General features: G+C 51.5%; 49 protein-coding genes, 15 tRNA genes and 1 rRNA gene (1 of these 65 running past the window's edge). 11 read left to right on the top strand and 54 right to left on the bottom strand.

The genetic code is table 11. The features are described from left to right. On the bottom strand, window positions 1-3,673 hold the 5' portion of the coding sequence (locus DL94_RS0109810) for an AAA domain-containing protein (protein ID WP_028130001.1). Its footprint begins 887 nt before the window's first position; 3,673 of the gene's 4,560 nt are visible here — the first part of the coding sequence; its start codon is at window positions 3,671-3,673; the stop codon falls past the left edge of the window. Window positions 3,674-3,885: 212 nt separating this feature from the next. On the opposite strand from DL94_RS0109810, the gene DL94_RS0109805 reads away from it, so the two are divergent. After that, window positions 3,886-4,950 carry a tartrate dehydrogenase gene (locus tag DL94_RS0109805; RefSeq protein ID WP_028130000.1) on the top strand — a complete coding sequence of 355 codons (1,065 nt, stop codon included), beginning with the start codon at window positions 3,886-3,888 and terminating at the stop codon, window positions 4,948-4,950. A gap of 342 nt (window positions 4,951-5,292) precedes the next feature. Here the strand turns inward: DL94_RS0109805 and rbr are convergent, their stop codons facing one another. The 6 genes from rbr to DL94_RS15860 all read right to left on the bottom strand — a co-directional run bounded on the left by rbr (window position 5,293) and on the right by DL94_RS15860 (window position 15,020). After that, window positions 5,293-5,835, bottom strand: coding sequence for a rubrerythrin (rbr, locus tag DL94_RS0109800; RefSeq protein ID WP_028129999.1), 543 nt, complete (start codon window positions 5,833-5,835; stop codon window positions 5,293-5,295). An 80-nt stretch (window positions 5,836-5,915) separates the two neighbouring features. After that, complete coding sequence (locus tag DL94_RS0109795) at window positions 5,916-7,709, bottom strand: methyl-accepting chemotaxis protein (RefSeq protein ID WP_051586402.1); 1,794 nt, start codon at window positions 7,707-7,709, stop codon at window positions 5,916-5,918. Between the two features lie 146 nt (window positions 7,710-7,855). Continuing rightward, window positions 7,856-9,232, bottom strand: a complete 1,377-nt coding sequence (gene nagE, locus DL94_RS0109790) for an N-acetylglucosamine-specific PTS transporter subunit IIBC (protein ID WP_028129997.1) — start codon at window positions 9,230-9,232, stop codon at window positions 7,856-7,858. A gap of 98 nt (window positions 9,233-9,330) precedes the next feature. Continuing rightward, a complete protein-coding gene (locus tag DL94_RS0109785) occupies window positions 9,331-11,451 on the bottom strand; it encodes a filamentous hemagglutinin N-terminal domain-containing protein (protein ID WP_028129996.1) in 2,121 nt (706 codons plus the stop codon). Between the two features lie 114 nt (window positions 11,452-11,565). Continuing rightward, entirely contained in the window at window positions 11,566-13,194 is a 1,629-nt protein-coding gene (locus DL94_RS0109780; protein ID WP_028129995.1) for a ShlB/FhaC/HecB family hemolysin secretion/activation protein, read from the bottom strand. Window positions 13,195-13,620: 426 nt separating this feature from the next. Next, window positions 13,621-15,020 (bottom strand): IS3 family transposase gene (locus DL94_RS15860; RefSeq protein WP_156031784.1). Its coding sequence is split into 2 segments (ribosomal slippage): window positions 13,621-14,474 and window positions 14,474-15,020, totalling 1,401 coding nucleotides; the frame shifts between segments, so codons are not numbered across the junction. A gap of 88 nt (window positions 15,021-15,108) precedes the next feature. Between DL94_RS15860 and DL94_RS16315 the strand changes: the two genes are divergently transcribed. After that, window positions 15,109-16,455, top strand: a complete 1,347-nt coding sequence (locus DL94_RS16315; RefSeq protein WP_197020737.1) for a helix-turn-helix transcriptional regulator — start codon at window positions 15,109-15,111, stop codon at window positions 16,453-16,455. 303 nt (window positions 16,456-16,758) lie between these two features. On the opposite strand, the gene DL94_RS15335 is transcribed toward DL94_RS16315, so the two are convergent. The 5 genes from DL94_RS15335 to DL94_RS0109740 all read right to left on the bottom strand — a co-directional run bounded on the left by DL94_RS15335 (window position 16,759) and on the right by DL94_RS0109740 (window position 22,058). Beyond that, window positions 16,759-19,920: a response regulator gene (locus DL94_RS15335; protein WP_051586401.1), complete on the bottom strand. Its 3,162-nt coding sequence runs from the start codon at window positions 19,918-19,920 to the stop codon at window positions 16,759-16,761. A 32-nt stretch (window positions 19,921-19,952) separates the two neighbouring features. Continuing rightward, window positions 19,953-20,738: a response regulator gene (locus DL94_RS0109755; RefSeq protein ID WP_028129991.1), complete on the bottom strand. Its 786-nt coding sequence runs from the start codon at window positions 20,736-20,738 to the stop codon at window positions 19,953-19,955. 170 nt (window positions 20,739-20,908) lie between these two features. Next, window positions 20,909-21,103: a hypothetical protein gene (locus tag DL94_RS0109750; RefSeq protein ID WP_028129990.1), complete on the bottom strand. Its 195-nt coding sequence runs from the start codon at window positions 21,101-21,103 to the stop codon at window positions 20,909-20,911. A 27-nt stretch (window positions 21,104-21,130) separates the two neighbouring features. Further along, entirely contained in the window at window positions 21,131-21,652 is a 522-nt protein-coding gene (locus tag DL94_RS0109745; RefSeq protein WP_028129989.1) for an ImmA/IrrE family metallo-endopeptidase, read from the bottom strand. Window positions 21,653-21,662: 10 nt separating this feature from the next. Further along, window positions 21,663-22,058 (bottom strand): helix-turn-helix transcriptional regulator, encoded by a 396-nt coding sequence (locus DL94_RS0109740; RefSeq protein WP_028129988.1) that lies wholly within the window; start codon window positions 22,056-22,058, stop codon window positions 21,663-21,665. A gap of 192 nt (window positions 22,059-22,250) precedes the next feature. Here DL94_RS0109740 and DL94_RS0109735 point away from each other — a divergent pair, with 192 nt between their 5' ends. Continuing rightward, the gene (locus DL94_RS0109735) at window positions 22,251-22,577 is read left to right on the top strand and encodes a hypothetical protein (protein ID WP_028129987.1); all 327 of its coding nucleotides are present in this window, start codon (window positions 22,251-22,253) and stop codon (window positions 22,575-22,577) included. Between the two features lie 22 nt (window positions 22,578-22,599). Here the strand turns inward: DL94_RS0109735 and DL94_RS0109730 are convergent, their stop codons facing one another. Continuing rightward, window positions 22,600-22,788 carry a DUF951 domain-containing protein gene (locus DL94_RS0109730; protein ID WP_028129986.1) on the bottom strand — a complete coding sequence of 63 codons (189 nt, stop codon included), beginning with the start codon at window positions 22,786-22,788 and terminating at the stop codon, window positions 22,600-22,602. A gap of 30 nt (window positions 22,789-22,818) precedes the next feature. On the opposite strand from DL94_RS0109730, the gene DL94_RS0109725 reads away from it, so the two are divergent. After that, the gene (locus tag DL94_RS0109725) at window positions 22,819-23,610 is read left to right on the top strand and encodes a carbon-nitrogen family hydrolase (protein WP_028129985.1); all 792 of its coding nucleotides are present in this window, start codon (window positions 22,819-22,821) and stop codon (window positions 23,608-23,610) included. Window positions 23,611-24,286: 676 nt separating this feature from the next. Here the strand turns inward: DL94_RS0109725 and ychF are convergent. The 9 genes from ychF to glpA all read right to left on the bottom strand — a co-directional run bounded on the left by ychF (window position 24,287) and on the right by glpA (window position 34,528). Next, window positions 24,287-25,393 (bottom strand): redox-regulated ATPase YchF, encoded by a 1,107-nt coding sequence (gene ychF, locus DL94_RS0109720; RefSeq protein ID WP_028129984.1) that lies wholly within the window; start codon window positions 25,391-25,393, stop codon window positions 24,287-24,289. 20 nt (window positions 25,394-25,413) lie between these two features. Next, entirely contained in the window at window positions 25,414-26,052 is a 639-nt protein-coding gene (upp, locus tag DL94_RS0109715) for a uracil phosphoribosyltransferase (RefSeq protein ID WP_028129983.1), read from the bottom strand. 12 nt (window positions 26,053-26,064) lie between these two features. Continuing rightward, a complete protein-coding gene (gene glyA, locus DL94_RS0109710; RefSeq protein WP_028129982.1) occupies window positions 26,065-27,318 on the bottom strand; it encodes a serine hydroxymethyltransferase in 1,254 nt (417 codons plus the stop codon). Window positions 27,319-27,400: 82 nt separating this feature from the next. Continuing rightward, a complete protein-coding gene (gene rpiB / locus DL94_RS0109705; protein WP_028129981.1) occupies window positions 27,401-27,841 on the bottom strand; it encodes a ribose 5-phosphate isomerase B in 441 nt (146 codons plus the stop codon). A 282-nt stretch (window positions 27,842-28,123) separates the two neighbouring features. Next, window positions 28,124-28,861, bottom strand: a complete 738-nt coding sequence (locus DL94_RS0109700; protein WP_028129980.1) for an MIP/aquaporin family protein — start codon at window positions 28,859-28,861, stop codon at window positions 28,124-28,126. Between the two features lie 47 nt (window positions 28,862-28,908). Continuing rightward, window positions 28,909-30,411, bottom strand: a complete 1,503-nt coding sequence (gene glpK, locus DL94_RS0109695; RefSeq protein WP_028129979.1) for a glycerol kinase GlpK — start codon at window positions 30,409-30,411, stop codon at window positions 28,909-28,911. Window positions 30,412-30,427: 16 nt separating this feature from the next. Beyond that, entirely contained in the window at window positions 30,428-31,660 is a 1,233-nt protein-coding gene (locus DL94_RS0109690) for an anaerobic glycerol-3-phosphate dehydrogenase subunit C (protein WP_156031781.1), read from the bottom strand. Window positions 31,661-31,676: 16 nt separating this feature from the next. Continuing rightward, entirely contained in the window at window positions 31,677-32,921 is a 1,245-nt protein-coding gene (gene glpB, locus DL94_RS0109685; protein ID WP_028129977.1) for an anaerobic glycerol-3-phosphate dehydrogenase subunit GlpB, read from the bottom strand. Further along, complete coding sequence (gene glpA / locus DL94_RS0109680) at window positions 32,918-34,528, bottom strand: anaerobic glycerol-3-phosphate dehydrogenase subunit GlpA (protein WP_028129976.1); 1,611 nt, start codon at window positions 34,526-34,528, stop codon at window positions 32,918-32,920. The genes glpB and glpA overlap by 4 nt, the downstream gene beginning before the upstream one ends. 419 nt (window positions 34,529-34,947) lie before the next feature. Here glpA and DL94_RS0109675 point away from each other — a divergent pair, with 419 nt between their 5' ends. From DL94_RS0109675 to DL94_RS0109665, 3 genes are all read left to right on the top strand, one after another. Then, window positions 34,948-35,274: a helix-turn-helix domain-containing protein gene (locus DL94_RS0109675; protein ID WP_028129975.1), complete on the top strand. Its 327-nt coding sequence runs from the start codon at window positions 34,948-34,950 to the stop codon at window positions 35,272-35,274. A gap of 150 nt (window positions 35,275-35,424) precedes the next feature. Beyond that, window positions 35,425-35,604, top strand: a complete 180-nt coding sequence (gene rpmF, locus DL94_RS0109670; RefSeq protein ID WP_014423332.1) for a 50S ribosomal protein L32 — start codon at window positions 35,425-35,427, stop codon at window positions 35,602-35,604. 136 nt (window positions 35,605-35,740) lie between these two features. Next, window positions 35,741-36,055 carry a hypothetical protein gene (locus tag DL94_RS0109665; RefSeq protein ID WP_028129974.1) on the top strand — a complete coding sequence of 105 codons (315 nt, stop codon included), beginning with the start codon at window positions 35,741-35,743 and terminating at the stop codon, window positions 36,053-36,055. 59 nt (window positions 36,056-36,114) lie between these two features. On the opposite strand, the gene DL94_RS0109660 is transcribed toward DL94_RS0109665, so the two are convergent. From DL94_RS0109660 to DL94_RS0109620, 9 genes are all read right to left on the bottom strand, one after another. Then, window positions 36,115-36,930 carry a G5 and 3D domain-containing protein gene (locus DL94_RS0109660; protein WP_028129973.1) on the bottom strand — a complete coding sequence of 272 codons (816 nt, stop codon included), beginning with the start codon at window positions 36,928-36,930 and terminating at the stop codon, window positions 36,115-36,117. Between the two features lie 193 nt (window positions 36,931-37,123). Next, entirely contained in the window at window positions 37,124-37,903 is a 780-nt protein-coding gene (locus DL94_RS0109655) for a TatD family hydrolase (RefSeq protein WP_028129972.1), read from the bottom strand. Window position 37,904: 1 nt separating this feature from the next. Then, complete coding sequence (gene metG / locus DL94_RS0109650; RefSeq protein WP_028129971.1) at window positions 37,905-39,851, bottom strand: methionine--tRNA ligase; 1,947 nt, start codon at window positions 39,849-39,851, stop codon at window positions 37,905-37,907. A 27-nt stretch (window positions 39,852-39,878) separates the two neighbouring features. Continuing rightward, window positions 39,879-41,150: a hypothetical protein gene (locus DL94_RS0109645; protein WP_037371704.1), complete on the bottom strand. Its 1,272-nt coding sequence runs from the start codon at window positions 41,148-41,150 to the stop codon at window positions 39,879-39,881. Between the two features lie 44 nt (window positions 41,151-41,194). Then, a complete protein-coding gene (locus DL94_RS0109640) occupies window positions 41,195-41,992 on the bottom strand; it encodes a polysaccharide deacetylase family protein (protein ID WP_037371702.1) in 798 nt (265 codons plus the stop codon). A 19-nt stretch (window positions 41,993-42,011) separates the two neighbouring features. Next, entirely contained in the window at window positions 42,012-42,938 is a 927-nt protein-coding gene (whiA, locus tag DL94_RS0109635) for a DNA-binding protein WhiA (RefSeq protein ID WP_028129968.1), read from the bottom strand. 18 nt (window positions 42,939-42,956) lie between these two features. Then, window positions 42,957-44,273, bottom strand: coding sequence for a gluconeogenesis factor YvcK family protein (gene yvcK / locus DL94_RS0109630; RefSeq protein WP_028129967.1), 1,317 nt, complete (start codon window positions 44,271-44,273; stop codon window positions 42,957-42,959). A gap of 3 nt (window positions 44,274-44,276) precedes the next feature. Next, on the bottom strand, window positions 44,277-45,209 hold the full coding sequence (gene rapZ, locus DL94_RS0109625) for an RNase adapter RapZ (RefSeq protein WP_197020736.1): 933 nt from the start codon (window positions 45,207-45,209) through the stop codon (window positions 44,277-44,279). Between the two features lie 17 nt (window positions 45,210-45,226). Continuing rightward, the gene (locus tag DL94_RS0109620) at window positions 45,227-46,030 is read right to left on the bottom strand and encodes a Cof-type HAD-IIB family hydrolase (protein WP_028129965.1); all 804 of its coding nucleotides are present in this window, start codon (window positions 46,028-46,030) and stop codon (window positions 45,227-45,229) included. 140 nt (window positions 46,031-46,170) lie between these two features. Between DL94_RS0109620 and DL94_RS0109615 the strand changes: the two genes are divergently transcribed. After that, on the top strand, window positions 46,171-46,641 hold the full coding sequence (locus DL94_RS0109615) for a hypothetical protein (RefSeq protein WP_028129964.1): 471 nt from the start codon (window positions 46,171-46,173) through the stop codon (window positions 46,639-46,641). Window positions 46,642-47,138: 497 nt separating this feature from the next. Here DL94_RS0109615 and alr read toward each other — a convergent pair whose 3' ends face one another. Continuing rightward, window positions 47,139-48,245: an alanine racemase gene (gene alr / locus DL94_RS0109610; protein WP_028129963.1), complete on the bottom strand. Its 1,107-nt coding sequence runs from the start codon at window positions 48,243-48,245 to the stop codon at window positions 47,139-47,141. A gap of 243 nt (window positions 48,246-48,488) precedes the next feature. Here alr and DL94_RS0109605 point away from each other — a divergent pair, with 243 nt between their 5' ends. The 3 genes from DL94_RS0109605 to DL94_RS0109595 all read left to right on the top strand — a co-directional run bounded on the left by DL94_RS0109605 (window position 48,489) and on the right by DL94_RS0109595 (window position 49,715). Beyond that, window positions 48,489-48,845 carry a NusG domain II-containing protein gene (locus DL94_RS0109605; RefSeq protein ID WP_037371701.1) on the top strand — a complete coding sequence of 119 codons (357 nt, stop codon included), beginning with the start codon at window positions 48,489-48,491 and terminating at the stop codon, window positions 48,843-48,845. 19 nt (window positions 48,846-48,864) lie between these two features. After that, window positions 48,865-49,359, top strand: coding sequence for a Gx transporter family protein (locus DL94_RS0109600; RefSeq protein ID WP_028129961.1), 495 nt, complete (start codon window positions 48,865-48,867; stop codon window positions 49,357-49,359). A gap of 62 nt (window positions 49,360-49,421) precedes the next feature. After that, window positions 49,422-49,715: a hypothetical protein gene (locus tag DL94_RS0109595; protein WP_028129960.1), complete on the top strand. Its 294-nt coding sequence runs from the start codon at window positions 49,422-49,424 to the stop codon at window positions 49,713-49,715. A 102-nt stretch (window positions 49,716-49,817) separates the two neighbouring features. On the opposite strand, the gene DL94_RS0109590 is transcribed toward DL94_RS0109595, so the two are convergent. From DL94_RS0109590 to rrf, 22 genes are all read right to left on the bottom strand, one after another. Further along, window positions 49,818-50,540: a DUF6033 family protein gene (locus tag DL94_RS0109590; RefSeq protein ID WP_028129959.1), complete on the bottom strand. Its 723-nt coding sequence runs from the start codon at window positions 50,538-50,540 to the stop codon at window positions 49,818-49,820. A gap of 157 nt (window positions 50,541-50,697) precedes the next feature. Then, on the bottom strand, window positions 50,698-51,159 hold the full coding sequence (locus DL94_RS0109585; protein ID WP_028129958.1) for a MazG nucleotide pyrophosphohydrolase domain-containing protein: 462 nt from the start codon (window positions 51,157-51,159) through the stop codon (window positions 50,698-50,700). After that, entirely contained in the window at window positions 51,156-52,280 is a 1,125-nt protein-coding gene (locus DL94_RS0109580; protein ID WP_028129957.1) for a DUF362 domain-containing protein, read from the bottom strand. The genes DL94_RS0109585 and DL94_RS0109580 overlap by 4 nt, the downstream gene beginning before the upstream one ends. 248 nt (window positions 52,281-52,528) lie before the next feature. Then, a complete protein-coding gene (locus tag DL94_RS14640) occupies window positions 52,529-53,887 on the bottom strand; it encodes a lipase family protein (protein WP_197020735.1) in 1,359 nt (452 codons plus the stop codon). Between the two features lie 85 nt (window positions 53,888-53,972). Further along, window positions 53,973-54,058, bottom strand: a tRNA-Leu gene (locus tag DL94_RS0109570). A gap of 5 nt (window positions 54,059-54,063) precedes the next feature. Next, window positions 54,064-54,150: transfer RNA gene (locus DL94_RS0109565), tRNA-Leu, on the bottom strand. A 91-nt stretch (window positions 54,151-54,241) separates the two neighbouring features. Then, entirely contained in the window at window positions 54,242-54,817 is a 576-nt protein-coding gene (locus tag DL94_RS0109560; RefSeq protein ID WP_028129956.1) for a xanthine phosphoribosyltransferase, read from the bottom strand. Between the two features lie 63 nt (window positions 54,818-54,880). Next, complete coding sequence (locus DL94_RS0109555) at window positions 54,881-56,212, bottom strand: uracil-xanthine permease family protein (RefSeq protein ID WP_028129955.1); 1,332 nt, start codon at window positions 56,210-56,212, stop codon at window positions 54,881-54,883. Window positions 56,213-56,317: 105 nt separating this feature from the next. After that, window positions 56,318-56,403 (bottom strand) — tRNA-Leu (locus tag DL94_RS0109550). A gap of 34 nt (window positions 56,404-56,437) precedes the next feature. Beyond that, a tRNA-Leu gene (locus tag DL94_RS0109545) sits at window positions 56,438-56,524 on the bottom strand. A gap of 41 nt (window positions 56,525-56,565) precedes the next feature. Continuing rightward, window positions 56,566-56,654: transfer RNA gene (locus DL94_RS0109540), tRNA-Leu, on the bottom strand. Window positions 56,655-56,665: 11 nt separating this feature from the next. After that, a tRNA-Gly gene (locus tag DL94_RS0109535) sits at window positions 56,666-56,739 on the bottom strand. A gap of 13 nt (window positions 56,740-56,752) precedes the next feature. Beyond that, window positions 56,753-56,828 (bottom strand) — tRNA-Thr (locus tag DL94_RS0109530). 10 nt (window positions 56,829-56,838) lie between these two features. Then, window positions 56,839-56,914 (bottom strand) — tRNA-Phe (locus DL94_RS0109525). 37 nt (window positions 56,915-56,951) lie between these two features. Further along, window positions 56,952-57,028: transfer RNA gene (locus tag DL94_RS0109520), tRNA-Asp, on the bottom strand. A gap of 5 nt (window positions 57,029-57,033) precedes the next feature. Further along, a tRNA-Val gene (locus DL94_RS0109515) sits at window positions 57,034-57,109 on the bottom strand. A 6-nt stretch (window positions 57,110-57,115) separates the two neighbouring features. Next, window positions 57,116-57,191 (bottom strand) — tRNA-Lys (locus DL94_RS0109510). Window positions 57,192-57,198: 7 nt separating this feature from the next. Continuing rightward, window positions 57,199-57,273, bottom strand: a tRNA-Glu gene (locus DL94_RS0109505). Between the two features lie 32 nt (window positions 57,274-57,305). Further along, window positions 57,306-57,381, bottom strand: a tRNA-Lys gene (locus DL94_RS0109500). A gap of 6 nt (window positions 57,382-57,387) precedes the next feature. Continuing rightward, window positions 57,388-57,464, bottom strand: a tRNA-Gln gene (locus DL94_RS0109495). A 26-nt stretch (window positions 57,465-57,490) separates the two neighbouring features. Next, window positions 57,491-57,566: transfer RNA gene (locus DL94_RS0109490), tRNA-Asn, on the bottom strand. Window positions 57,567-57,571: 5 nt separating this feature from the next. Continuing rightward, window positions 57,572-57,671: ribosomal RNA gene (gene rrf / locus DL94_RS15330) — 5S ribosomal RNA — on the bottom strand; the annotation flags it as partial.

Genomic DNA, 57,671 nt, shown 5'->3' with positions numbered 1-57,671 from the left:
CCTCGGCCTCCACCAGATTGCGTTTCTTTCCGGGCTCGCGTACGCCCCCGGCCACCTCTACAGCCACCAGCGGTTCTAACGGGCCGCTGCCCGACTCACGCAGCGGCCGGATACGGCCATCATAAGCCAGCTTGTTGGAATAACCGATAATCTCCGGCACACAGCGGAAATGCTCGGTGAGCATACGCGCGGTAAAGTTCATCTGAGCGATATCATACAGGGACGTATCCATCGTATACAGGGAGGCATGTTTGATAACCCCCTCAATAGTAACACTTTGCAAATGCGTGATATCTGCCGCCGTCACGCCGACAGCCGCCGGACTCACCTGCTTATCATCACCGACGATAATGACTTTCCTGCCAAAATACAGCAGGGGCAGGGCGGTGATATCCGCCTGACTAGCCTCATCAATAATGATAACATCAAATTTAGGACTGGCCGGATTGAGATTCTGCCAGACACGCGCCAAGGGCATAATCCAGGCCGGCACTGCTCCCTGGGCCTCGAGCATGCACGCCCGGGCCTCTTTAATATGTCTGGACGCATACCGCCCCTTGCCGCGGCCGATTTTGACGACGGCCTTGCTCCAGCCGACCAGACTGGCCTGCAGGTCAGTACCGGATACCTTCTCCAACAGCTTTTGCCAGGCCATTTTTTCCGCCAGCCGGGCCGTAACCTGATGCAGGTCCTGCGTAAGATTGCCAATTTCCGCAGAAATCTTCTGTACGTCGAGCTGCGGCAGGCTGCCCAATTCGCGCTTAAACTGCGCGTACAGCCAGGCCTGTTCCACATTCGCCGGTGCCTTATCGCCGCCGGGCTCACCAATCTTATCCGCAATAGCCTGCGCCCATGCCGGGGCAGCAGCCGTCAGCCGTGCCAGAAGGTCCAGCCGTTCGTAATAGGCCGGCAGCAGTTCTTCATAACGCAGCAGCTTGTCGTAGGCGGCCGCATAGGCCTCAGCGTCGCTATTGTTCAACGCCGTCATAAATTCGTAGCTCAAAGCACCGTCACTGGCACTTAAGGAACGCTTAGTGGTATAAAGTTTATCCGCCTCATCCTGACGCCCCTCCTGCATGAACAAGAGCTTTTGCCAGGCAGGATAATCCTCACGGAGCCAGCGCAGCTGCTCTGTAAGTTCCTCGTGCGGTGTCGCAAAAGGATTGGGCTTGTAGATAAGCTCCACATCCACACCGGCCTGCCGGAGAATGAGCATAAGTTCTCCCCAAAAATCCTTTTGCCAGTGCAAAAAGCCCATGACCTGCCGGAAACGGGCCGCCAGCAAATCATCGATATCATCGCCGCTTTTTGCCAGTTCCGCGTAGCTCAGCATGCCAAACGGCACCAGCAGCTGCTCCCATTTACGGGCCGCCTCCTGCCGGGCCTGAGCCAGTGCTACATACTGCAGGGCCAGCTGACAATCCTGGCCGCTTTCCAGCCCGTGACCGTCAATATTAAATTCCTGCGCTATCCTGCTCCACTGCTGATGGCGCAATTTCGTCCACCAGGAAAGACGCCCCTGCGCCGCAAAAGCATCGGCCATATCCGCCAGGGCCTGAATAAATTCCTGATTAAGCGCTCTTTGACCATTGTAGGCAAACTCGTGGCCAAACAGCCGCGTCATAGTCTGTCCCTTTAACTGGCCCACACGGGCAATGGCCCGGTCGAGCATCTGCCAGACCTCCATGTGGGCGCCGCCGAGTTTGCCGGCCAGAATAGCCTCCTGCGCCCACTTTTCCTCCAGTGTAGCAAAATCCACAGTCGTATAGAGTTTTTGCGCCGCGGTCAGCCGTTCCCGGGAAAGTTCTCCCGGTGCCACCAGCTGGCCTTTTTTCACCAGCCGGCCATTATCATCAACCGCCGCCTCACGCAAACCGGCCAGCAGCCCCTGCATTTCCGCCTGGTCCTTGGCCGCCCGGGTGAGAATATCCGCCGCCTCACTGGGGGGCAGCAGTTCACTTCTCGCCGGCAGGTTTTCGCCCACTTCTTTAAGGCTGACAGCGTCAAAGACAGCATTGAAACTGTAGAGCCGTTCCAGCTCGCTCTCCGTAAGCGGCAGCGGCACAGCCTCTATTTCCCCGGGCACAACTCCGACGAGGTCCTGATGGTCATGCATAAAGGCCGCCATTCGGGACAGCGACCAAACCTTGCCGCCGAGTTCAAAATAATCGCGCCTTGCCTCCAGGCGCTGAACCTGTTCCAGACTGCCGCGCAGCCGTTCAAGTTCCGCTAATATGGCCTGCCGCTTTTCCCGGAGACGCTGTGCGTCTTTTGCCAGTTCCTCAGGATTATCCTGTGACAAGCGTTCACAAATCCCCTGTACCGAACGCTGCATATCAGCCGTTGCGTCCCCAATAAGCGACACGCTCAAATCCTGTATGCCGGCAGGCAGTTTTTCCTTAAGTACTGACAGTGCCTTGCTTGCAGCACTGGTCACCAGTACATGCTGGCCCTGGGCCAGGAAATGCCCCAGCAGGTTGGCAATCGTATGTGTTTTGCCTGTGCCCGGCGGCCCCTGTACCACTACAGCCGGCGACGTTTCTATCTTACGGGCAATGGCCAGTTGTTCGGCATTGGCCTCCTTGGTCAGCAAAATATCCGTGGCCTCGCCCCGGATATCCGCCAGGTTAAGCGAAAAGGGTTCTGCCTGTTCCGGCGCTGCCGTGGGGTCCACAATTCTGGTCAGAGCCTCCGGCACGTCACCGTTTTTGTCGATGTAATCCAGCAGCTGGGATATGCCCCGTTCCATGCCGGCACTGCGGCGCCGCAAAAACAGCACCTGCCGGGAATAGGTCAGGTACCAGTCTGTAGGCAGGATATCAAACCGGTTTTCCGCATAACGGCAGTTGGGTGTCAGCACACCGGCCGCCTCCGTCAGGAAAGCCTCCATCTTCTCCGTCCAGGGATGAACGTCCCGTTCTTCCACCAGCGCCGCAAATTCACGCAGCCCTTCCGGCTCAATCCCCGGCATATCCTGAAACATATCCATATAAATTTCTGTAGGATAGCCGGCCTCCATGACCTGCATTTTACCCTGTCTGTCATAATGCAGCTGCACTCTTTTCAGCAGCAGCGGATGATTTATCGCCGCATCAAGGCCGCTGAGAAACATGGCATTGCCAATAACCAGTTCCAGCCCCTCCGGGTCCTTACGGCACCGGTCGTAGATTTCATACAGTTCCATAAACAGCTTTTGCGTGCGGCTTTTTACCATTTCCCCGGAACGCCACAACGTGCGCTGGCGTTTCCATTTTTCCAGTGCCGCCAGCCGCACGCCCGAATCCACAAAGCGCTCCATAACGTCGCCCAGCCGGCTGTCATGGCGCAACCGTTCCTCCCGGACCTCGATGTCCACCACATCAAAATCCTTATAATCAGGGGTGCGAATCCAGCCCAGTAAATCAAAGGGCAGTTCGGGACACGGCGTAAATTCCGGTTTTTCTACTTCCAGCAAAACACCATCTTCCCGTTCCCCTGGCGCATACGTACAAATCCGCTTGGGGTCCACCGGCAGTTCATCCACGAACAGGGACCAGACCTCATTTTTTATTCCCCGGACGATGTTCTGTCGCAGGGCGCAAATCTGGCGAATATAATCGATTAACTTTAATACCTTTTTTTGGTTATCCATACTGACCTCAGAAACATGCACATTAGCCATGCATTTATCCACAAAATTCTCCACATATCCACAGATTTACGCAAAACTCTGTGGATAACTCATATTTTATCATATCCTTTACACTTTATTCTACTGATATCAGTTTTTTCCTGCCAGTAAATAGCTCCGCCCCTGCTCTGCCGATAAAATTCTTTCCCCAACAAGGTTTTTCCGGCAATTTAACGAATAAAGTAAATGTGTGTTTGACAGAAAGGAGCTTTGTTATGCAAAATTATAAAATCGCCGTTATCGCCGGTGACGGCATCGGCCCGGACGTTATCGCGGAAGGGAAAAAAGTGCTCGAGGGCATTGCCAGACTCGATGGCAGTTTCAGCGTGGAGTTTACAGATTTTCCCTGGGGTTGTGAGTATTATTTAAAGAACGGCTGCATGATGCCGGAAAACGGCCTGGATATCCTCAAGGATTTTGACGCCATCTACCTGGGCGCTGTCGGCTATCCCGGCGTCCCCGACGATGTTTCCCTGCAGGGCCTGCTGCTGAAAATCCGCCGGGGTTTTGACCAGTATATCAATCTGCGTCCGGTAAAACTTCTGCAGGGTGCGCCCTGTCCCTTGAAAGACGTATCGGAAAAGGATATCGATATGGTGGTGGTCCGCGAAAACAGTGAGGGCGAATACGCCAATGTCGGCGCCCGGCTCTACCCCGGCACAGAACAGGAAGTCGCCCTGCAGACGGGCGTTTTCTCCCGCAAGGGCTGTGAGCGCGTCATCCGCTATGCCTACGAGCTGGCCAAAAAGGAAGGCAAAACTCTAACCAATATCAGCAAGGCTAACGCCCTGGGCTACTCCATGGTATTCTGGAATGAAATCTTTGCCGAAGTGGGGAAAGATTACCCAGAAGTAAAAACCAGCAGTCTGATGGTAGACGCGGCCAGCATGTTCTTTGTTAAAGACCCTAAGCGTTTCCAAATCGTCGTGACGAGCAACCTCTTCGGTGATATCATCACCGACCTCGGCGCCGCCATTGCCGGCGGCATGGGACTGGCGGCCGGTGCCAACCTCAACCCGGAACGCAAATTCCCCAGCATGTTCGAACCCATTCATGGCAGTGCCCCGGATATCGCCGGCCAGGGCCTGGCCAATCCGCTGGCAGCCATCTGGAGCGTCAGCCAAATGCTCGACTTCTTCGGTCATGAAGACTGGGGACAGAAAGTTATCGCGGCCATTGAAACCCTGTTGTGCGAGAAACAGACGCTGACGCCTGACCTCGGCGGCACGGCCAAAACCAGCGACATCGGCGCAGCCATATTGGAAATTTTACAGCGCTGATACACCTTATAAGTACTGCCTGCCTTTACGTGGCAGCGATAATTTGCCATTTCTATTTAACATGGCCGGGCAGTGATACTTTGCCATGATAAATACAACCGGCTTGGCAGTGATACTTTGCCAGTCTCCGCTTAGACCGTAAACTAAAACAAATTTTGACCTTTAAATTTAATAGCTCTAAAAGCCATAAACTCGCTGTGCTCAGACAAATGGCTTTTAGAGCTATTTTTTAGTATGGTCAAAATTTGTTTCTTAACGTTTACAGTCAAACGCTACGCTTTGGCAAAGTATCACTGCCAAGCCAAGGTACAAACCAGCACCCAATCTCTATCTTCCTACTGCTTAGTAGTTTTCCGCGTGAATCTCGAAGTAGCTCTGCGGATGAGCGCAGACCGGGCAAAGCTCTGGTGCCTTCGTGCCTACAACGATGTGGCCGCAGTTACGGCACTCCCAAACCTTGACTTCGCTCTTCTGGAACACTTCTTTCGTCTCCACATTTTTCAGCAGAGCCCGATAGCGTTCCTCATGGTGTTTTTCAATTTCACCCACCATACGGAATTTGGCAGCCAAATCCTTAAAGCCTTCCTCTTCGGCTGTTTTGGCAAAGCCTGCGTACATATCCGTCCATTCGTAATTTTCCCCGTCAGCGGCATCGTTGAGGTTCGTTACCGTATCAGGTACACCGCCATCATGCAGCTCTTTGAACCACATTTTGGCATGTTCCTTTTCATTGTCCGCAGTTTTCAGGAACAGGGCCGCAATCTGCTCATAGCCCTCTTTCTTGGCCTTGGACGCATAGTACGTGTATTTGTTGCGCGCCTGGCTTTCCCCGGCAAAGGCAGCCTCCAAATTTTTCTCCGTCTGGGTTCCTGCATATTTGCTCATAAATTCAACCTCCTAAAATATTATTTAATACATCACCTGGTCAGCCGTGCTGTCAAAACGCGGCTGACCAGGCAACATGCTTACACCTTAAACTTCTGAACTTCTGCCTGCAGCGTCCCGGCCATCTTCGCCAGCTGCTCACTGTTGGTGTTCATTTCATGCACCGAGGCCGACTGCTGCTCCGTAGCTGCCGACACAGTTTCGGAGTTGGACACAACACTGCGGCTCATTTCCTCAATGTCCTTAATCGCGGTCTGACAGCTGTCAGCGCTGTCCGTTGCCTCCTTGGACGCACCGGCAATCTGCTGCGAACGGTCGGAAATCTTTTCCACCAACGTGACGATAGCGGAGAATTCCCGGCCGGTTTCCTCGACGCTGTCTTTGGCCGTGGCCAGATTTTCCGTGCCCTCGTTCATACTGCTGACCGCCTGCTGGGTTTCACTCTGAATCTGCCCAATCAGGCCGGCAATCTGACTGGCGGCCTCTTCGGACTGCGCGGCCAGCTTGCGGATTTCATCAGCCACTACGGCAAAGCCGCGGCCGGCGTCACCGGCACGGGCAGCCTCGATAGCGGCATTAAGGGCCAAAAGATTGGTCTGCTCCGCAATCCCGGAAATAGTATCGGTTATACGGCCGATTTCATCGGAACGCTCGCCCAGGCTGTTGACCACACGGGCGGATTCACCCACCACTTCACTGAGGCGGGCCATATCCTTGACCGTACGGGTAACCACCTGGTTGCCGTTCTGGGCCTTTTCCGCAGCCTGCTTTGTTTCCACAGCGGCCCGGCGTGCATTATGAGCCATGCCGCCGATACGCTCCAGCAGGACATCCATAGACTGGGAGGCCTCATCGATGGCCGACAGCTGCTTATTGGTAGCCCCGGCCACATCGGTGATGGATTCCGCCACCTGCTGGCTGGCCGCTGCCGACTGGGTAGTCATTTCATTGAGCTGGGCTGCGTCACTGGCCACCTGGTCAGCCGACTCCTTAATGGAGCCCATGAGCTTGCGCATATTGCCGCCCAAAACCTTCAGGATTTCCACCATCTGGCCGATTTCATCTTCACGTGCCGTATATTCCGGCTTTACCGGCTCGGCCCGGTAATCGCCGCTGGCAAACTTCTGCAATCGTCCCGTCACAAAGCTGATAGGGTCACCAAAGCTCTGGGCAATCTTTGCCCCCAGCAGGGCCATAATCAGCGACACAACTAAAATAATAAGCGACGAAATCAGGATTTTATGATAGAGTGCCTCTTTATTGGCCTCCGTATATTTTGCCGCCTCGGCATCAATGTAATCAATCCAGGAGCCGGTGCCCACAATCCAGCCGTAAGGCTTGAATTCCAGCACGTAATTGCGCTTGGGCAGGGACTGGCTTTCACCCGGTTTCGGATAGGAAAAATCTACAAAACCGCCGCCGTCCTTCTGGCCTTCCTTCCACATGTTTTCCATGTAGGGAACGCCATTGGGGTCTTTTTCCCCGCGGCGCATCTTGCCCTCGGCTGCCCTGTTGCCGGCATGTGCTACACAGATACCCGTATCTTTTTCATCAGCAAAGAAATACCCCTTGCCATCGTCATAGCGTACTGAGCGCAGGACATCCAGGGCCATGCTTTTGGCCTGAGCCTCCGTAAGTTCACCGGACTGCTGACGGGCATAAATACCATTCAGCGAGGATACTATCCCCTCTGTCTGCAGGCGCAATTCCCTGTCATAATGCTCTGCCAGCTGCTGGCGGTAGTCTGCCACCAGTTTATCATTATCAGAAATTGTGCTGTAAAGGAAGTAGCCGCCCACAGCCAGGGTAGCCACCACGCTGACAGCAGCAAACAGCGCTGTCAGCTTGCCACGAACCGACTTCATAAAAAACATAAACCCACCCCTTTTCACATCTTGTCGTACAAAAATATTTCTCCATTCCGCTGAAAAATCCTGCCCCCTGCGCAATAATCAGCTGCTTTTTCCTGCATAAAAAAAGACAGCCGACAAATGTCAGCTGCCCTAAAGCCTAAACGAAATTATACACTTAAGATTTCATTGGCCACGTGTTCGGCATTAGTGCCGATAACCACCTGAACCGCATTGCCCGTGGCAAATACACCGCGGACGCCGTTAGTCTTTTTGAGTTTTTCATTATCCATTTTGGACAGGTCTTTAACCGTGCAGCGCAATCTGGTGGCACAGGAAGAAATTTCCTCCAGATTATCACGGCCGCCCAAAGCTGCCAGTACCTGCTCGGATAACTCGCTCAGTTCCACCGGTTCTGACGTCAGGACGTTTTCCTCATCATAGCGGCCGATGGTCGGAATATCAAACTGGCGGATAGCCCAGCTGAAAATACCGTAATACAGGATAAATACACCCACACCGATGACCAGAATCATCTCCGGCTTGGTAGCCAATCCCCAGTCAATAACATAGTCGATAAAGCCGGCGGAGAAACCAAAGCCGTCCAGCACGCCCAGCGAATAAGTAACAGCCAGGGACAGACCGGTCAGCACCGCATGCACCACATAGAGGGCCGGGGCCAGGAACATGAACATAAACTCGATAGGTTCCGTAATCCCCGTCAGAAAAGCCGTAAAGGCCACCGAGGCCAGCATACCGCCGATTTTGGCTCTGTTTTCCGGCTTAGCCGCATGGTACATGGCCAAAGCCACGGCCGGCATACCAAACATCATCATGGGGAAGAAACCGGCCATAAACATACCGGCAGCCGGGTCGCCGGCAAAGAAACGATTCAGGTCACCCGTAGCTACCGCGCCCGTAACCGGGTTGGTATATTCACCGAACACGAACCAGATAAAGCTGTTCAAAATGTGGTGCAGCCCCACGGGAATCAGCAGGCGGTTCAGCACACCGTAGACAAACGTACCTACAGCGCCAGCGCCGATAATCCATTCACCCACACCGTGGATAAAGGCCTGACAGGGCCCCCATACCACACCGAACACAGCGGCCAGGACAATGGATACCGCTGCCGTCACAATGAGAACAAAGCGGCGGCCGCCGAAAAAGCCCAGATATTCCGGCAGTTTTACCGTATGATAGCGGTTGTACAGGATACCGGCCTCAATACCGCTGACGATACCGGCCAGCACACTCATATTGAGGGTTTCATCAATGGTCTTTAAGGCCGACGTCAGAATAAGATAACCGATAGCACCGGCCAGACCGGCCGCGCCATTGTTATCCTTGGCCAGTCCTACACCGATACCAATGGAAAAGATAAGTGCCAGATTATCAAAGACCGCTCCACCGGCCTTGGTGATAAAAGGTATATTCAGCACATCAGGCGCACCTAAGCGCAACAGCAATGCTGCCGCCGGAAGTACCGCGATAGGCAGCATCAGGGCTTTGCCAATATTTTGCAGCTTGGCAAACCAATTCTTCATAGATTTCACTCCTTAGGACATAAATAATACAAGGCAGTGAGCCAAAACTGCACTGCCTTGCGTATTTTACCACAATTATCTAAATATTACAATGGGTATCAATTTTCATCTTCGTCGTTATTGCTATTGACCTCACCACCCGTAGGAGCTGACTTATCGGTATTTTCCACGATGCTGCTATCGCCAGCCGGAGCAGCTGCTCCTGTATCAGCTGTCGGCATAGCGGCCATAGGTCTGTCACCTCTGCCGGGATTGCTGGTAGCCGCTACGATATTGTTTTCCGTATCTCGCTCCATGCTCCTGCGCTGCTCGCTCGACATATTGCTGCCCATCAGCTCAGTAAGGATATCGCGGATAACATCCATACGGGAAGAAGAACCGCTCTGACTATCTGCAGTCGGGGTAGTAGGCGTAGCCGGAGTAGTCGGTTCGGTGCTGGGGGTAGTAGGCGTAGCCGGAGTAGTCGGTTCGGTGCTGGGGGTAGTGGGTGTATCGGTTGTCGGTTCGCTGCCGGGCTTTTCGCTGTCAGTCGCTGCAGCTCCGCCCCAGATGGCATTGACCTTAGCCTGCAAATCAGCAGCAGATACGGATGTTCCATAGGTGTTGCCAGAGGGGTTGGTTACATTGGCGTAGTAGGAATTGGTGACAGTAGGATTATACGTAACAGTTGTTTCGGACCAGCTTTGAGTTTCATCATCCCAACTAGAAGCTATGCTTTCAAAACTGCCAACAATACCGCCAACAGTATCGCCAGTTACAGTACCACTATTATATGCGTTATTTATCGTCAGTCCATCACCTTCCATGGCGCCGACAATACCGCCGGCCGTACCTGGCATCGGATATTCACCAGTAGTTCCTACTGCCTTAATTGCACCGGTGTTATAGGCATATTTTATATTTTTAGCTTCACTGCCGGTCTGCCCCACGATGCCGCCAATACCATAAGCGCCATCTACAGCACCGCTGTTTTTTGCATTCGTGATTGTGCCGCCGTAAAGCATTCCAACCACACCACCGATATCGCCGCCGGTCGTTCCGCCAGTTACCGTTGCCGTATTTTCTACATTAGTCAGTTTGGCACTAAAACCGGCACTGAAATTCCCCATAGTTCCCACAATACCACCGGTAAATGATTCGGCTGCCGTAATGTTACCGCTGACATAGATATTAGAGACTACACCATCCACGAAACTACCGGCCAGTGCCCCTGTACCATTATAGCCCGAACCGGTTATATCCACATTTTCCAATCGCAGATTCTTAACCGTACCGCCGGAATATTCACTGGTATTAAAATCGAAATTGCCAATCTGTGCAAAAAGGCCGTTGCTGCCGCTTAACTTGTTTACGGTATAGCCCAAGCCATTAAAATACCCAGTAAAGGGCGTTGCCATACTGCCCAGTTCTTCACCTGCAGCCCCCAAGGTTGTGAAGGAGGCAGAACTCAAGTCAACATCACCTGCCAGCAGATACTTCCCGTTCATGTTCGTAATCTGGCTCAAATCTGTAACCAAGGTCGCCCCTTTTACTATTGGCGTCACTGTCACAACACCATCTATTATTTTTGCCGTGCCTTTTACTATCTTACTAGAAGTATAATTATCTGCCACACCGCCAATTATCACCGTGTCGGCACCAATAACATTTGCGACCTTATCAAGTACAGTCGTATCCTGCAACACGACCTCCTCTGCATTGAGAATTAGTGAATTAGCAGACGATACATTAACCAGCGCTACAGAAATATCGCTCCCCTCAGTAACACTGCTTCCCAAAATTGACGGATTTGTATTGCCATTGAGGAAGGCATCCTTATTTACGCTTTCAATCGGCGCTGTGGAGGCCGTCAGCGAGCCGACATTGATAACGGCTCCGCTGCCGAACACGATACCATTGGGATTGACAAGGAAGATATTGCCGCCGCCTGTAAGTGTGCCATAGATATTGGACACATCCGGCCCTTTGACCAGATTGAGATAATTACCGGCATCAAAATTGACAGTTTCGCCCTTGGCGATGCTGAAGGCCTGCCAGTTTATGACATTGTTGGCCGCGCCGCTGATGTCCATCGTGCTGCCGCTGACTTTGATGGTGGCACTGTCACTATGACCGCCTGCCGGCAATGCCTGCACCAGGGGCAGCAGGGAAAACATACCGACACCTAAGGCCAATGCAATCTTCCTGCCTAAATTTTTCTTAAATTCCGACTTTTTCATTGATATCGCTTCCTTTCATCTTGCCTATCCTAAACAACGGTATTAAAACTGCGCAGCGGCAGCGAAAAATTCCCTTCGCTGCCCTTCTGCACAGCAACCTGACGAAAAATCAGCTTACCAGATTTTCCCCAGCATGAACCACAGCCTGTTCTTGGCCTGCGCATATTCGCTGGTATTGTCGCCCAAACCAATGCGGCGCGCATAGTCAAATCTGGCATAGAAATCGTTGGGACGTACCCATGCAACACCGATGCCCCAGCCCTTGAGGGTCGTATTGCGCGTATTCGGATGATCCTCCGAATAGACGCGGCCGCCATCAAGGTATGTGGACAGGGTCAGCCCCTGAACGCGGGGAATATGATAGCGAACCTCGACCGTACCGAGAAAGCCTTTATCCCCCGAACCTTCGCCCTGAGGATAGGCTCTGACGCCATTCATGCCGCCCAGATACATTTCCTCGCTGGAATCAAGGTCACTGCCGGAAACCTGCGCCGATCCTCTTACCAGCACATCCCATTGAGGCGCAAATTTGTGTACCATCGTGGCATCCGCCGTCAGCTTGCTGAAGCTGCCGTCACGCCCCGTTACGGAATCGCCTTTCAACGTACCGCCATAGCCTGTAACGCCATAGCTGAAGGTGGTTTCCGCTTGTTTCTTGAAGCCATTTAGCCCTACATGCACAGCATGGCTATGTTTTTTCCATTTGACACCTGCCCTGTCTACCTTATCCTCAATATCACGATAATCATACCCGTAATTAAGGTAAAGCGCCTCTTTGCTGGTATGGAACAGCGGTGTCAGACCGTACAGGCTATAGGTAGTCGCCGTTCCTTTAAAACCAAAGGCCGCAAAGTCAGCCCCCAGTTCGTAGTTGCCATGGGAAATGCCCACGCCCAGCCGGGTGCCGCTGCGCCCGACAACGGTATCATAGCGTATGCCAAAGTTCTTCTGGCTGGCATTGGACACCATCCCATTCAAGCCCAGATGATCGCCCATACCGCTCAATTCATACCAGTCGGCGGTAAAACCGTAGCGATAGCGTCCGGCAGGATGACTGCCATAGTTGTTGACATAGAGCATATACGTTTCGGCTTTGCCATTTTCCACCTTGATAACCAAATCGCTCTCGCCCTTATTTGCCCCCGGCTGCAGCAGACCGCCGGCTTTCACGCCGCCCAGATCGATGATATTGTAGAGCGCGGATTCCAGCGATTTTCCTTCCACCATGTCGCCGCTTTTCAGCCCCTTGACCAGACGCTCTAGCACGGCAGTCTTGACCTTGCTTTGGTTATCAATGGAGATATTACCGTATCTTCCCGGCGCTACAGCGATGGTGATATTACCCTCTGCGCTTTTCTGCTCCGGCAGATATGCTGTTGCCGCCGGATAGCCATGAGAACGGAAATAGCCGGTAACTTCGGCGGCGGCCTTATTGAGGTCTGCCAGCGTCACCGTTGTGCCTTCATAACGGGCTGTTATCTTCGCCAAATCCTCAGCCTTATATTTCATGGCTTCATCAGTTGTAACCGTCAGCTTGGTTAAGGCAAAGCTGGCCGTGCTGTCAGCCTGTACGTCATTGGGAACGGCAGTTTCCACATCTGCCGCTGCCTGCTGCCGTTCCAGATTCTCACGCACCGTACCCGGATTGTCGGGAATAGCCGGAGCAGCCAACGCCGTTCCCATCCACATGAAGCCCATAGCGGCCGCAATGAGCCCATACTTCTTCTTGTCCAATTTCTTCATATTCAGAAAACCTCCCTTAACTAACGGCCTGTCTACACTATCGACCGCTTGCTTATAATTTTAAGCAAAAAACGGTACAAATCCTACTGTACTCAGGTACAGTTTTTCCTGTACCTGCTATATCCCCCTCTATTGTAAAATCTTTTTGGTGTTGTTATAACGAGGCAAGAAAATGTCCCCCACCTCAGCAGGTGGGGGCACGAATACCAAAACAGGCGGCGAGCATATCTCTCGCCTCGTTGCGAAGCGAAGCTAGTCCTTTAGGGAAACGCCAAGAGGAAGTTTTGCCTATGGCAAAACTGGAACAACTGCGTTATAATTGAGTATGCGAACAGGAGGTTGATTATGCTTTACGGTCTATACGTGTAGTGACCCCATAAAGTTAGACCTTAACGGTAGTAGCAATTATATGCTGCTACCGTTTTTTTATGCTGCGGCATGACGTAAACGGTAATCTACAGGACTGAGCCATCCCAGCTTGGCTTTGATTCTGTGGTTATTGTAGTATGTGATGTAATGGCGGATAGCTTGTTCCAGTTCGTCAAAACTGTGATAGGTATGTCCATAATAGATTTCCTGTTTTAACAGGCCAAAGAAATTTTCCATCACGCTATTATCTAGACAGGTGCCTTTGCGAGACATACTTTGAAAGATTCGCTCTTCCTTCAATCGGCCAACATAGCTGCCCATTTGGTAAGCCCATCCTTGATCGGAATGGAACGTCCGACGATAAGGGCAGTCGCTGGTAATGGCAATTGCTTTCTCCAAAGCAGACATAATGCCTTGTGACGATGGCCGTTTTGTGATACTAAAGCTAAGGATTTCACGATTATAAAGGTCAAGGAACGGGTCCAGATATGCCTTGCGAGTAATAATGTTCCCGTTGGTGTCAATTTCATAATACTTAAATTCAGTGGTATCTGTGGTGATTTTCTGATGTGGAATACAGGTATCGAAGCGACGGCGTAACCGATTGGGTGCAATGCGCCCAACAGTTCCTTTGTAGGAATTGTATTTGCGGTTCTTGTGGGAGAATGATTTTACCTGCAGCCCTAATTTCTGGACAAGGCGCTGAACCTTCTTGCGATTGACTAAAAGTCCCTCTTCGCGGAGCTTCCCCCAGATTCGACGATAACCGAAGTCCTTGTCACACTGCCGAATAGCTTTAATCTTTGCTTCTAAATCGGCATCCAGATTTTGTCGGTCAAATCGCTTCTGCCAATACATATAGGTGGCTTTAGGAAGTTTAATAACTGCAAGGATGTCTTTTAATTTGAAGGATCCTCGGAGACTGTGGGCGATCCTTGCTTTCGCTTCTGCGCCTCTTGCTCCAGGCGCAATCTCCTCAGTCCTTTTAAAAAGGCCACCTCAATACGGAGCTTGAGATTTTCTTCTTCTAGCTGCTTAAGCTTCTCATCTTGATTCATATTGCAGTCCGGTGTAATACTGGTTTTATCTGGCACCTTTGGCCGCCTGCCTTTCCGTTGCGTTTTGAGACCTTCTATACCAACAGCACGATAGCGTCGAACCCAGTTTACTAAAGGCCCTTCAGATTTCAATTTAAGTTGAAGTGCTAATTCTTGGTAAGAAATTTCTGTACTTAAATATAACTTTACAGCATTTAACTTGAATTGGAAAGAATATGTTTCATTTTTTCTTGACCGTTGAAGCCCCTCTTTCCCCATTGCCCGATATTTTCCGACCCACTCTTGAATGCGTTTTTTGGCAGGTATCTTGTATTTTTGGGCTAAGGCAACGTATCCAATATCCCCTTTCAAATATTCTTGAACTACTTTCAATTTGAATTCAGCACTATATTTTGCCATAAAATGACCCCCATAAGTTAGATTGACTGGTCTAACTTATGGGGGTCTCTACAACGCCAGCGCATTTTTTTACAATGTGCTGTTCTATATGATGCTGCTCAGACAAGTGCCTGCCGCAGACATTATCCTTTATAATACTGCCTTTATGCTGTTGTGTGGCGGCGGCATGGTGCTGTATGGCTTTGCCCATGAAAAATTCTCCCTTGCCGCAGGCAGGCGCGCCTTACAAGTTTCCCTGCTGGGCAGCGCCACAGGCATCAGTCTGCTTTCTTTGGCAAAGGGAGCTTGGTTTTCATGGTCTGCAATACTGTTGTTTGCCCTCTCTTTTGGCTATTTGTTTGCCTGTATTGCCCACAAAGCCGCATATCAGATACCTATCGTCAGGCAGGGACGCTTCATTGGCTACTCACTGGCTTTGTCCAATTTCAGCCTGTACTTTGCCCTGCTCCTGCCGGATGCCAGCCAGTCAGCCGTCATGCTGGGCGCTGTCCTGCTGACTTTTTTCCTGCTGAAAAAAATCCCTCATAACACTCTGCCTCAGATGACCTTCGTCAGCCAAGCCGCGGAGGTGAAAAAGAACCTGCCGCTGGCTGTGCTGATTGCAGCTGCCCTTGGGGTGCTGGTGGGTCTTGACGACAGCATTTTTATCCCACGCTTTGCCGAATACGAAACCTCTTACTTCGGTATATCACGGCTGTTTACTGCAGGCGGCTTTTTGCTGGCAGGCTATCTTGCCGATATGTTTCCTTTTTATCTGCCCATTATTGCCATTGTTGCCAAGAGCGCGCCAATGCTAGTCCGCGCCAGCAGTCCCCAGTTCCTCCTGTCCCTGCTGGCCTACACCGATGCTTTCTTCACCGGGGCGTTGATTGTACTGGTTATCCGTCTGTTCTTCTTTATCGCGCCTTACACCAAACGCCCTGCGCTTTGGGCCACGATGGGCAGAGGGATTGAAATGCCGCTGAGCGGCCTTGCGGCACTATGGGGGACACTGTACCTTGAATCCGCCGGTATCGCTGTGATTTTGGCAGTACATACGGCTTTGCTGCTGCTCTGCGCCGTTCTTTTCTATCAGGTACTCATAATCTATGCCCGGACACAAAAATCCCGGCCTCTTACAGCCGGGAATCTCATGAAAAACGATATAAATCCCATCAATAATCTGACGGACAGTGAACTGACGCTGGCGGCCAATGCTTCCATCCCCCTGACAGCGCCTAATACAGCCTCCCCTCAGGACATCATGCGGAGAACTTATGGCCTTACAGACAGGGAAGCCGATGTTTTAATGGAAGTCCTGCAGGAAAAGTCTATTTCCGAAATCGCCGCCGCCCTGTTTGTCACCGAGCGGACTGTAAAATACCATATCGGCAACCTCCTGAAAAAAACAGACTGCCAAAATCAAATAGAACTGCGTGAGAAAATTCAGCTCTGATTTTCGTTAAATTATTGCAATCCGCAGCAAAAAAACTTATAATATAGACAAACGGAGACTGGCGAATTCGCACTCGTCGGCACTCCCCATAGTTATTTGAACATTGAAGAAGGTCGCGACTTGGCAAAAGGTCAGCGGCTTTTTTCGTTACCTAAATTACTTTAGGTACATCAAGACAGCTACAATGAATGACATCGTTGCTAAAAATAAAGACAACTTCTCGTACAGGGTCATGTAGCTCACCTCCCGCAGGAGGAACGCCAACTAATTCGTCAGTCTCCGCTTATTATCATACATTTTTTGTCATGTTCTGGCAATACTTAAAAGCTGTTGCAGCTTATCCCATTCGGGAACTGCGGCGGCTTTTTTTATCTGCGCCAGCTTTTCCGCCTCGGCCTCCGGCAGCTGGTAGCCGGACAATTCGCCCAGCATGTATGCCAGACTGTCATCGTCAAAACTCTGCACAATATCGCGCATAGTTTCCCAGGCCTCACTGAGTTCTGCCGGACTGATAGGTGCTTTTTCTGCCGCCTCTTTTTCTGCAGGCATAAGCACGGACAGACTGGAGGCAAAGCTGCGGTAAAGTTCGAGCAGCGGTGCCGTGCCTGTTTCTATCTCGTCACAGTAACAATTATTGCCTGCGTCCTCCAGACGGGCGGCCTTTTCTGACAGCTCTGACGCGCCGATAATCCGGGCGGTACTTTTAAGCGCATGCACCTTGGTGGTGTAATTCTGCCAGTCCCCGGTATCGTAGTAGCGCTGAATTTCCTCCGCATTGCTCATAATGGTCTGGGCAAAGACTTTCAGCGCGTCCATATAAGCCGTCACCGAGCCGCAATGCTCAACGCCCTTGTACGGGTCAAGCCCCACCACATATTCCAGCCAGTCAGGCAGTTTATCCTCTGCGGCCACGGCCAGCTGTCCGGCCGCCCGCACCTTGGCCGATGGCAGCATATCGCGCAGCAGTTTCTCCAATTGATGACTGTCAATAGGTTTCGTCAGATAATCATCAAACCCGGCCGCCATATATTCTTCCCGCGCTCCGCTGACCGCGTTGGCCGTTAGTGCCACCACCGGCGTAGCAGCATTTAAGGCCCCGGCCTGTTTGCTCATGGCCTGCAGCCGCTGCAAGGTCTCTATACCGTCCAGTCCCGGCATGCGATGGTCAAGGAAAATGACATCATAGGCCGTTTCCCCGGCCATTTTCAGACATTCATAACCGCTCATGGCCGTATCTACCTGCATCTGCGTCTGTTTCAGCAGGCCTTTGACCACCGTAAGATTCATAGCCGTATCATCCACCACGAGAATCCTGGCCTCCGGTGCCACAAAACTCTCCTTGTAAGCCGTCTGGGCCGCCATCATGCGTTGGTAGGCCTCCTCATAATTGCCCATGGGCGACCAGTTCAGAACCTCCTGCTCCACAGTATAAGAAAACTCCGAGCCTCCCCCGTAAACGCTGTTCACCTTCAGCTCACTGCCCATCATCGCCAGCAGCTTTTGGGTTATGTTCATGCCGAGGCCTGTGCCCTCAATGGTGCGGTTCCGCTCTTCCTCAATGCGTTCAAAGGCATGAAACAGCTTGTCTATATCTTCCTGCTTAATGCCAATACCCGTATCCTTAACACTCGTGGTCAGGGCAATGCGGTTATCACTTAGTTTTTCATAGGAGAGCCGCAGGGTTACACGCCCTTCGTCCGTATATTTGACCGCATTGGTCAGGATATTTACCGCTATCTGCCGCAGGCGGATTTCATCGCCTTTTAAAATACTGGGCATATCATCAGGGATTTCCACCAGAAACTGCAGTCCCTTCTGTTCGGCCCGCTGGCGAATCATATTCACCAAGTCATTTAAAAGGGAGCTGACCGCATACTCCACAGGAATAATCGCCATCTTGCCAGCCTCTATCTTGGAAAAATCCAAAATGTCATTGACCAGACTCAGCAGGGCCGTACCTGCTGTACGAATGTTCTGGGCGTATTCGCGCGTGTTTTTTTCCTGCGTTTCGCGCAGAATCATTTCGTCCATGCCCAGCACCGCATTTATCGGCGTGCGGATTTCGTGGCTCATACTGGAAAGGAACTGACTCTTGGCCCGGCTGGCCGCCTTGGCGGCGTGAGCCATGGCCAGCAGTTCTTTATTGGAGGCCGCCAGTTCCTGCGTTACAGCGTCCAGGAACGCCGCCATACGGGCTGCCAGCGGAATGACATAATGCTTTTCTTCCGTCAGCATCTCCCCATAGCAATCCGGCAAGGCTTTTACTTCGCCCTCCCTGAATCCCACGCTGACAAGAGCGCTGTTTAAAACACCGCCCTGGCCTTCATAGCAATAGATTTCCGAGGTGCCGTAATTGGCAATCAGCTGCGGAGCAAACCGGCGGTAATAGTTAAGCTCCTTCACAGCCTCTTCCTTTAGGAAAAACGAACGATTGCCGCACAAGGTAAGAACCACCCCATCGGGCGCAAACGGGCACATTTTTTCACTGGCCATATCTGTTTCCTGCAGCATATTGGCCGGCACAGCATAGGTCAGCTGCATTTTTTCACCTTGGTATACGTCACCGCTGAAATAAATACGTCCTTCCTCATCAAAAACAGGCGGCACCCGGGCGATAATACAGCCATTACGCTTTACCGCCAAAGGAAAGGCGCAAATGTTGAAAATAAAATTCTCATCAGGCGTTACCTGCAGATAGTGTTTGTATATATCCGTAGCCGGCATACCATCCAGCTTGGCCACACAAGTATCGCCCACCATTTCCGTGACTTCGAGTTCCTTGCCCACCGGTTTCCAGCCCAGTACATAATCACCGCGCACATGCAGATTTTGACCGCGGAAAACCGCCACCGTGATGCCACTGTGCAAAAACTCCCGCCCCACGACATAATAATAGTCCATCTCCATGTCCTTCGACAGGCAGAAAAGACTTTGCACATCATCAGGCGCCGAAGTCAGGTCTTCCAGTATGCTGACAATCGCCCCACTGATTACACAATGAGGGTTTTCCGCGGCCAGCTCCCTGAGAAATTTAGTAAACTGAGTGCCCTCGCCGACGCAGTACACAAAAGCCGCCTTCACATCCGGCATAGCGCTTATCCGCCGGCCAAAGTTCTGCCCTGCTGTCACGTAATTATCCGGACGGCCATTATACTCCACCAATTCCACCTGTGCCTCTTCCCAGAACATGGCATTTATTTGCACTTTAACCTGTTCCAGTTTATGCACAAAAAGCGTTTCCGCCATCCCGGTAATAACCGCCTGCGGCAGATACTCCCTGACTTCTTCATACAACTGCCTGCCGATTTCCATTTTTATACCGCTGAACACAATATGCAGGTATAAACAACTGACTTTAAGGTTAACGGCCCGCTCCTTTATCTCGGCCAAAACCGGAATTATTTCCGTCAGGATTTCCTGCTGCCGTTCAACAGGCAGACACCGTTCATAATTCTTTTGCAGCATGGTCATTTCCTCCCATGAAAGGCAGCACGACGTTACTGGATATTATTATCGTGGAGTTTCTGGTATTTCTGCTTTTCAAAGAAATCGTCAATGGCCGCAATGAGTTTGGGGCGCTCCATGGATTTTAACAGATACCCGTCCGGTTTCAGTGCCAATACCTTCAGCACGCTTTCCCGGTCGCCCTTGCCCGTGAGGAAAATAACCGGAATGGAGTCCACCTTGGTTTCACTCCTGATCATTTCCAGCACCTGCGGCCCGGAGGTGACCGGCATTTCATAATCGAGCAGAATCAAATCCGGCCGGTTGTCAGCAATATACATCAAAGCCTGCGCGCCAGAAGTCACAATGGTGACACGGTACTTCGTCGACAGCCAGTCCTTGACCATTTTCAGGAAGGTCCCGTCATCATCAACGAGCAGGATATTTTTCCGTCTGGCCAGGTCATCATTAGCTGACAACAGCCATTCCACCTGCGCTGCCAGTTTTTTCATATCAAACGGCCGTTCAAATGCCGCTGCTACGAGCGCCGCTGGGATAGACTTATGCACCGTTTCAATTTCCGTGGCCGTCCCCACCAGCACCAGCAGCTTATCCTCCTCGGTACAAATATCCTTTAGATACACCAAGGCGCCCACAGCCTCGTCCACGTAATCCCCTAAGTACATGACAAATAGTTCCGTTTCCCCTTTGTGATGCTCAATAGCCTCCATATCGGGGTCAACTGCCACCACTTCATAACCGGCGTCAGTAAGATTTTTTTCAATCGTATTCAGCATGAAGGACTTGCCCTTGCGAATCAGTAATATTTTCTTCTTCATCGTTCCTATCCTTCCTTCGTCCCATTTTTAGCCTGCTTAACCTTTCTTATTCGTCAGCAAATTTTTATTTTCCTGCCCTGCCCCAAGATTAAAAAAAGCCCATTGACACTTTTGTCAACGGACTTTTCCTCTTACCCTATATGATATTTCACAAGCCCAAACTCACAAAACTAAGCGGCCAGCCTTTGCTTTTCCAAAGCCTGCTTTCTCTCCGCCCATCTTAAGCGCAGGTGCATTTTCTCCGTTCTCTGCTCATAACGGCGCAGGCGCTGTCCCTGCACAGCAATATAACACGACAGGCAAACTACCAAAAGAATAAGTGCAATATTTAAGATAACCTCAAAATTTATGATAGCATTTAACATATTTCCTGCCTCCCTATAAATAAATCATCATACATGAATCCGGCGAAAGAACTGGCTGTCACTGGCACCACTGGGACGGATATCATAGCCCAGCTTGGCCATTTCCTGCAGCTTTACCAGGGCCAGGTTGATATTACAATTCATTTTTCTGGCCAGCGAAAACTCATCACAGCCTTCTTTTATCTCCGCATATACTTCATCGCTGTCCATCAACAGATGGGCCGCAAAGGCATTAGCCTCATATTCCACCCGGCTGTTCAGCCGAAACAACTCGAACTCATGCAGCTGGGATTCCTTGGCCAGGTCGCGGTGCAGCTGGTCATGACCGATTTCATGCGCCAAAACCATATTCAGCCATATATCATCAAGATTGGAATTAAGAAAAATAAACCGGTTGCGCCACTTGCAAAAATACATACCTAAAAGATTGGTAAAATTATCATTATACAAAACCTTGATATTCAGTTCCCGGGCAATCCTCTGCATATCACGGGAACCGGCCAGCCGTACCAGCTCCTTGGCACGGCTGTGGCACCACTCTGCATTCATTCACTCACCCCTAATCACTGCGCCTATACTTCCTATTTTCCTTTTTTGCGAGCCAGTAAGCCTCCTGTAACGACTGCATAACCGCATCCCTGTCTTCCTCGGTCAGCTCCCCACCGGCAAATAATCCCGATAATTCACTGACCAGGGCCGTCGCCTGTTTCATGCCCTTGGCTCCGTACTTTCGCCCCGCCTGACTGACAAAATCCTCATTTTCCGTGTACAGATAATTGATATCCACCCCGAAAACTTCTGCCAGCTGAGCGTAACGCTCTCTGTACTTGGGATAACGGCCATCATTTTCATAGGAAATATAGGTGCGTCTGGTAACGCCAATGGCCTTGGCCACGGCCTCCTGGCTGAGGCCCTTTTGCCAGCGCAGCTGCCGGATTTTCTCTGCAAACTTCATAGACTCCCAGCTCCTTTGTGAAATCAACTTACACATAAAGTGTAACACATAGTCAAAAATTTGACAAGTCATTTTTGTGACATTTGCAAAATATAATTGAGGCTGGCAAAACTAAAACTTATATTCAAAAAACCATCTCTATGATATACTAGAGATGGTTTTTTATTATTTTTTCAGATAGGAGTTCTTTATATGTCCAAACAATACAAGAAATTGCAAAACAAACTGCATCCGAAGGCAGTAAAACAGGAATCACAGCCCAAGATTGGCCGCGACTACTTCCTGCTGATTATGATTTGTTTTACCTTCGTGATTGCCATGTTTGGCTGGGAGCATTTTGACAATACCAACCGGGCCATGTACCTGCTGCTGACGCTGTCCCTGACCTTGACTTACCTGTATCGTCATGCCAAGGTGTCCGATAATGTCCGGGCTTACCTCAACAGCGCCAGCCTCGGCGCCATGGGTCTGGCCGTAGCCATGTTCCTCATTTCTTTATACTACCAGTTCTTTGGCTGATTAAACCGCCCTTCGGGGCGGTTTACTTTTCTACCTTGCCCCGCACCATTTTTTCAAATTTCGTCCGGGGAATGAGAATGAGATGACCGCAGCCCTGACATTTCAGCCGGAAGTCCATGCCCGTCCGCAGGATTTCCCATTCGTGGCTGCCACAGGGGTGCTGTTTTTTCAGGCGTACGATGTCGCCCAGTTCATACGTTATTTTGTCCATACGCTGTTCCTTTCTACGGGAGGTTGACTTATGAAAGCCGCGATTTTGCAAATGCAGGTTGTTTTGGGAGAGCCGGAGCAGAATATCGCCACCCTCCACCGCCTGGCAGCCCAGGCTATGGAAAATCGTCCCGATGTACTGCTGCTGCCGGAATTATGGCTGCAAGGCTTTTATCCCCAGCCCATTACGGATTACGCCGATGTGGAAGGGGAACAGGTGCAGTCACTTCTCAGCCGGCTTGCCCTGAATTATCAGGTAAACATCGTCGGCGGCACCGTCGCCCGTTCCCACCAGGGGAAGATATTTAATACCTGCTATGTTTTTCAGCGCGACGGGCAGCTGGCAGCCAGCTACGACAAGACGCACCTCTTTACCCCTAGTGACGAACACCGGGCCTTTACGCCCGGCAATAAGCTCGTAACCTTTAATCTCGCCGGCACCAAATGCGGCGTAGCCGTCTGCTATGACCTGCGCTTTCCCGAACTATGCCGCAGTCTGGCCTTGTCGGGTATACAAGTGCTGTTTATCCCAGCCGCCTGGCCGTTAAAACGCCTCCGTCACTGGCAGATACTGCTGCAAGCCCGCGCCATTGAAAACCAAATCTTTATCGCCGCCTGCAACGCCGCCGGCCTTGACGGCAGCCAGCAGCAACTGGCCGGCCACTCCGCTATCATCGACCCGTGGGGCGAAATTCTCACAGAGGCCGCCAGCGAAGAAACCATCCTGTGCTCCCCCCTGGATTTAACCGCCCAGGCCGGCATAAAGAAAGCCCTTAATGTATTCCACGACCGCCGGCCGCAACTATATAATTTTAACATCTAGATAAATTGCCTTTTGACAAGTCAATTCGTGCTAATTTTTTTGATACAGCGCAGTGGGGTGGAGGTGGTAATACTTTTCGCTGTTGCACTGAATGACCCACCAGCAAAAATATGAACTTTTTAGCTGCATGCGCCGGCAAGCAGTCGGCGCGATTGTTCATCTCAGTATCCAGGGACTGTTGTTTGTGGGCCAGTCCTCACTGCGTTCGGACAGTCGTTCCACTGCGAAAAGCATCACCACCTCCGCCCTAAGCCACGTATGTGCAAATTGGTTCTTTCTCGGCGATAAGCCGCAAGTACATCGATGTTCTTGTAACGGGAGCAACGAATTCGTGGCAATTTTATAGATTGCTGCCGGGGGCGAACGGGGGAGTGATTTTTATGCGGGGAGCGACAGCCTGAGCGCAGCGAAGGCCGGCACACTGTGTGGCGCAGCTAAACAACTACGCTGAAAGGAGCGCCGTTGGCCTGCCCGGCGCAGGTAACTGGACAATGATATTTTCCGAGGTGTGTCGTTTAGCGGAGGCAGAAAAATTACTCCCCCGTGAACCCCATGCACGTATGAACGGAATACTTTTAAGAACTCATTTACAAACTGCAGCTTATATAAAAAGACCGTTGGTTCAACGGTCTTTTTTAGTTGTTAAAATTCCTTCAACAACCCATTTTGTATTTGCTTATACATTAAAGCGGAAATTAACCACGTCACCGTCCTGCATGACGTAATCCTTGCCTTCCACACGCACCTGGCCTTTTTCCCGGGCAGCGGCCACACTGCCGTTAGCCACGAGGTCGTCATAATTGACGATTTCCGCGCGGATAAAGCCACGCTCAAAGTCCGTGTGAATCTTGCCAGCGGCCTTCGGAGCCGTGGTGCCCTTGGTGATAGTCCAGGCACGGCATTCGTCAGGGCCGGCGGTCAGGAAAGTCTGCAGTCCCAACAGGTCAAAAGCGGCTTTTATCAAACGGTCCAGACCGCTTTCCGTTTCGCCCAGGTCCTCCAGGAACGCCTTGGCCTCTTCCGGGTCAAGTTCAGCAATTTCCGCCTCCACACGGGCAGAAATAGCCACTACCTCAGCATTTTCGGCCTTGGCAAATTCCTTAACCTTCTGCACATAGGCATTTTCCTCAAAAGCCGTAGCCACCTCATCTTCAGCTACATTAGCCACATAGAGGGTAGGCTTTAAGGTCAGCAGGTTGATGTCCTTAATCATTTCCAGGTCATCAGCGGAAAGTTCCACCTGCCGGGCCGGCTTGCCATTATCGAGGCTCTCTTTAATTCTGCGGAGGATTTCATCCTCTACCTTGGCCTCCTTATTGCCGGATTTGGCGATTTTGGCCAGGCGCATAATGCGCTTTTCCACCACTTCGAGGTCAGCCAGGCACAATTCCGTCTGAATGATGTCGATATCACGGAGAGGGTCAACGCCGCCTTCCACATGGGTGATATTGGCATCTTCAAAGCAGCGCACCACATGTGCCACTGCGTCCACCTGACGAATGTGTTCCAGGAACTTGTTGCCCAGGCCTTCGCCATTGGCAGCGCCCTTAACCAGGCCGGCAATGTCCACAAAACGGACAGACGCCGGCGTGGTTTTCTTGGAATCATACATCTCATGCAGGACATTCAAGCGTTCATCAGGAACAGCTACCACGCCCACATTAGGTTCAATGGTGCAGAACGGGAAATTGGCCGCCTCTGCTCCGGCCTTAGTGATGGCATTAAAGAGGGTGCTCTTGCCCACGTTGGGCAGGCCCACAATACCTACTTCTAAATTACTCAAAATTACTTTCCACCTTTTTATTACAGTGTGCCGAAAATTCTATCGCCTGCGTCACCGAGGCCCGGCACAATATAGCCCTTTTCGTTGAGCTTTTCATCAATAGCGGCCACATAAACAGGCACATCCGGATGAGCCTCGTTAATGGCCTTAATCCCCTCCGGTGCAGCCACCAGACACATGAGCGTCAGGCTGGTCGCGCCCTTTTCTTTCAGCAGGGAGAGAGCTGCTGCTGCACTGCCGCCGGTTGCCAGCATGGGGTCAACCACAATCAGCGTACGTTCGGCCACGTCACCTGGCAGCTTGCAGTAGTATTCCACCGGTTTCAGCGTCTTGGGGTCACGGTACATGCCCACATGACCTACACGGGCAGCCGGAATCATGTTGACTACGCCGTTCAGCATGCCCAGGCCGGCACGCAGAATGGGAATTACGCCCACTTTTTTGCCGGACAGCACATTAGCCTTGCACTTAGCTACAGGCGTTTCAATTTCAATCTCCTTCAACGGGAAATCACGCGTGATTTCATAGGTCATGAGCATGGCAATTTCTTCCAACAGCTCACGGAAATCCTTCGTGCCCGTGTCCTTCTGGCGCATCATCGTGAGTTTATGCTGAATTAAGGGATGGTCAATCAAATTTACATTAAGCTTATCAGACATTTTCTTTCTCCTTTACATCTCTGCATAAAGCGGATACTTTTTGCACAAAGCAGCTACACGCTGGCGTGCCTCTGCTTTCTTTTCCTCATTTTCCACATCGCTGAGAACAAGCGCGATGATTTTGCCGACTTCCTGCAAGTCAGCCTCTTTAAAGCCGCGCGTAGTGAGGGCCGGCGTACCCAGGCGCAGACCGCTGGTCACGAAAGGTGACAGCGGCTCAAAGGGAATCGTGTTGCGGTTGGCGGTAATATTTACCTCATCCAGCACCGTCTGGGCAATTTTGCCGGTGATACCCTTATTGGTCAAATCCACCAGCATCAGGTGATTGTCCGTACCGCCGGACACAATGCGGAACCCCTCCTCCTGCAAAGTTTTCGCGAGAACTGCCGCATTTTTTACCACCTGACGGGCGTATTCCTTGAATTCCGGCTGCAAAGCCTCACCCAAAGCCACGGCCTTGGCCGCAATAACGTGCATCAGGGGGCCGCCCTGAATCCCCGGGAATACCGCCTTGTTGAACTGCTTGCCAAATTCGGCATCACGGCACAGAATCAGGCCGCCGCGCGGGCCGCGCAAGGTCTTATGTGTAGTAGTGGTCACCACATCCGCATAAGGAATGGGGCTCGGGTGCTCACCGGCGGCTACCAGCCCGGCAATATGGGCAATATCCACCATCAGGTATGCCCCGACGCCATGCGCAATTTCCGCCAGCCGCGGGAAATCCAACGTACGGGCATAAGCCGAGGCCCCGGCCACAATGAGTTTCGGTTTGCATTCCTGCGCCTGCTTAGCCAGAGCGTCATAGTCAATGGTTTCCGTTTCCTTATCCACACCGTAAGGCACGATGTTAAAATACTTGCCGGACATATTGACCGGGGAACCATGCGTCAAGTGGCCGCCATCGTTGAGGTTCATGCCCATCACCGTGTCACCAGGCGAGAGCAGGGCAAAGAACACCGCCATATTGGCCTGTGCGCCGGAATGAGGCTGGACGTTGGCGTATTCTGCGCCAAACAATTTCTTGGCCCGGTCAATGGCCAGCTGTTCCACGACATCTACAAACTCGCAGCCGCCATAATAGCGTTTGCCAGGATAACCTTCGGCGTACTTGTTGGTCAGCACACTCCCCTGTGCAGCCAAAACCGCCGGGCTGACAATGTTTTCCGAGGCGATAAGTTCCAGTTTGCCGCGCTGGCGATTCAGCTCGTTATCCAGCTCTTTTGCTACTTCGGGGTCAGACTGTTTCAGTACTTCCATAAGATTCATGCAGATGCCTCCTTCGAGCCTCACAGGACTCAATTCAGAAAATAAACCTACTTACTCACTACCTAACTTTGCCTTGCTATTTTTATTTTTCCAGTGCCATGATTTTATTTACCCGGCGCTCATGACGGCCGCCTTCAAAATTCGTTTCCACGAATGCCCGGACGATTTCCCCGGCAGGGCCAAAGCCCGTAACCCGGCCGCCCATAGCCAGTACGTTGGCATTGTTGTGCTGACGGCACATCTTGGCCGAATACACATCATTGCACAGCGCACAGCGGATACCCTTAATCTTGTTGCTGGCAATGGAAATGCCAATGCCAGTGCCACAGAGTACGATGCCTCTGTCAGCCTTGCCTGCCACTACATCACCGCAAACCTTTTCCGCAATGTCAGGATAATCAACCGATTCAGTCCCAAAGGTGCCGACATCAGTTACTTCGATGTCCCCGTATTCCTTGAGTACCATCTTCACTTCTTCCTTGAGCTGTACAGCACCATGGTCGCTGCCAATAGTAATTTTCATCAGCAATACCGCCTTTCTTACATACTATTGTACATTTTAGCACAACCAGAAGAAAAAGCATACCAAAAATTGATATGCTCATAACTTCTAAATGTGAAATTTTTCGTATAACGAGGCAAGAAAATGTCTCCCACCTCAGCAGGTGGGGGCACGAATACCAAAACAGGCGGCGAGCATATCTCCCGCCTCGTTGCGAAGCGAAGCTAGTCCTTTAGGGAAACGCCAAGAGGAAGTTTTGCCTATGGCAAAACTGGAACAACGGCGTTATAAAACGCGGCGATCTTAAAGCACGCCGCAGCACGCAGCCACAAGATAGGCTGCCAGCGCACCGCAGAGCGGCGCAGCAACCGGAATTAATGCATAGCCCCAGTCAGAGCTGCCCTTGCCGGCAATCGGCAGAATGGCATGCGCCAGGCGCGGCCCCAGGTCGCGGGCCGGGTTTATAGCGTAGCCGGTAGGGCCGCCCAGGGATAGTCCCAGGGCCCAGATAAGGACACCGACAATGTACGGCCCATAGCCCGGAACGAGATTGCCGACAGGCTGGGAAAATATCATCCAGATGATGAACATCAGGAAAAACGTGGCGATAGCCTCACAGAGGAAATTGGCCCAGGTATTGCGGATAGCCGGAGCTGTAGCAAACACGCCGAGTTTTACGGCCGGGTCTTTCGTTGCCTGCCAGTGTGGCAGATAAGCCAGCCATACGACAGCCGCGCCGGCCATAGCCCCCAGCAGCTGCACCAGCGCTGTAGTTATAAACTGGGAAAAACTATATATGCCGGCCAGCATTTTCGCCAGAGTTACAGCCGGATTTAAATCGCCCTGCGGCGCCCCCAGCGTTGTTGCCGTAAACACGCCCAGGGTAACGGCAAAGCCCCAGCCGGCGGCTATACAAATCCAGCCGCCGCCCTGTCCCTTGGATTTAGTCAGTGACATATTGGCGCAAACACCACAGCCAAAAACAATCAGGACAAGCGTGCCCATAAACTCGCCCAGCAAGTTTTCCGAACCTGTTACCATTATATTCCTTCTTTCTGCCCAATGCTTATACAGCCGGCGGCAGGCAGTTATTCCTCGTCGTCCAGCCAGTGCATGGAATGTTTAACAGCCTTACGCCAGCCTTTGTAGAGGCGGTCGGCCTCCGTCTTTGCCATGTGCGGCTCAAAACGGTAATCAAGTTTCCAGCTGTTCCGGAGTTCTTCCTTACTCGTCCAGACGCCCACAGCCAGGCCGGCCAGATAGGCCGCGCCCAGGGCTGTGGTTTCCGTAATCTGCGGCCGGTCAACGGGCACGTCTAAAATATCCGCCTGAAACTGCATGAGCAGGTTATTGGACACCGCACCGCCATCGACTTTAAGCGCCGAGAGTTTCTCGCCGGAATCTGCCTCCATTGCCTCGAGCACATCACGCGTCTGATAAGCCAGGGACTCCAGCGTTGCCCGCACGATATGCGCCTTGGTCGTCCCCCGGGTAATACCGAGGATAGCGCCCCGGGCGTTCATATCCCAGTACGGTGCTCCCAGCCCGACAAACGCCGGCACTACATAAACGCCGCCGTTGTCCTCGACTTTCTTGGCCAGCCACTCGCAGTCCGGCGCCGAATCAACCATCCGGACACCGTCACGCAGCCACTGAATCGCAGAACCGGCCACAAAGATTGAACCTTCCAGCGCGTATTCCACCTGGCCATCAAGCCCCCAGGCGATAGTCGTCACAAGGCCGTTCTTAGATTTGTGAATTTCCGTCCCCGTGTTCATTAGCATAAAACAGCCTGTACCATAGGTATTCTTGGCCATGCCCGGCGCAAAGCAGTTCTGCCCAAAGAGTGCCGCCTGCTGGTCGCCGGCAGCCCCGGCCACAGGAATCGACGCCCCCAGTATGGACGGAACTGTCTCCCCATAGATACAGGAGGACGGTTTAACTTCCGGCAGCATAGACTTCGGAATATCAAGATACCCGAGCAGCGCGTCGTCCCATTTAAGTTCATTGATATTGTAGAGCATGGTACGGCTGGCATTGGAATAGTCCGTCACATGCGCCTTGCCGCCCGTGAGTTTCCATATCAGCCAGGTATCCACGGTACCAAACAGCAGGTCGCCCTGGGCCGCTTTTTCCCGGGCCCCTTCGACATTATCGAGAATCCATTTGATTTTCGTTGCCGAAAAATAGGCGTCAATCATCAGGCCGGTCTTGTCTTTAACCTCATCAACCAGCCCCTGTTTCTTCATGTCCTCAGCAATAGACGCCGTCTGGCGCGACTGCCAGACGATGGCATTGTACACCGGACGCCCCGTGTTTTTGTCCCAGACCACCGCCGTTTCGCGCTGGTTGGTGATACCAATAGCCGCGATATCACTGGCCACCAGGCCGCACTGCTCCAGTGCCTCCTTCATGACCATGAGCATACTGCTCCAGATTTCATCTGCGTCATGCTCCACCCAGCCCGGCTTGGGGAAATACTGCGTAAATTCCTTCTGTGAAACACCGACAATGCTGGAATGTTTGTCAAAAACAATCGCCCGGTTGCTAGTCGTTCCTGCGTCTAAAGCCAGTACATAGTTTTTTGCCATTATGAACCTCTCTCTCTTACAGGCCATACGCCTTGGCTAATATCTGCACGGGATGGCAGGTTTTCGCCTGCGTGCCATGCTGAATCTGCAGCCGGCAGGTGCCGCAGTCACAGATAACCTCGTCACTATCCGCGTCCTTAATACGGTTAAACAGCTTTTCCCCAATCTTCATGGAAATTGCGTACTTGTCGCCCTTAAAGCCATAATTGCCGCTCATGCCGCAGCAGCCGGCGTCCGCCTGTTCCACGGCAATCCCGGGTACATGTGCCAGAATTCTGGCTGCCGGTACGCCCAGGCCCTGACTTTTCAGATGGCAGGGAACGTGATAGAGCAGTTTTTCCTCCACCGGCTGGAAATCTGTATTGAGTTCGTCCTTTTCCGCCAGAATCTCTAAAAATTCAAAGGCATCATAAACATTGCGGCCGGCAGCCTGCATTTTACTGTCGTCAAACAGCTCGTGATACTCCTGTTTCAGCATCAGGGAGCAGCTGGCACAGCAGGCCACCACCGGAATACCCTGTGCCTGCCATTTCATAATATGCGCCACATTGTTGTCTGCATGTTCATGCGCCTCTGCCAGATAACCCATAAACACCAGCGGCGAACCACAGCAGTTGAATTCTTCGTCCACCAGCACCTCATAGCCGTTGGCATTCATCACCTTGACAAAAGCTACGCCCACCTGCGGGTCATTGTCATTGATAAAACAGCCCGGAAAGAACACAACCTTTTTTTCGCTCCGGGGCTGTCGGATATCTTTAAACAGCTGCAAAAAACTCTTGGGAGCATACGGCGGTATGCTGCGTTCACCGGCCATACCCAGTGCCCCAAATACGCCCATGGCCTTGCCGATACGCATACCCAGATTGGCAATTGCCGGCCCGCCGGGCAGCATACGCACCCGTTTGGCCATACGCTCCCCATGCGCCAGCATATCATCGCAATGCGAATGCGCATGAGTTTCGTAGTACTTGGCCCGTTGGAGCATATTCAGCGTGGATACGGCTACCCCGGACGGGCAGGCACGCTCACAGCTCTTGCAGTTCGAACAAAAATCCAGACATTCTTCTATATCGTCCTGTGAAAACTGCATACGTCTATGGGCAGGGCCGACCATTTTCGGGCCCAGATATTTTTTCTCCGCCTCCATCACGGGGCAGCTCGACATACAGGACGTACAGGACAGGCAATGGTCAGCAGTGAACAGCGCCGCCTCCATTTCCTCGATTTTCTTTGTAACTTCGCTCATCGCCTATCTCCCTTCCTCACAACATTGCGGCTTTATAGGCCGAGGCCAGTGCCACACCGTTGCCGGAATGTTCAAAGCAAAAATCATAACCGCCCAGATTTCTGCCTGCCACATACACATTTTCGTAAACGAGCCGGTTATCCGCATCTACCGGGCGCAGGGAGCTGTCCGTCCGCACACCGGTCTTGGCAAAGCCTTGCGCCTTGTCGCCAAACAGTTCCTCATTGCTCCAGTTTTCTTCCTCGGCCTCGCTATATACCGGCAGGTCAAAAACAGTTTCCTGCGGCTTGTCAAATTCCCTTACCGTAATGCCGCCGCTGTACAGGCCACCGGTAGCCAGAATGAATTTATCCGCATAATATGTCTTTTCCCGAATGGACGCCTTGGCCACAACACCTTTTACCCTTTGGCCATCGCTGACCGCCCGGAGGACTTTGGTATTCTCCACAATTTCCACATTCAGGTCCTTCAATGCCTGTTTCAACATTTTCTGCAGGCGCAGGCCGTTGACCGACGGCGGCAGGCAGGTGGTTTCCAGCAATTCTGCCCCCAGCAGTTCGTGGAGGGCAGCGGCACATTCCTGCCCTCTGGTGCCCAGAATCTGCGGCACGATAAATACCGTGCTGTCTGACTTAACATAGGGCTTTAACTGCCGGACAAGCGAGTTTCTGCCGTCCTCTGTATCAAGCCAGCGTGCTACGTCAAGTGTCGTTATATCACGTCCGCCCTGCAGGGGCGTTTCCACCTCTACTACCGGGAACTCCGTCCTGCCGTCCAGCGAGCGGCGCAGGTTCTCCTGCAGGATATTGCCATAAAAATCTTTCAGCCCTTTTATCCCGACAATGACAATCTGTTCCTCGCCATGCAGGCTGGTACCGTCCAGACAGCGTGGTGCCAGGCAGGTGGGTTTCAACGTGCCCACAGCCGTGGGCACCAGCAACTGATGGTCCAGCGAACCATGGTACGGAAAACCGTAATCACGGGTAAAATCCAGGAAAAACTCCACGGCTTTTTCCACATTGGCCACGCCGATTTTCTGATAGGGGTGTTCCTGCGGCAGGCTGGCCATAGCCTCCCGGGGGCACTCTACATAATTGTGATTTTCGTCATAACCCAATATGTCAATGACACCGCTGTTCAGGGTAAGCGAACCGGCCCCGGCGGTGAGCAGCATTACCTGCTGGCGCTGATTGGCGCTGACCAAAGCGGCCATCAGGCCGGCCAGGCCGCTGCCAATCACGATTGTATCCGCATGTTTCATTCCTTTTTGCCTCCATTCACATGAAAGGACAGTTCATACAGGGCGCGCGTCATTTCCGTTTCCCGCAGGGTACGCCCCAGCAGTACAGGGCGAACGCCCTTCCAGCGCCCCTGTAAAAATTCCTTCATGCGCGTCAGCGTCTCAGCTGCGCCCTCGTGTTTGCCGTACTTGGCAAACAGGCCCGCGCTGCGCAGGGCACAGAAATTCCCCTGACAGGTGCCCATCCCCACACGCGTACGCCGACGAATATCATTTATATAGTAGCAGGTATCTTCCTGCGCAATTTCCTCAAATTCAGCCAGAGTTACATTTTCACATTCACAAACCAGCTCACGCTTTTCCGGCTCGTCTTGCAGACGCTTTACCACCCGGGCAAAGCGCTCCGGGCCCAGGCGGGCAGCTGCCAGATTTGTACCATAGGCCGGGAAGTATTGGCGGGCTGCTTTTTTAGTTTCTTCGCTGACTTCCGGTACCAGCGGTTCCTCGGCGGTACGGCATTTTTCTGTATTGCCGAGCTTGGCACAAACCTGGTCCGCCATCTTTTCCGCCATAAGCCTGTAGGTGGTAAACTTACCGCCCACAATCGTGAACATGCCCTTAAGGCCTTCCTCTTCATGGTCCACAATGGCAAAGCCGCGCGACGCCCCACGACCGGACTCGCCCCCGGGTGGTATATACAGCGGCCGTGAGCCGGCAAACGCCCGGAGCAGGCGGTAATCACGCAAATGCTCAAAGGTCTTTTCCCCAATGGCGAGCAGATTTTCCACTTCCGCCCGGGAAGTGCTGGTATCTTCGGGGTCAGGAATACTCATCGACGAGGTACCTAATATCGTAATGGAACCATGCGGTACGAAGATATCACCATCCGAGGATTTGTGCAGGCGGTTTACAACATGATTCGTAATGCGCTGGTTAAACGCGAGCAGCGTCCCCTTATCCGGCTGTACGCCTACCTGCAGTCCGGCCAGAGCTGCGACCTTGCCAGCCCAGCCGCCGGCAGCGTTAATCACGATTTCACATTCGATATTTTCCTCAGCACCCGTTACGGTATTTCGTATTTTTACACCATTAACCGCCCCGTTGGCCTGTTCGATACTGAGAACTTCCCAATATGTCAGGCACCGGCCGCCATAGCGCTTGGCAGACTCGACATTCTGCCAGGACATACGGAAACCATCTATCGCCGCGTCCGGCACCAGATAAGCCGACTGCACCTTCCGCGTAAGCAGCGGTTCAAGCCGGAAAGCCTCTTCCCGGGTAATCGGCACAGCCTCGATTCCACTCGCCGCACAGCCTTTTACCCAGGCCTCTTCATAAGCCGGGTCATCAATATCAAGGCGCACAAACATGCCGCCGGTCGTCTCCACGCAGGACTTGCCAATTTTGCGCAGAATCTGATTTTCGATAATACACTCCCTGGCAGCCTCCCCGTCCTTTACCGCATACCGGCCGCCACTATGCAGCAGCCCATGATACCGGGAGCTGGCACCATTTACCAGGTCGCCTTTTTCTACGAGCAGCGTGTCGACACCGCGCATGGAAAGGTCGCGCAGAATACCTACGCCTGTGGCTCCGCCGCCAATAATGACGACCGTCGCTTTTTCCATTACACTCCATCCTCTCCGGAACAATACACTTATCTATAATCACCAATTATGTTACGATTAAAATTTAACGATATTTCGTTTTTCATGAGTATCTTACAACATAGTTCCCTGTTAGTCAATACGAACTATGATTTAACTTTATTGTAGTCTCTATCCTTTATTATTATAATATATTCTTCACTGTTATACCACGTACTTTCCTTTTTTTCTCCCTCCCTGTATAATACTATAACGAGGCAAGAAAATGTCCCCCACCTCAGCAGGTGGGGGCACGAATACCAAAACAGGCGGCGAGCATATTTCCCTCCTCGTTGCGAAGCGAAGCTAGTCCTTTAGGGAAACGCCGTTGTTCCAGTTTTGCCTATGGCAAAACTGGAACAACGGCGTTATAATAAATATGAAACAAGGAGACCGTCCTCATGAATAGAGAAGATTATATCAGAGCCCTGATAAAATCCCAGGGCTATACAATGAAGAATTTTGCCCGGCTTATCAATATGCCGTATACTACATTGCTGTCCATTCTGAACGGCTCCATCGGCGGTGCTGCCATGGACAACGTGCAAAAAATATGCGGTGCCCTGCATATCCGCATTGAAGACCTGAACAATCTGGCTGCCCAGGCACCTGCCCAGCCAGCAGCTCCCCCCAGTCCCTCCGCTATTGACCCCCAGCTCCTTAAGCTGATTGCAGAGCTGTCCCCGGAAAAACAGCTCGCCCTCAAACTTCTTTTATCGGCAAAATAAAAAAAACTTGCATTAACGGCGAAAAAACGCTATTATATTAACATGTGTCAATGCACATATAAGATTGTGTAATGAATCCATTCAGCATCAACCCAACGTGTATGGATTTCACTAAACAGTAAGTCGGATTGTTCCGGAGGTGAACCAACAATGGCAGTACCAAAGAGAAAAATGTCCAAGGCCCGCCGTGACCAGCGTCGTGCTAATTGGAAACTGGAGGCTCCCGGTTTTGTAGCCTGCCCGCAGTGCCACGAACCGAAGATGCCCCATCATGTATGCCCTGAATGTGGCTACTATGATGGCAAAGAAGTAGTTGCAGCAGCTGAATAAGCTCTCGCCTAAGAGGCCCGGATAATCATCATGATTACCCGGGCCTTTCTTGTAAAAATATACCGGCCGGCAGCAGGAATTCCCCGCCGCTTTAGCGAATAGAATTAAAACACAGCTAACAAAAGGAGGGACTCCCATGGAAAAGCAGATTGCCGTCTGGCTCCTCCAGCGCGGCTACGCCGAAGACTTAGAACAGGGTATTCGCTTTGCTGAGTCACTGGCTAAGGACGAGTGCAGCGAGGAAATGTTAGACACCCTCGGACATAATATTGACGTATTTATGACCGTCGGCGGCCCCGTAACCGCTGAAAACCTCATGCCCTTTATGCAGGAAAAATACGCCATGGCCAGCAAGCTCATCAAATTCTGGTCAGAAAATCCCAAAGACACCAACGCAATTTTCTTCTTTAATGAATGCCGCAAACATGGCGTTGAACCCGAATTACCATAATGAACTAAAAAAGCACGTGCCTGGCAGATAATCTGCTCAGCACGTGCTTTTTTGTTGTCTTATGACAGCACGTAAACCTCGATGTCCCGACGGCCGAAGTTCATGCATTCGCCGTAAGTTTCCATACACAGGTCTACTTTCTGACCGCGGATTGCTCCGCCGGTGTCAGCTGCAATAGCCACCCCATAGCCCGGGATATATACCTTGGAGCCTAAGGGAATGACATTGGGGTCAACGGCAACCACGCCACGCTGGGCAGGAATTCCCGTGGCAGTAGTGCCTGTAGCACTGCCATCAGTGGGCAGGTAAGCCGTTGCTTCCATGGTATAAACGGCGCTGTAGTTTAACACACCCTGCTCCGTCTCAACCTTGGGTCTCATTTGCTCTTCACGCATACGCTGCAGTGCCGCGAGTTTTTTTGCACTGTCAGTTACTACTATATCTAGGTTTTCCTGAATTTTCGCATCCAGTCCCAGAGGCGTTTCCACGTCCTCCAGATTATAGCCCAACTCGATAAGGGCGTCACCTACGGTCTGCTTGCTTGTCATAACAGCTTTCTGCTGTCCGTTGTACGATACGGTAATCGGAACCGCACGATATACCGTGATTTTCGTGTTCTTGCCATCTTTTTCCAGATGGTACTCGTCGTTGGCTCTAAGTTTCACGCCAGCCAAACCCAAAACAAAAGCGGGGTTTGTATGATTAGTATTCGTCTTAATCGTTTTTCCATCTACGATGATGGATACCTGATGCCAGTCTTCCGGTAACGAGGTTGTGGTAAAACCCGTTGATATAAGCATCATCGCTGTGAGCATCACGCACAGCATGACTTTACGTTCTTTATGGTTGAAAATAAATAGCTTCGTTAAACTCATTAAAAGCCCCCTTTAAATCTTGGTGAAGAACTTGTGGTAGTATACCATGAGCTTTAACCCCTTGTCAAATTCAACGTATATATTCTCCCACATCATGCTGAAAACAAGCTGAAAAATGGGAATAAAAAAGCGGTGAACCCTGTTTTTTGCACAGTGTTCACCACTTCCGCCTAAAAAGCGTCATTTTCTGTGATTAGAGGCCGTATAATTCTACCCCGTTGCATGAGGTCTGTTTAGCCACCGTTTCTACAGAAATCCCCTTGATTTCGGCGACTTTCTCCGCCACATAACGGACAAAAGCCGGTTCATTTTGTTTGCCGCGCATGGGTACCGGTGCCAAATATGGGGCATCAGTTTCCACTAAAATGCGCTCTAAAGGAAATTTTTCCACTATCTCCGGCAGTTTGGCCGCGTTCTTATAAGTCAGCGGTCCGTCAACGCCGATATACCAGTCCATTTTATAAAGCTCCTGCGCCATTTCCCAGCTGCCGGAAAAGCAGTGCATGACACCGCGCAGGCCGCGCCCTTCCTTTTTCAGGATAGCCATGGTATCACCATGCGCCTCACGGTCATGTATGCAGACAGGCAAATGCAGCTGCCGGGCTAAATCCAGCTGATGGATAAACATGCGCCGTTGCAGGGCGCGCTTGTCTGCGTCTTTTTCCCAGTAGTAGTCCAGACCGATTTCACCGATAGCCACTACCCGGGGCTGCTCTGTCCAGGCCGCCAGCTGGTCGTCATCAGCAGCGCCCAGCTCGTAGATTTCTTCGGGGTGTATACCTACGCCGGCATACACGCCCGCATGCGCTGCTGCGAGCTCCACGGCCTTCTGCGATGAGGCCAGGGTGTCACCCATATTGATAATCCTGGTGACACCAGCCTGTCTGGCCCGCTCGATAACCTCATTTTCCTTACCGGCAAACTTGCCATCATTGAGATGGGTGTGGGTATCTATCAGCTCGTAGTCAGCCATTTTAGCGCACCACCGAGCCTACAGGCATATCCACGGACAACACCTTCAGGTCGTCGCCCTGGGACGCAGCCAGCACCATACCATGGGACACAATGCCGCGAATCTTGGCCGGTTTCAGATTGATGACCATGACCACATTTTTGCCGATAAGGTCAGCCGGGTCATAATGCTTGGCAATGCCTGATACGATTTCACGCTGTTCATCGCCTAAATCCACCTTGAGTTTCAGAAGTTTTTCCGTTTTGGGTACCGGTTCAGCCGCCAATACCTTCACCACGCGCAGCTGCACCTTGGCAAAATCATCAATGGAGATTTCGCCATTTTCTGCCGGCTGTTCTTTGGCTTTCTTTTCCTTATTTTCCTTTGGCTGCTTAGCCGGCTTTTCCTTGGCCGGAGCCTCATCCTTTTCCACTTCGATACGGGGGAAGAGCTGTTCCGGCGTGCCAACCTTGTGACCGCCGGCAATGCCGCCCCAAGCCTTGATATCGTCAAGCTGCACATCGGCAAACTTGCCCGGCAGGTTCAGCTGCTGCCAAATGCGTTCTGCCGTGACCGGCATGAACGGGCTGATAAGCACGCTTATATGACGCAGGGATTCGGCCAGATTGTACATGACATTGGCCAGTTCCTGTTTCTTCGTTTCGTCCTTGGCCAAAGCCCAGGGAGCCGTTTCATCAATGTATTTATTGGCGCGGCTGATGAAGGCCCAAACCTTCTTAATGGACAGGGACAGTTCCATTTTATCCATGTTTTCTGCAAAGAAAGCAACTGTTTCCGCAGCATCGGCCTTGAGGCTCTTGTCGATTTCGCTTTCGCCCTGCGGTGCGAGCAGCACACCGTCCTGGAACTTGCCCACCATGTTGAGGGTACGGTGCAGCAGGTTGCCCAGGTCGTTGGCCAGGTCGCTGTTAATACGCTGAATGAGGGCGTCACGGGAGAAGTTGCCGTCCTGACCGAGATTGATTTCACGGAGCAGGAAATAGCGGATAGCGTCGGCACCAAATTCATCAATAAGGCCGATGGGGTCAACCACATTGCCCTTGGACTTGCTCATCTTGTCGCCGTCCACAATCAGCCAGCCATGGCCGTAAACCTTTTTCGGCAGCGGCAGGTCAAGCGCCATGAGAATGCAGGGCCAGATAATAGTGTGGAAACGGACGATTTCCTTACCCACGAGGTGCAGATTAGCCGGCCAGAACTTCTGGAATTTTTCCTGGTCGTCCAAAAAGCCAATCGGCGTCAGGTAGTTGGTCAGGGCGTCAAACCATACGTAAATGACATGCTTTTCATCAATGGGTACAGGAATACCCCAGTCGAAGGAAGTACGGGAAATGCACAAATCTTCGAGGCCCTGCTTGATGAAGTTAATCATTTCATTGCGGCGGGAAACCGGCTGAATGAAATCAGGATGTTCTTCGATATAGGAGAGAATCTTATCCTGATAGTTGCTCATCTTGAAGAAGTAAGCCTCTTCGGCCACTTCCTGTACAGGACGGCCGCAGTCCGGGCAGCAGCCGTTTTCATCGAGCTGATGTTCCGTCCAGTAGCTTTCACAAGGCGTGCAGTAGAGGCCCTTATAGGAACCTTTGTAAATGTCGCCCTTCTCGTAAATGCGGCGGAAAATTTCCTGCACTACTTTTTCATGACGTTTTTCCGTGGTGCGGATAAAATCATCATTGCTGATATCGAGTTTCTTCCAGAGATTCTGGAAACCGGCCACGATTTTGTCCGTGTATTCGATAGGTTTAATGCCGGCCTCTTCGGCTTTCTGCTGAATCTTCTGGCCGTGTTCGTCAGAACCGGTCAAAAAGAATACTTCATCACCGGCCAGACGATGGAAACGGGCAATAGCGTCAGCAATGGTCGTGCAGTAAGCATGGCCGATATGCAGTTTGGCACTGGGATAGTAAATCGGGGTTGTGATATAAAAAGGTTTCTTGGCTGTCATTTATAAATTCCTCCTGTAAATCGCTTTTTATTTATTATCGGGCACCATTACGATAGCCACCGGCAGATTAGAGGCCCCCGGCGGTGAAAATTCAAACACCATTTCGCCGCGCTGGCTGGTTTCGCCCAAATTGGCCAGCTCGGTGTTGCGGGCGATATGCCAGCTGCCAGACTCACGTTTTACCTGTTCCTCATAGGACTCCGGGGCCGTATTGTCACCGAAATAAGTCCGGCCGTTGGGTGTGGGGTACAGCGTGAAGGCTTTTTTATTCTGATAGCTGCGGATAGCACCGGCATAAACACCGCCCAAGGGGCTCAGATAATACTTCACCTGACCGGCAATCACCGGCAGTTCCAGCCGGTAATTTATACCATAGTTGCCATAATTGACCACCTGACTGCCATCGGTAGCGTCCACACCGTAGCGGTATTTATCCTGCTTATCATCAGCCAGCATGAAATAAACGCCGCCGTCTTTGGCCGGGTCGTAGGATTTACGGGCTGTGAGCACCCGGTTCATTCCCTTAAACGTACCGCGCAAGCGCATCTCGTCCTTCGGCAGCACCGGCAGGCTTTCCGCCGCCGTCACCGGGTCGCCGTAGGCGTCCAGCATCAGCACCGTCACCAGCACACTGTGTTCGGCATGAAAATCAAACACGCCGTAGGTCAGCTGGCCGGGCTGTAAAATGGTTTCATTCATATCCTCCTGCAGCAGCCGGGACATCGCCGGCGGCAGCAGTATCTGGTCATGACGTTCCTGACTGAAATACTCCAGCTGGGTGGCCTTGCCCACCTCCAGATACGCACTGCTGGGCTGACCGCTGCCCCCACGGGTTACCAGAACCTTGTTGGTGCCATTGTACTCATTTTTCAGCACTACAGCGATTTTCTTGGGTTCATTGGTGTTATTCAGATGATAAAAGAGCACCCGGGCGTCGCCTTTGACCGAATCACGATAGAGAATACCGTTTTCCGACACGTATTCGGGACTGTCGGAAAAAATCAGGGTACCGCCCTCGTCGCGGCTATCCATCGCCCAACGGGATAAACTCTGATTCAGCCCGGCAGCTTGTATTTTCGCCAGCTCGTCCGCGTCATCAGCCGTTTTCTCCTGGCCCTGTATGATATTCCTTATTCGCCGCATTAAATCCGTTTTGTATCCCTCCTGACCGGCCTGCCCTGTTTTTGCCTGGGCAGAGGTGACAACGCTGCTGCCATTGGCAGTCTGCGCCCCAGCTGCAGCCGGCAGGCAAATGAGACCAGCCAGTACCGCAGCAGCAAGTTTACGTTTAATTTTCATGGAAACCAATTCATCCTTTATATGTGTTACTCTTGTTTACTATATTACTCGTTGACAATATGCTGTCTTATCCCCAGTTTGGTCATAGCCTCCGACTTAAAGAGGCGCAGCTTGAATTCCGTCAGGCCGAAACGCGGATAGGGAATATTCGTGCGCTGCAGCAGATAGGGGTTGGTTTTAAAAGTATTGAGGCCGCCGTCGCCGGTCACTGCCGTCAGGTATTCATTTTCCGCCAACATCTGGGGCATGCCCTCATCATAAGCGCCGTTGGGATAGGAAAAGGTAAAGATGGTCTTGAGGCCGTTCCATTCCATCAGCAGCTTGGACAGCTTCATTTCCTCCGCCTGCTTTTCCCTATCCAGGGTAGTAAGCGGCTGATGGTTAGCCGTGTGGCTGCCCAGTTCAATGCCCCGGTTCTGCATATCACGCAGCTGATTCCAGCTCAGATATCCCTTGCGGCCGATACTGTTGGTGACCATATACACAGTCCCCTTCATACCGCGTTCCTCAAGCATGGGCAACAGAACCGTATAATTGTCCTCATAACCATCATCAAAGGTCAGAATCACGGGCTTGGCCGGCAGTTCCTGCTTGCCCTTCTTCGCCCGCATGAAATCCTGCATGGAAATTGTCGTATATCCCTGCTGCTGCAGATAGTCAAGCTGCGCGGCAAACTCAGCCGGCGGCACTGAATACGGCTGGCCCTCGCTGTCCGTTTCATCACTGATATGATGATATTCCAGTACGAGCACGCCCTGCGGTGCCGGTGTCAGCGCCAGCCAGGACAAAAAGACCATCAGGGCAAAACACAGTGCCCCCAATACATATTTTACATAGTGCAATCTATAATCCCTACTTCCATTAGTTTGAACCAGCCAGTTCGCGGAGCTTGCGCATACGGTGATTAAGCCCCGACTTGCTGATTCCCAGTATTTCCGCCAGTTCCGCCAGGGACGCGTCCGGATTGTCAAGGCGGGCCTGGGCTGCCGCCTTGACCTTGGGTGGCAGGCCTGCCAGCCTGCCCTGCGCCTCCAGCGTGCGGATATCAGCCAGCTGCCTCCCGGCGGCGTCCACCGCCTTTTGCAGATTAGCCGTTTCGCAATTTACCAGACGGTTGACCTGTTCCCGTACTTCTTTGACATTACGGGCCACTTCAAAACTTTCCACAGCTTTCTCGGCCTCGAGCATGCCCAGGAAATCCACCACCGCATCGCCTTCCTTCAGGTAGACGATATAGGCGTCCTTCCTGTCCACAAATCCTGCCGGAAAGCCCATACGCTTTAGCAGGTCATGGAGCAGGCGCCCCAGCTCAAAGCTGACTGTTACCAGTTCCAAGTGGTAGCTGGCCTCAGGCCGGTTGACACTGCCGCCCCCCTGAAACGCACCGCGCAGGTAAGCTATCCGGCAGCACTGTTTTTTGAGTATGCCCCGGTCATTTTCCATATTGAGGCTGTCCTCATGCAAAAAACCCAGGCGCTCAAAGAGTTCATTGACTCGCGGGGAGGGAATCACCCGTACGGTATAACTGTTGTTTTTATTAAGCTGCCGGGAACGCCGCACGGTGATTTCCGTACGTATACCTTCCTTGGCGCTTTTTAGCAGCTGCAGCACCTTTCTGGCTACAGCCGCATTTTTCGAGGTAAAGTTCAGGCCAAAGGTATGGCCGGCCCCCAGGGACAAGGTGGCCCCCATGCGCAGGAGGGCCGCCAGTTCTGCGTCCCGGCAGCATTCATCTTCATAATAACATCTGGCCAGTTCATTTTTTACTTCAGTAGCAAAGGACGGCATGATATCCCTCCCTTACATTCATTTGAATTCATACTTCTTTAAAGCGCTGGGCTGCAGATGATAAACCATATTCATCACCGCCCGGCTAAGTTTGTCGGGGTCATGACGAATGACTTCATTTTCATTGATGATATCAGCCTTGACAAAACCGACGCCCAAAGCGTTGATGGCCTCTTCGTCGACCTCCACCGGGTACGCGCCCTTGGCAGCATAGAAGTCCTGCATGTCCGCCGAAATCGGCGCGTCATTGACCAGCATGTAGTCAATAATCCCCTTGCCGCCGTGGTCAATTATGGCCTTGGCATGCATGGAGGCCGTATAGCCGTCCGTTTCACCGGGCTGCGTCATGACATTGCAGATGTAAATCTTGATGGCCTTACTCTTTCTGATTGTCTCAGCCACCTTATCCACCAGCAGATTGGGCATGATACTGGTATACAGGCTGCCTGGGCCCAAAATGATGGCGTCGGCATTGGCCAAAGCGTCCAAAGCCGACTGTACCGGCTGCACTTCCTCGGGGAAGAGCCGCACCCGGTGAATCTGTTTGTGCACCTCGGGAATATGGGATTCCCCCTGTACTACAGTGCCGTCCTCCATGACAGCGTCCAGCCGCACATGGTCCTTGGAGGCCGGCAGGACCTGACCCTTGACCGCCAAGACCTTGGAGGATTCACGCAGGGCCTGCTCCATATCACCGGTGACTTCATTCATGGCCGCAATAAAGAGATTGCCAAAGCTATGACCGGCCAGTTCTGTCTTTCCCTTGAACCTGTACTGGAAAAGTTTTTCCATCAGGGGTTCTGTGTCGGCCAGCGCTACCAGACAGTTGCGCAAATCGCCCGGCGGAATAATGCCAAATTCCTCACGCAGCCGCCCGGAAGAGCCGCCATCATCAGCCACCGTCACAACGGCCGTGACATTACTGGTGGCGGCCTTAATACCACGCAGCAGCACTGACAGGCCATGGCCGCCGCCCACAACCGTGACATTGGGGCCTTTGCCCAGCCGGCGCTTCTCGTAGATAATATCCACCAGACGCTCTGACTGGTCTGGCAGGAGCACCATGATGACCGAGCGGATAGTGTACCGCGTCGCGGCCAGCATCAGCACTACCCCCAAAGCGACCACCAATATGCCGATAATTGTGGTTATGGCATAATCATAAGTGCCCTTCCACATATACACGGCCCGAAAGATGGCCTCTTCTATCATATCCAGATATTTATAGTTAAAAACCAGGGCAAGCCCCATGCTTACCAGCATGACCCCGGCAGAAAACAGCGCCAGCCAGCGTTTGAATTTCATGCCCGGGTACAGCCATTTTAACAAATGCATTACTTAGCACTCCTCACGCACGTGTTCCCAAACATCATTTTTCATCAGGTCACGGTGTTCGAGTTTTACCGGCAGGCCTTTTTGATTCAGCCTGTCAAAAATATGCTTGGCGATAAAGACGCTGCGGTGCATGCCGCCTGTACAGCCCACGGCAATAACCAGCTGGCTCTTGCCTTCCTTCACATATTGGGGCACCAGAAAATCCATCATGCCGTCCAAATGGCCGATAAATTCCTGCGTCACCGGCCACTGGGCAATGTATTCTGCCACTTCCGGCACCGCGCCGCTCTTATGGCGCATGGATTCAATATAGAAAGGATTGGGCAGGAACCGCACGTCCAGCACCATGTCAGCGTCCAGCGGCATACCGAATTTAAAACCGAAGGACAACACATTGATGCTCATCTGCTCCCCGTCACTGTTGCCAAAAATACGGTGAATCTTGTCACGCAGTTCTACCTTTTTGAGCTCCGAGGTGTCAATAATATAAGTAGCCTTAGCCCTGGCCGGGGAAAGACGTTCGCGTTCCTTGGCAATACCGTCAGAAATCCGGGAAGACGGGGCCATCGGGTGACGGCGGCGCGTTTCCTTGTAGCGGCGGATAATCACCGGGTCAGAGGCGTCCATGAACAACATTTCATAGGGCACATCGTCCTTGTCCATATCGTCCAGCACATGGATAAAGGTATCAAAGAATTCCCGGCTGCGTGTATCAACCACGAGCACCACTTTGCCGACATGGTCACCGGCATGCTTGCACAGTTCCACAAATTTGGGAATGAATACCGGCGGCAGATTATCCACCACAAAGTAACCTAAATCCTCCATATAACGGCAAGCCTGTGTTTTGCCGCCGCCGGACATGCCGGTGACGATAACGAGACGAAATTTATCTTCTTTGGTCTGTTCCAATTCCATTTCCGTAGTTTCTTCCATAATATATTCACCAGCCTTTACTTATTGAGAATATACTTGTAAACCGCCTGTGCCCAGCCATCATCGACACAGTTGCCCGTCACCGCATCGGTGACAGCCTTGATATTGTCAGCAGCATTGCCCATAGCCACACTGAAACCGGCTGCCTTTAATAACGGTAAATCATTGTTGGCATCACCGATAGCCATGGTTTCCTGCATGTCAAAGCCCATGATATCCGCCAGTTTTGCCAAAGCTGAGGCCTTAGACACCCCCGGGCTGATAATCTCGATAAAATCAGGGGCTGACTGGGTAAGCGTTATGCTTTCACCAAACTCCGCCTTAAGCTCAGCCATCCAGTCCTGCGTTACGTCCGGAGAATCGGTGATTATCAGCATTTTATACATGTCGCTGACATGCTCACGCAGTTTTTCATAGCCGATACTTTCCCCGCTAACCTTCTGGCTGTGTTCATAGCGCCGGGAAAACTCATTGTAATCCGAGTAGTAGAGTTCTTCACCACTATAAGTTTGCAAATACCAGCCACGCTGAGCACAAAAATCCGTCACCTGGCGGCAGATTTCTTCGTCCATAAATTTTTGATAGTAAATCTTGCCCGAAGTGGATTTTATCAGGGCACCATTGTAGGTGATAATAGGTACGTCCAGCCCCAGAGCCTCAGCGACCGGCAAAGCCGCCCGATACATACGCCCCGTAGCAATCGTCACAATCGTACCTGCCTTAGCAGCTGCCTGAGCTGCGGCAATATTTTTTTCCGACACGGGCTTGCCTGACGATAATAAGGTACCGTCCAAATCCGTAGCCAGTAGTTTTATCTGCATAAAAATGCCCCCTTGTGGTATTTTTATCATAAGCCTAACACTACTATTTTCTCACATCCCTCTAAAATTGCAAGGGAAAACTCTAATATGTTATACTATCTATATAAATTTACATAATAGCACAAGAGAGGACCCTTTATATGCTGAAAAAAATTTTTATTGGCATTGGCTTACTGCTCATGCTGGTGGGCATTTTTGGTCTTTCCTATACATGGCATATCGACCACCGCACAGCTGACAGCCTATCAGCCTATTGCCGCATTGATTTCCAATCCTCCCATACCGGTGACGGAAAACTGGAAGGCGCAGTCCTCACCCTGTGGGACTGGCGTTATGATAATGCCAAACTGAAAAAAGAGGCTATTTTATACACGGACGGCGCGGCCTGGGAAATGAAAGCCGCCACAAAACAAACGCCGCCACCACACGACAGCAAAGACCATGCCTGGCAGAATGAAAATAAACTCTTCGTCGAGCTGCCCCGGTCAAGCCTGCCGGCCATAAAAAAAGCGGAAACCGTACGGTTCCGTTTCTACTACGATAATGGACAGACCATTGACCTGCCGCTGAATGAACCAGACCTTGAGTACTGGAAACGGCAAGTACAATAATTCCTGCTTTTATTGTCAGTCCGGCAGGGCCGGGCAGGAATTACCCCTGCTGCGCTAGTGCGGCAGGCTAAACAGATTTTTTGCCTTTATTTAGCAGGCAACGGCTTAAACTCACTACGTTCAAACAACAGCCGTTGCCTGCTAATATTTATGTGGGCAAAAAATCTGTTCTTAACGCCTGCCGCCCAACGCTCCGCTGGGGCAATCCCTGCCCGGCCCAGCCTCCGCATTATATAGCTAGTTCCGGTTCGCCGCCCAAGTTAAAAATTATCAACTAGCCGGCAGCTGGCATGCTTGCCTAAGCGATGCGTCAGGCGCGCGAACGTAAAAAAATCTCCTTTGCTTACCTTAATATCATGAATAAAAGTCTACTGTTTGAGCGTAGCGAGTTTTGACTTTTGTTCATGCTTAATTAGAAGCAAAGGAGATTTTTTAGTGAGCCGCCGAGCAGCGCGTGGCAAACATGCCAGCTGCCGGCGTACCTCGAATAAACAACTTTACCGATAAACTCTTGGCAGCCGTGCCCCCAACAAACATGGCACTTCATAGTTAATGGTATTGCCCCAGCGCGCCACCTCATCAATGGTCAGGCTGTCGCTGCCAAATAACGTAACCTCGTCCCCAATCTGTACATTGGGAATATCCGTCACATCCACCATCACCTGGTCCATGCACACCCGGCCGGCAATTGGTGCTTTCTGTCCATGAATCTCCACAAAGCCCTCTTTACCATAGGCACGGATATAACCATCGGCATAGCCAATCGGCAAGGTGGCAATGCGGCTTTCACGTTTCGCGGTGAACTGCCGTCCATAGCCAATACTTTCGCCCGGCTGCAGGCTCTTGACCCAGACCACTTTGGCCTTAAGACTCATCACTGGCCGCAAATCGATAGGATGGGTAACTTCCTCAGACGGCCACAGGCCGTACTGGATAACCCCTGCCCGCACCATATCAAAATGTGCCTCGGGGATTTCCAAAATCGCTGCCGATTCTGCAATATGCTTTATGGAGAGCTTTATCCCGCGGCCTTCTACTGCCGCAATCGCCTCCTGGAACGCCGCCAGCTGCTGCTTTGTATACGTCTTATCCTTGCTGTCAGCTGTGGCAAAATGGGAGAACATGCCCTCGATTACCAGCCCTGGCAACCCGGCAATCTTTGCGGCCAGTTCGCCGATTTCCTCCGGACGCACACCGATACGCCCCATGCCCGTGTCCACTTTCAGATGGATGCGGGCTTTTTTCTGCTGGCGCTGCGCCTCCTGAGACAGTGCCTTAGCCAGGGACAATTCGCAAACCACCTGTGTCAAATCATAATCCACAACGTCCTTGGCATCTTCCGGCATAACCAGGCCGAGCACCAAAATCGGCGTAGTAAAACCTGCCTGCCGCAGCTCGATACCTTCAGACAGGGTTGCCACGGCCAGATATTCTGCCCCTTCCTCAATAGCTGTTCTAGCCGCCGCCACAGCACCATGACCATAGGCATTCGCCTTGACCACCGCACAGAGTTTCACCCCTGCTGCCAGCTGTTTTTTGATTTCTCTATAATTATGACGTAACGCCTGCAGATTGACTTCGGCCCAGACCGGACGATTTGGCATTATCACCGCACTCCTTTATTTTTTAACTTCTGTAAGTATAGCAAAACGCTATAGGAAAGTCTATAACGAGGCAGGAAAATGTCCCCCTCTTCAGCAGGTAATAGCACGAATATCAAAACCGGCAGCGAGCATATCTCTTCGCCTCGTTGCGAAGCGAAGCTAGTCCTTTAGGGAAACGCTAAGAGGATGTTTTGCCTATGGCAAAACCGAAACAACGGCGTTATAATTATAAGCATGAGTAAAATGCTGAAAAAAGCGGATATTGTGCTGCTGATACTGCTGCTGCTGTTATCCCTGCTCCCCTTATTCCCCTGGGGGCTGCCGCCCAGTGCCTGTTACGCCGAAATACGCCTTGACGGTCAGATTTTGGAAAAAATCCCCCTGACCGGTCAACAGGGCGTACAGGAACGGCCGCTTACCATTACCCAGGCCGGTGCACAGCACCACTACCTTATCCGCATTGAACAAGACACTATTGCCGTTATCACCGCTGACTGCCCGGATAAAATCTGTGTCAAAACAGGTTCCATCTCTAAACCCGGAGAAATCATCGCCTGTCTGCCACATAAACTGATTATTGAAATAAAAACCGCCCAGTAAGCGTGAATAGGATGATAAGATGATGAACCTGCGTACCTGCCTGCATATCGCCCTGCTGACAGCCTGTTCCCTGATAATGTTTTTGGTGGAAGGCCTGCTGCCCGTTCCCTTTCTGGCTCCCGGGGCCAAACTTGGGCTGGCCAATATCGTCACCGTCTATGCCCTCTACCGCCTGCCCGGTGTCAAGGCGGTATTCCTGCTCATTCTGCTGCGCACCGCACTGGCCTCCTTCTTTGGCGGCGGCCCCACAGTTTTTTTCTACAGTCTGGCCGGCGCCCTGGCTAGTCTTTTCCTTATGTCCCTGCTCAAAAAAAGCCGGGCCTTCAGCGTCCCCGGTATCAGCGCGGCCGGCGGCTTTGCCCATCACATTGGCCAGCTGGCCGTCGCTGCACTTGCCGCTGATACCCTGTCATTGTTCCGCTACCTGCCGATTTTAGGCCCCTGCGGCCTGCTTACCGGCCTGCTTATCGGCCTGCTGGCTCGCCAAATTTTAAACAAAACAGAAATTGACTAGTCAAGTTTTTTTTGCTATTATATATTACAAGGTTACAACTGTTTTTCCAAGGAGGAATTTACATGGATGTTAATGCGATTTCAGTTCTGCCACATCGACGAACTGAGCTCTTGACCAGTCAGGAAGGCCAGCTGTTAGGTGCCATTTCTGCCGTCAAGAGTTCCAACCAGGCAGCTGCCAAAAGCCTGCCGCCGTTACACACTCTAATGGCTAATTTGGACGCTGTACAGGGTGCCCAGGAATTAGAGACCTTCGGCCGTGCTTCCCAGCCCGCTTTTGTCGTGGATGTCAATAGCGAACACCGGGAACTTGCCCAATACGCGCAGGGTGCCTTCTCGGTAGAGTTGTCGATGTAACAAAAAGCCCACTGCTGGAGATGACTTTCCGTAGTTGAGACGCTTTCGTCTCAGCAACGGAAAATTATCCCCACAGTGGGCTTTTCCTTTTCTGCATTTACCTTACCATTCAATACCTAAAATCTGTTTCAGCAAATCTTCTTCGGAGCTGGCCTCAATCTCCACAATCTTACCCTGGGCTGCTTCAGCCTGTTTTTGTTTCTTTTCCTCTTCCTTGTTTTTCTCCGCCTCTTTGGCGGCTTTTTCTTTTTCCTCAGCCTTCTTATCCTTGGCCTCTTCCAACCGTTCCTGCTGTTCAGCCGTCATTTTTTCCAACTGGGCAAAGAGTTTCATATTGCCCTCATCGTCAAAGGAAATGGCTATCTGCTTGAAATGCACGCCCTCTCCCAGCTGACCGCTTTCTTCCAGCCGTTTGGTCATGCCAATCGCGGACTCCACCTGCCCCATGACCTTATCTGCGTATTCCTCATCACCAGCCATTTTCTCCAGTTCTTCTTTGGTAAAGACTACAGAAATCTGCTTGCTGCCCTTGTCCATGTAATTCTTCATGTCGTCCTGATTTTCCGCCACAAAGAAATCATAGTCACCATACTTATCCTGAAGTTTAGCCAGTAAATCCTGAGCCTTGGGCGACAGCTGCGGCCCTCCGGCCTTCTGCTGGCCGGCCAAAGCCAGCCCGTCCGCCGAAATATCCACCTTAGCGTCCGCGGCATATTGGGCAAACGGGTCCTGCGCCTTCTCCTGCTTACCGGCACCTTTCTTCCCCATCTGCCCCATATTTTGATAAAACGAGGCGGCAAAATTGTTACTAATCGTGTTTGACATCTTACTCTCCTCCTGTGATACAAACGAAATCCTTTTCAAAGATACCCTGCCCCCCACAGCGCAGGCATCTATTATCAGTATAGCATATATTTTCAGATTTTTACAGTGGCAAAATTGTATACAAATTTTTAGATGTAATATACAAACCACTATGTAACTATATGCCCTTGCGCCGCCGCGCCTGCGCAATCAAATCCTCGGCCTGCTGAAAAGCCCCGGGCAAATACGCCTCTTCCCATTCCCGGCCACTCTTCTCAGCCTTCTTTATGGCCTCCCAATCCACAGACTCCACCGGCGCTCCGGCAAACACATGCGGATGACGACGCTCCATCTTGTCGCTGGCCGCCTTGGCCACATCAGCCAGATTAAAAAGTCCTGCCTCTTCTGCCAGCCGGGCATGAAAGACGACCTGCAGCAGCAGGTCGCCCAATTCTTCTTTGAGATTTTCGGCTTTACCGGTGGCCTGCAGGATATCAATCCCGGCCAAAACCTCGGCAGCCTCCTCAATACAAGCCGGTTTCAGGCTTTCATGCGTCTGCTCCCTGTCCCAAGGACAGCCTTGCTCAGAACGCAGGACTTCGACGATTTTCTGTAACCGCTGAAGTTCATTCTGTTTCATTTCAGCGTCACCAGTTCATATTCTCTGGTACCCATGCCGATTTTTTCCGCATGTTCCAGCGTTTCTTTCCAATGCACGTTGGGATTATTATCCATGAACACATCATGGTGATGGTGCCAATCTGCCTGTGCTAAATGGTCGCCCAGCTGGCTGTCACGCACCGGCGTGGCCTTCTGGCAGGCATCAGCACTGGCCTGGTCAACAGCCACCGGGTCAAAGGACGCAAACATACCGATATTCGGCAGAATGGGGGCGTCATTTTCCCCATGACAGTCACAGTTCGGCGAAATATCCATCGCCAGATTGATATGGAAACACGGTCTGTCCTGCACAACAGCCTGCGTATACTCTGCCATTTTTTTGTCCAGCAGGTCCCCGGCATCCCACTGCTCATTACGGATAGCCGAAAAACCACACGCACCGATACAACGGCCGCAGCCCTTGCACTTTTCCGGATTGATATAAGCCTTGCCCGTGTCAAAGCTGATAGCGTCGGAGCCGCATTCCTTGGCGCACTTATGACAGTTGCGGCAAAGCTCCTGATTCACCACGCACTTGCCGGAAGAATGCTGCTCCATCTTGCCGGCCCGGCTGCCGCAGCCCATCCCCAGGTTTTTAATCGAACCGCCAAAGCCTGTCATTTCATGCCCCTTGAAATGTGCCAGACTGATGACAATATCAGCGTCCATAATGGCCCGGCCAATTTTAGCCTTCTTCACATACTCGCCATTTTTCACCGGCACTTCCACATCGTCAGTCCCCTTGAGACCGTCACCGATGATAATCTGACAGCCCGTGGTCAGCGGATTAAAGCCGTGCATATTGGCAATATCCATATGTTCCAGCGCATGTTTGCGGCTGCCAGGATACAAGGTGTTGCAGTCCGTCAAAAAAGGCAGGCCGCCCTGTTCTTTAACCAAATCGGCTACGACCTTAGCATACTGGGGACGCAGAAAAGCTAAATTTCCCATTTCGCCAAAATGCATTTTTATGGCCACGAATTTGCCTTCCATGTCAATATTTTTTATGCCGGCAGCGATACAGAGCCGTCTGAGTTTTTCCAGCCAGCTGGTACCGACCTGCGTACGAAAACTTGTAAAATAGACCTTTGCCTTCTCCATTTTTTCCTCCTGTGACATAATATAATACACATAATATCATGAAAATAACCACCAGCGGCTTTCTCGTCACCTGCTGATGGTTACTTTCTCTAGTTGCTGTCTGCAAATTCATGTCCCCCATGGGATCTATTCACCCTGTCCCATCGGAATCTCCTCCTTACATGAAATTGCATGTCGGCAGCGTAGGAAAGGCTGAACTTCTTTCCTTTGCTTATTTTTATTATAGCGAAATGACGTTTTCCTGTCAATCATTTTTCAGAATCTTTATTTTGTTCTGTGTTCGTTTTTTTATCTCCTGCCAAAATCCGCTGCCGGTCTTCTGCACCTTTTACATACAGATAGCCCACCGCCTCCAGGGGCGTCAAATCACGCGTCGTTGTGCTTTGTGACTGCATGTGCAGCAGATTGCCGTCCACATCGTAAATTTCTTCCTCCAAAGTCATACGAAAATTGTATTGCTCATCACGAATCCGTTTGCCGGTAAACTTTTCGAGTAAAACATGGGAACAGCCAGCCGCCCTGGCCTTAGCCAGCACTTTGCCAAACTCCTTGTCCTGCGTTCCCTTAACCTGCGGCGAACAGGTTATCGACAATAAATCCCCCACAACCTGTTCCATATATTTCCGGTCACGTTTTATATCACCGGACAGTTTGAACTCCGGCTGCGGTACATAAACAGGTACAGACAGTTCCACACGCGGAGCCCCGGCCAGGATAGATTTATCATCTTCCCGTCCTGCGTCCACATAATGACGATAGGCCTCGTCCAAATATACAGCCATACCATGGGGGAATCGCTCGGACAACTTGCTGCGCCATTCCACACGCTGACCAAACTGCACAAAACCACCAGTCAGCGACTGCAGCACCTTGTTAACGGGGTCACCGGCCATAGTCACCCTGGTCAGCTGAAAATTATGCTCATAGTGCCGGGCAAAGGATTCATTGCCCACAGCCGGCGCTCCAAAAGTAATAACCTCCAGCTGCTCCGGCGCTACCCCTAAGTCCGAAAGTCTGGCTGCCGCCAGCGTAGCCGCTGCCCCCCCTAAGCTATGTCCGGTAATGTATAGCTTGCGTGACGGATCTTTTTTTAACTCCGCAGCGATATATTCGCCAAAAGTCATGCCCGTATCCGGCATAACTTGGGAAAACAGGGCCGTCTGTACATAATCATTAAATCCCTGATGAACCAGGGGATTAGCCCCGGATTTATTTTCGAGATCAGCGGCAGCCCTGGCGAACTCGGCTGGCGTACTGCCGGCAAACGGCACCCGGGTAATCCGTAAATCCAGCCGGGCGTCCTTCATGGTTTCCGTTCCCGGAAATGCCAGGAAATACACATTATCTGCAGCTGTCGGTTGAACATTAAATAAATATAACCTGCCCTCCGCAGCAGAATTATCCACATGTTCTGACAGCACCTGCCAGCCCCGGCCGGTCAGCCACTGTCTGGTCAGCAGATTTAAATCACCGCCGTATACGGCATTAGCAATCATCGCCGAAGTCCACACGAGCTCATTGGACTCAATAACCATAGCCCGCACATTATGAACCGGACAACACATAAAAACTGTCATTATCAGTATTAACACTAGCCTAACCATCATAGCCGCCTCCTGATAACTACGCATATATACAACAAAAGCTCAGACAATACCTTTCGGTTAAACCTGTCTGAGCTTACCATGCAAATGGTGCGGTCGATGGGACTTGAACCCATACGTCTTGTGAACACTACCCCCTCAAAGTAGCGCGTCTGCCAATTCCGCCACGACCGCGAATATGGTGCGGACGAGAGGACTTGAACCTCCACGATGTCACCACCACTAGTACCTGAAACTAGCGCGTCTGCCGATTCCGCCACGTCCGCTTATTAAATTGTATCCGATGAAATCACCGAATCAACAAAAAATATTATAGAGTACTTTTAGCCTTCTGTCAATAACTTTCCTGGAAAAAATTTAATCTTCCGCAAAAATTATCTGCTGATTGGCCAAAGACGCGATTTTCGCCAGGGATTCGACACGATAGCCGGCCTCACGTACACGATTAGCGCCCATCTGGAAAGACTTTTCAATGGCGATGCCGATGCCCACGACATTACCGCCAGCCTGTTCAACAATATTGGCCAGCCCCAGTGCGGCATTACCATCAGCCATAAAGTCGTCAATGATAAGAACATTTTCCCCAGCCTGCAGGAACTTTTTCAGCACATACACCAGTTTGGATTCTTTCTTAGTATATGAAGTAATCGGGCAGGTATACATGTCCTCCTGCATGAGCAGGGACGGATTCTTGCGGGCAAAGACCAGACGTTTTTTAAGCTCGTAGGCCACAGCCATACCGATAGCAATCCCTGAAGACTCAATGGTCAGTACCTTGTCAATCTCCACATCCGCAAAGCGGCGGACAAATTCCCTGCCCATCTCCATGGTAAACTCCGGGTCAATCTGATGATTGATAAAGGAATCCACCTTCAAAATATTACCCGACAGGCAGTAACCTTCTTTTAAAATACGATCTTTCAGTAATTTCATGGTACGTACTCCTTTTTTGATGTTATTGATGGCTGGTTCTTCGTTTTCTTCAGCCTCTTCAGCCTATTCTGCCTCAGTAAGCGTCTTTGCCTCCATATTGGCCGGCAGGAACGTATCGAGCAGAATTGCTACCACATACACCACTGCCACGCAGTTGCCGCTGAACACGTCCTGCACCACCTGTGGGAAAATATGCCAGATGGCATTTTCTGTAGCCGTAGTCGTACCAATGCCGATGGAAAAGGACAGCGCCGCAATCGTTGCATTGCGCTGGGTCATCTGCAAACGGCCCATCATTTGAATACCACTGACCATAATCGAACCGAACATCATAATCGTACAGCCCCCTAAAACCGGGTCCGGCAGGGAAGCGAAAAAAGCACCAATCGGCGGGAACATCCCCGCAATAATCATCGCCGCTGCCCCCGTCATAATGGCAAAACGGTTAACGACCTTCGTCATGGCGATAAGACCGACATTCTGACTGAAGGACGTAATCGGAGAACAGCCGAACAATGCAGCAGTCGAACTGCAAAAACCATCACAGGCCAGCGAACCGGAAATCTCCCGTTCCTTGACCTCACGTTTCAGACCAACAATTGCCATAGCCGTCGTATCGCCAATAGTCTCGGCTGCTGATACCAAAAAGATAATACCAATGGATATAATCGCCCCCAGATGGAATTCCGGTGCCACCGGCAAAAGAGCCGGCAGGGAAATTAAACCACCGCTAAAAACAGCGGACAAATCAATTTTGCCCATAGCCAGGGCCAACACATAGCCAACAACCAGCCCAACCAAAACAGCCAGCTGCTTATAATAACCTTTGGCAAAGGAAGAAAACAACAGGCAAGCCACCAATGTCACCGTTCCCAAAAGAAGGTTGTCCGGGGCACCATAACTATCGTTATAGCCGCCGCCAAAAGAACGAATACCTATTCCCAACAGGGAAAAACCAATGGTCGTAACCACAATCGAAGAAACGATGGGCGAAATAAACCGCCGCCAGTACTTCGCCAACAGGCCCAAAGTGCCCTCAAAAATACCGCCGACCAGCACAGCGCCAACTACCGCACCATAGCCAAAATTCGCCGCTACAAAACAGACCGCGGTAACAAAGGTAAAACTCACGCCCATGACAATTGGCAGCCTTGCTCCCACTCTCCACAGTGGATAAAGCTGTACCAACGTCGCAATTCCCGCCACAAACATGGCATTCTGTACCAGCATGGCCGTCATCTGCCGGTCAAAGCCCGCTGCCCCTGCTATAATAACAATCGGCGTCAGGTTGGCCACAAACATGGCCAGCACATGCTGCAAGCCAAATGGTATAGCTGCCCGTAAAGGGACCCGGCCATCAAGCTCGTAGATGTTTTCAATTTTCGTTTCTTTCATGTAGATTCATCACTCCTGCAAAATGATAAAAAGAAAAAATTATATAAAAAAAACTTGTCCTATGAGATTATATCATAGAACAAGTTGTATGTTCAAAAATAAAAATGGTGCGGTCGATGGGACTTGAACCCATACGTCTTGTGAACACTACCCCCTCAAAGTAGCGCGTCTGCCAATTCCGCCACGACCGCGAATATATCACCTAAAAGGTTTTAAACATAAAAATGGTGCGGACGAGAGGACTTGAACCTCCACGATGTCACCACCACTAGTACCTGAAACTAGCGCGTCTGCCGATTCCGCCACGTCCGCATTATAAAAAGCCATTAGGCTGATTACCTATATTAAATTGGTGGTGCCGAGGACCGGAATCGAACCGGTACGGTTGTTTCCAACCGACGGATTTTAAGTCCGTTGCGTCTGCCAGTTCCGCCACCCCGGCAGTATCAATACTGGAGCGGGTGATGGGAATCGAACCCACGTGACCAGCTTGGAAGGCTGGGGCTCTACCATTGAGCTACACCCGCAATATTACAAAAGTGGAGCTGGCGAGAGGAATTGAACCCCCAACCTGCTGATTACAAGTCAGCTGCTCTACCAATTGAGCTACACCAGCCTAAAAAAAATGGTGCCTTCGAGCGGAATCGAACCACTGACACGGGGATTTTCAGTCCCCTGCTCTACCAACTGAGCTACAAAGGCACATATATATTTAACGCCCGTAGGCGTTAATAACAAGTGGCGACCCGAAGGGGACTTGAACCCCTGACCTCCGCCGTGACAGGGCGGCATTCTAACCAACTAAACTACCGGGCCATAAATGGTGGGCGATAACAGGATCGAACTGCTGACATCCTGCTTGTAAGGCAGGCGCTCTCCCAGCTGAGCTAATCGCCCATATAATGGTGACCCACCACGGAATCGAACCGTGAACCTACTGATTAAGAGTCAGTTGCTCTGCCAGTTGAGCTAGTGAGTCATAATAATGGTGACGCGTATGGGATTCGAACCCATGAAGCCGCCGTGAAAGGGCGGTGTCTTAACCACTTGACCAACGCGCCAATAACATCAAGCGATGTTTTAAGGAAATAAATGGTGGCTCACCCGGGATTCGAACCCGGGACACCCTGATTAAAAGTCAGGTGCTCTGCCAACTGAGCTAGTGAACCATGATATGGCTGGGGTAGCTGGACTCGAACCAGCGGATGCGGGAGTCAAAGTCCCGTGCCTTAACCGACTTGGCTATACCCCAATCACCCCAGAGGTATTTCATAAAATTGGCTCCCCGAGCAGGATTCGAACCTGCGACATATGGATTAACAGTCCACCGTTCTACCGGCTGAACTATCGGGGAAGCATAACCAGCAACGCCCTATCCTCCCAGTCCGTCTCCAGACAAGTACTTTCGGCGTACGAGTGCTTAACTACTGTGTTCGGTATGGGAACAGGTGGAACCACT

Origin of the sequence: Selenomonas sp. AE3005 (assembly GCF_000686945.1) — a bacterium.
Taxonomy (GTDB): domain Bacteria; phylum Bacillota; class Negativicutes; order Selenomonadales; family Selenomonadaceae; genus Selenomonas_A.
The sequence above is the reverse complement of the archived record's forward strand: the minus strand, read 5'-3'. Positions and strand labels throughout refer to the sequence as shown.

Coding starts and splice junctions, on each gene's coding strand:
- glpB (WP_028129977.1), bottom strand. CDS start 32,921: ATGAAACATGCGGATACAATCGTGATTGGCAGCGGCCTGGCCGGCCTG.
- rapZ (WP_197020736.1), bottom strand. CDS start 45,209: ATGGAAGAAACTACGGAAATGGAATTGGAACAGACCAAAGAAGATAAA.
- glpK (WP_028129979.1), bottom strand. CDS start 30,411: ATGGCAAAAAACTATGTACTGGCTTTAGACGCAGGAACGACTAGCAAC.
- rpiB (WP_028129981.1), bottom strand. CDS start 27,841: ATGAAAATTACTATTGGCAGCGACCATGGTGCTGTACAGCTCAAGGAA.
- DL94_RS14640 (WP_197020735.1), bottom strand. CDS start 53,887: ATGATGGTTAGGCTAGTGTTAATACTGATAATGACAGTTTTTATGTGT.
- DL94_RS0109795 (WP_051586402.1), bottom strand. CDS start 7,709: ATGTTTTTTATGAAGTCGGTTCGTGGCAAGCTGACAGCGCTGTTTGCT.
- DL94_RS0109555 (WP_028129955.1), bottom strand. CDS start 56,212: ATGAAAGAAACGAAAATTGAAAACATCTACGAGCTTGATGGCCGGGTC.
- DL94_RS0109745 (WP_028129989.1), bottom strand. CDS start 21,652: ATGAATGCAGAGTGGTGCCACAGCCGTGCCAAGGAGCTGGTACGGCTG.
- DL94_RS0109595 (WP_028129960.1), top strand. CDS start 49,422: ATGGATGTTAATGCGATTTCAGTTCTGCCACATCGACGAACTGAGCTC.
- nagE (WP_028129997.1), bottom strand. CDS start 9,232: ATGAAGAATTGGTTTGCCAAGCTGCAAAATATTGGCAAAGCCCTGATG.
- DL94_RS0109620 (WP_028129965.1), bottom strand. CDS start 46,030: ATGCAGATAAAACTACTGGCTACGGATTTGGACGGTACCTTATTATCG.
- DL94_RS0109690 (WP_156031781.1), bottom strand. CDS start 31,660: ATGAGCGAAGTTACAAAGAAAATCGAGGAAATGGAGGCGGCGCTGTTC.
- DL94_RS0109665 (WP_028129974.1), top strand. CDS start 35,741: ATGGAAAAGCAGATTGCCGTCTGGCTCCTCCAGCGCGGCTACGCCGAA.
- DL94_RS0109725 (WP_028129985.1), top strand. CDS start 22,819: ATGAAAGCCGCGATTTTGCAAATGCAGGTTGTTTTGGGAGAGCCGGAG.
- DL94_RS15335 (WP_051586401.1), bottom strand. CDS start 19,920: ATGCTGCAAAAGAATTATGAACGGTGTCTGCCTGTTGAACGGCAGCAG.
- DL94_RS0109780 (WP_028129995.1), bottom strand. CDS start 13,194: ATGAAGAAATTGGACAAGAAGAAGTATGGGCTCATTGCGGCCGCTATG.
- glpA (WP_028129976.1), bottom strand. CDS start 34,528: ATGGAAAAAGCGACGGTCGTCATTATTGGCGGCGGAGCCACAGGCGTA.
- DL94_RS0109740 (WP_028129988.1), bottom strand. CDS start 22,058: ATGAAGTTTGCAGAGAAAATCCGGCAGCTGCGCTGGCAAAAGGGCCTC.
- DL94_RS0109615 (WP_028129964.1), top strand. CDS start 46,171: ATGCTGAAAAAAATTTTTATTGGCATTGGCTTACTGCTCATGCTGGTG.
- DL94_RS16315 (WP_197020737.1), top strand. CDS start 15,109: ATGATGCTGCTCAGACAAGTGCCTGCCGCAGACATTATCCTTTATAAT.
- glyA (WP_028129982.1), bottom strand. CDS start 27,318: ATGAATCTTATGGAAGTACTGAAACAGTCTGACCCCGAAGTAGCAAAA.
- DL94_RS0109585 (WP_028129958.1), bottom strand. CDS start 51,159: ATGAAACAGAATGAACTTCAGCGGTTACAGAAAATCGTCGAAGTCCTG.
- DL94_RS0109735 (WP_028129987.1), top strand. CDS start 22,251: ATGTCCAAACAATACAAGAAATTGCAAAACAAACTGCATCCGAAGGCA.
- DL94_RS0109605 (WP_037371701.1), top strand. CDS start 48,489: ATGCTGAAAAAAGCGGATATTGTGCTGCTGATACTGCTGCTGCTGTTA.
- upp (WP_028129983.1), bottom strand. CDS start 26,052: ATGTCTGATAAGCTTAATGTAAATTTGATTGACCATCCCTTAATTCAG.
- DL94_RS0109580 (WP_028129957.1), bottom strand. CDS start 52,280: ATGGAGAAGGCAAAGGTCTATTTTACAAGTTTTCGTACGCAGGTCGGT.
- DL94_RS0109700 (WP_028129980.1), bottom strand. CDS start 28,861: ATGGTAACAGGTTCGGAAAACTTGCTGGGCGAGTTTATGGGCACGCTT.
- DL94_RS0109750 (WP_028129990.1), bottom strand. CDS start 21,103: ATGTTAAATGCTATCATAAATTTTGAGGTTATCTTAAATATTGCACTT.
- metG (WP_028129971.1), bottom strand. CDS start 39,851: ATGACAGCCAAGAAACCTTTTTATATCACAACCCCGATTTACTATCCC.
- rpmF (WP_014423332.1), top strand. CDS start 35,425: ATGGCAGTACCAAAGAGAAAAATGTCCAAGGCCCGCCGTGACCAGCGT.
- yvcK (WP_028129967.1), bottom strand. CDS start 44,273: ATGCATTTGTTAAAATGGCTGTACCCGGGCATGAAATTCAAACGCTGG.
- rbr (WP_028129999.1), bottom strand. CDS start 5,835: ATGAGCAAATATGCAGGAACCCAGACGGAGAAAAATTTGGAGGCTGCC.
- DL94_RS0109600 (WP_028129961.1), top strand. CDS start 48,865: ATGATGAACCTGCGTACCTGCCTGCATATCGCCCTGCTGACAGCCTGT.
- DL94_RS0109785 (WP_028129996.1), bottom strand. CDS start 11,451: ATGAAAAAGTCGGAATTTAAGAAAAATTTAGGCAGGAAGATTGCATTG.
- DL94_RS0109660 (WP_028129973.1), bottom strand. CDS start 36,930: ATGAGTTTAACGAAGCTATTTATTTTCAACCATAAAGAACGTAAAGTC.
- DL94_RS0109730 (WP_028129986.1), bottom strand. CDS start 22,788: ATGGACAAAATAACGTATGAACTGGGCGACATCGTACGCCTGAAAAAA.
- DL94_RS0109590 (WP_028129959.1), bottom strand. CDS start 50,540: ATGTCAAACACGATTAGTAACAATTTTGCCGCCTCGTTTTATCAAAAT.
- alr (WP_028129963.1), bottom strand. CDS start 48,245: ATGCCAAATCGTCCGGTCTGGGCCGAAGTCAATCTGCAGGCGTTACGT.
- whiA (WP_028129968.1), bottom strand. CDS start 42,938: ATGCCGTCCTTTGCTACTGAAGTAAAAAATGAACTGGCCAGATGTTAT.
- DL94_RS0109805 (WP_028130000.1), top strand. CDS start 3,886: ATGCAAAATTATAAAATCGCCGTTATCGCCGGTGACGGCATCGGCCCG.
- DL94_RS0109675 (WP_028129975.1), top strand. CDS start 34,948: ATGAATAGAGAAGATTATATCAGAGCCCTGATAAAATCCCAGGGCTAT.
- DL94_RS0109645 (WP_037371704.1), bottom strand. CDS start 41,150: ATGAAAATTAAACGTAAACTTGCTGCTGCGGTACTGGCTGGTCTCATT.
- DL94_RS0109560 (WP_028129956.1), bottom strand. CDS start 54,817: ATGAAATTACTGAAAGATCGTATTTTAAAAGAAGGTTACTGCCTGTCG.
- DL94_RS0109655 (WP_028129972.1), bottom strand. CDS start 37,903: ATGGCTGACTACGAGCTGATAGATACCCACACCCATCTCAATGATGGC.
- DL94_RS0109755 (WP_028129991.1), bottom strand. CDS start 20,738: ATGAAGAAGAAAATATTACTGATTCGCAAGGGCAAGTCCTTCATGCTG.